Annotated in this window: 60 protein-coding genes, 1 tRNA gene and 2 pseudogenes (1 of these 63 running past the window's edge); 28 read left to right on the top strand and 35 right to left on the bottom strand. The window is 64.9% G+C overall.

Features of this window, described 5'->3' with window-relative positions; translation table 11 throughout:
* Together RAD10_RS39610 and RAD10_RS39605 are read left to right on the top strand one after the other, a co-directional pair.
* A protein-coding gene (locus tag RAD10_RS39610; RefSeq protein WP_461621712.1) for a DUF4166 domain-containing protein crosses the window boundary here: on the top strand, positions 1–481 show its 3' portion. 185 nt of this gene lie to the left of the window's left edge; the window shows 481 of its 666 coding nt (coding positions 186–666); its start codon lies off the left edge, out of view; its stop codon occupies positions 479–481.
* On the top strand, positions 478–1,914 hold the full coding sequence (locus RAD10_RS39605) for a TIGR01777 family oxidoreductase (protein WP_461621711.1): 1,437 nt from the start codon (positions 478–480) through the stop codon (positions 1,912–1,914). Before RAD10_RS39610 ends, RAD10_RS39605 begins: the two co-directional genes overlap by 4 nt.
* Before the next feature lie 4 nt (positions 1,915–1,918).
* On the opposite strand, the gene RAD10_RS39600 is transcribed toward RAD10_RS39605, so the two are convergent.
* Positions 1,919–2,773: a LysR family transcriptional regulator gene (locus RAD10_RS39600; protein ID WP_461621710.1), complete on the bottom strand. Its 855-nt coding sequence runs from the start codon at positions 2,771–2,773 to the stop codon at positions 1,919–1,921.
* Between the two features lie 111 nt (positions 2,774–2,884).
* Here RAD10_RS39600 and RAD10_RS39595 point away from each other — a divergent pair, with 111 nt between their 5' ends.
* Positions 2,885–3,307: a tautomerase family protein gene (locus tag RAD10_RS39595; RefSeq protein ID WP_461621709.1), complete on the top strand. Its 423-nt coding sequence runs from the start codon at positions 2,885–2,887 to the stop codon at positions 3,305–3,307.
* Positions 3,308–3,350: 43 nt separating this feature from the next.
* On the opposite strand, the gene RAD10_RS39590 is transcribed toward RAD10_RS39595, so the two are convergent.
* Together RAD10_RS39590 and lipB are read right to left on the bottom strand one after the other, a co-directional pair.
* On the bottom strand, positions 3,351–4,064 hold the full coding sequence (locus RAD10_RS39590) for a DNA helicase (protein WP_461621708.1): 714 nt from the start codon (positions 4,062–4,064) through the stop codon (positions 3,351–3,353).
* A 195-nt stretch (positions 4,065–4,259) separates the two neighbouring features.
* Positions 4,260–4,997: a lipoyl(octanoyl) transferase LipB gene (lipB, locus tag RAD10_RS39585; protein WP_461621707.1), complete on the bottom strand. Its 738-nt coding sequence runs from the start codon at positions 4,995–4,997 to the stop codon at positions 4,260–4,262.
* 95 nt (positions 4,998–5,092) lie between these two features.
* Between lipB and RAD10_RS39580 the strand changes: the two genes are divergently transcribed.
* Together RAD10_RS39580 and RAD10_RS39575 are read left to right on the top strand one after the other, a co-directional pair.
* Complete coding sequence (locus RAD10_RS39580) at positions 5,093–5,335, top strand: FliM/FliN family flagellar motor switch protein (protein ID WP_011088012.1); 243 nt, start codon at positions 5,093–5,095, stop codon at positions 5,333–5,335.
* A 215-nt stretch (positions 5,336–5,550) separates the two neighbouring features.
* Positions 5,551–5,635, top strand: a tRNA-Leu gene (locus RAD10_RS39575).
* Positions 5,636–5,653: 18 nt separating this feature from the next.
* Here RAD10_RS39575 and RAD10_RS39570 read toward each other — a convergent pair.
* The 19 genes and pseudogenes from RAD10_RS39570 to RAD10_RS39480 form a co-directional block, all read right to left on the bottom strand.
* Positions 5,654–6,349 carry a hypothetical protein gene (locus RAD10_RS39570; RefSeq protein WP_461621706.1) on the bottom strand — a complete coding sequence of 232 codons (696 nt, stop codon included), beginning with the start codon at positions 6,347–6,349 and terminating at the stop codon, positions 5,654–5,656.
* Between the two features lie 29 nt (positions 6,350–6,378).
* Positions 6,379–6,645 carry a helix-turn-helix domain-containing protein gene (locus RAD10_RS39565; RefSeq protein WP_158237573.1) on the bottom strand — a complete coding sequence of 89 codons (267 nt, stop codon included), beginning with the start codon at positions 6,643–6,645 and terminating at the stop codon, positions 6,379–6,381.
* 5 nt (positions 6,646–6,650) lie between these two features.
* A pseudogene (locus tag RAD10_RS39560) lies at positions 6,651–6,964 on the bottom strand (type II toxin-antitoxin system RelE/ParE family toxin).
* A gap of 201 nt (positions 6,965–7,165) precedes the next feature.
* Entirely contained in the window at positions 7,166–7,351 is a 186-nt protein-coding gene (locus RAD10_RS39555; protein WP_461621705.1) for a hypothetical protein, read from the bottom strand.
* Positions 7,348–8,562, bottom strand: a complete 1,215-nt coding sequence (gene zigA, locus RAD10_RS39550; protein ID WP_461621704.1) for a zinc metallochaperone GTPase ZigA — start codon at positions 8,560–8,562, stop codon at positions 7,348–7,350. Before zigA ends, RAD10_RS39555 begins: the two co-directional genes overlap by 4 nt.
* A 250-nt stretch (positions 8,563–8,812) precedes the next feature.
* Entirely contained in the window at positions 8,813–9,634 is an 822-nt protein-coding gene (locus RAD10_RS39545; RefSeq protein WP_461621703.1) for a DUF2182 domain-containing protein, read from the bottom strand.
* Between the two features lie 50 nt (positions 9,635–9,684).
* Positions 9,685–10,314, bottom strand: coding sequence for a DUF1326 domain-containing protein (locus tag RAD10_RS39540; RefSeq protein ID WP_461621702.1), 630 nt, complete (start codon positions 10,312–10,314; stop codon positions 9,685–9,687).
* Positions 10,315–10,548: 234 nt separating this feature from the next.
* Positions 10,549–11,523 carry a tripartite tricarboxylate transporter substrate-binding protein gene (locus RAD10_RS39535; protein WP_461621701.1) on the bottom strand — a complete coding sequence of 325 codons (975 nt, stop codon included), beginning with the start codon at positions 11,521–11,523 and terminating at the stop codon, positions 10,549–10,551.
* A 24-nt stretch (positions 11,524–11,547) separates the two neighbouring features.
* A complete protein-coding gene (locus RAD10_RS39530) occupies positions 11,548–12,264 on the bottom strand; it encodes a GntR family transcriptional regulator (protein WP_461621700.1) in 717 nt (238 codons plus the stop codon).
* Between the two features lie 23 nt (positions 12,265–12,287).
* Positions 12,288–13,028, bottom strand: coding sequence for an SDR family oxidoreductase (locus RAD10_RS39525; RefSeq protein ID WP_461621699.1), 741 nt, complete (start codon positions 13,026–13,028; stop codon positions 12,288–12,290).
* 22 nt (positions 13,029–13,050) lie between these two features.
* The gene (locus RAD10_RS39520; RefSeq protein WP_461621717.1) at positions 13,051–13,821 is read right to left on the bottom strand and encodes an SDR family oxidoreductase; all 771 of its coding nucleotides are present in this window, start codon (positions 13,819–13,821) and stop codon (positions 13,051–13,053) included.
* Between the two features lie 15 nt (positions 13,822–13,836).
* Positions 13,837–14,217, bottom strand: a complete 381-nt coding sequence (locus RAD10_RS39515; RefSeq protein WP_028137140.1) for a carboxymuconolactone decarboxylase family protein — start codon at positions 14,215–14,217, stop codon at positions 13,837–13,839.
* Positions 14,218–14,246: 29 nt separating this feature from the next.
* The gene (locus RAD10_RS39510; RefSeq protein ID WP_461621698.1) at positions 14,247–15,485 is read right to left on the bottom strand and encodes an ABC transporter substrate-binding protein; all 1,239 of its coding nucleotides are present in this window, start codon (positions 15,483–15,485) and stop codon (positions 14,247–14,249) included.
* A 34-nt stretch (positions 15,486–15,519) separates the two neighbouring features.
* Positions 15,520–16,732 (bottom strand): annotated as a pseudogene (locus tag RAD10_RS39505) (ABC transporter substrate-binding protein).
* 35 nt (positions 16,733–16,767) lie between these two features.
* A complete protein-coding gene (locus RAD10_RS39500) occupies positions 16,768–17,475 on the bottom strand; it encodes an ABC transporter ATP-binding protein (protein WP_028140567.1) in 708 nt (235 codons plus the stop codon).
* Positions 17,462–19,234 (bottom strand): branched-chain amino acid ABC transporter ATP-binding protein/permease, encoded by a 1,773-nt coding sequence (locus tag RAD10_RS39495; RefSeq protein ID WP_461621697.1) that lies wholly within the window; start codon positions 19,232–19,234, stop codon positions 17,462–17,464. Before RAD10_RS39495 ends, RAD10_RS39500 begins: the two co-directional genes overlap by 14 nt.
* 2 nt (positions 19,235–19,236) lie before the next feature.
* A complete protein-coding gene (locus RAD10_RS39490; protein ID WP_461621696.1) occupies positions 19,237–20,172 on the bottom strand; it encodes a branched-chain amino acid ABC transporter permease in 936 nt (311 codons plus the stop codon).
* 103 nt (positions 20,173–20,275) lie between these two features.
* Positions 20,276–21,670, bottom strand: coding sequence for an MmgE/PrpD family protein (locus RAD10_RS39485; RefSeq protein ID WP_461621695.1), 1,395 nt, complete (start codon positions 21,668–21,670; stop codon positions 20,276–20,278).
* 30 nt (positions 21,671–21,700) lie between these two features.
* Positions 21,701–22,594 carry an NAD(P)-dependent oxidoreductase gene (locus RAD10_RS39480; protein ID WP_461621694.1) on the bottom strand — a complete coding sequence of 298 codons (894 nt, stop codon included), beginning with the start codon at positions 22,592–22,594 and terminating at the stop codon, positions 21,701–21,703.
* Positions 22,595–22,845: 251 nt separating this feature from the next.
* Here RAD10_RS39480 and RAD10_RS39475 point away from each other — a divergent pair, with 251 nt between their 5' ends.
* From RAD10_RS39475 to RAD10_RS39460, 4 genes are all read left to right on the top strand, one after another.
* Complete coding sequence (locus RAD10_RS39475) at positions 22,846–24,177, top strand: MmgE/PrpD family protein (RefSeq protein ID WP_461621693.1); 1,332 nt, start codon at positions 22,846–22,848, stop codon at positions 24,175–24,177.
* 43 nt (positions 24,178–24,220) lie between these two features.
* Positions 24,221–24,610 (top strand): carboxymuconolactone decarboxylase family protein, encoded by a 390-nt coding sequence (locus tag RAD10_RS39470; protein WP_091957089.1) that lies wholly within the window; start codon positions 24,221–24,223, stop codon positions 24,608–24,610.
* A 9-nt stretch (positions 24,611–24,619) separates the two neighbouring features.
* The gene (locus RAD10_RS39465) at positions 24,620–25,426 is read left to right on the top strand and encodes an N-acyl homoserine lactonase family protein (RefSeq protein WP_461621692.1); all 807 of its coding nucleotides are present in this window, start codon (positions 24,620–24,622) and stop codon (positions 25,424–25,426) included.
* Positions 25,427–25,535: 109 nt separating this feature from the next.
* Entirely contained in the window at positions 25,536–26,144 is a 609-nt protein-coding gene (locus RAD10_RS39460) for a cysteine hydrolase family protein (RefSeq protein ID WP_461621691.1), read from the top strand.
* Between the two features lie 11 nt (positions 26,145–26,155).
* On the opposite strand, the gene RAD10_RS39455 is transcribed toward RAD10_RS39460, so the two are convergent.
* The 5 genes from RAD10_RS39455 to RAD10_RS39435 all read right to left on the bottom strand — a co-directional run bounded on the left by RAD10_RS39455 (position 26,156) and on the right by RAD10_RS39435 (position 31,014).
* Positions 26,156–27,331: a DUF305 domain-containing protein gene (locus RAD10_RS39455; protein ID WP_461621690.1), complete on the bottom strand. Its 1,176-nt coding sequence runs from the start codon at positions 27,329–27,331 to the stop codon at positions 26,156–26,158.
* Positions 27,328–27,507: a CsbD family protein gene (locus RAD10_RS39450; protein ID WP_461621689.1), complete on the bottom strand. Its 180-nt coding sequence runs from the start codon at positions 27,505–27,507 to the stop codon at positions 27,328–27,330. Before RAD10_RS39450 ends, RAD10_RS39455 begins: the two co-directional genes overlap by 4 nt.
* 165 nt (positions 27,508–27,672) lie before the next feature.
* On the bottom strand, positions 27,673–29,277 hold the full coding sequence (locus RAD10_RS39445; RefSeq protein WP_461621688.1) for an alpha-amylase family glycosyl hydrolase: 1,605 nt from the start codon (positions 29,275–29,277) through the stop codon (positions 27,673–27,675).
* Entirely contained in the window at positions 29,258–29,827 is a 570-nt protein-coding gene (locus RAD10_RS39440; RefSeq protein WP_461621687.1) for a hypothetical protein, read from the bottom strand. The genes RAD10_RS39445 and RAD10_RS39440 overlap by 20 nt, the downstream gene beginning before the upstream one ends.
* Before the next feature lie 11 nt (positions 29,828–29,838).
* On the bottom strand, positions 29,839–31,014 hold the full coding sequence (locus tag RAD10_RS39435; RefSeq protein ID WP_461621686.1) for a zinc-dependent alcohol dehydrogenase: 1,176 nt from the start codon (positions 31,012–31,014) through the stop codon (positions 29,839–29,841).
* Between the two features lie 175 nt (positions 31,015–31,189).
* Here RAD10_RS39435 and RAD10_RS39430 point away from each other — a divergent pair, with 175 nt between their 5' ends.
* Positions 31,190–31,972: an SDR family NAD(P)-dependent oxidoreductase gene (locus RAD10_RS39430; protein WP_461621685.1), complete on the top strand. Its 783-nt coding sequence runs from the start codon at positions 31,190–31,192 to the stop codon at positions 31,970–31,972.
* Between the two features lie 360 nt (positions 31,973–32,332).
* Here the strand turns inward: RAD10_RS39430 and RAD10_RS39425 are convergent, their stop codons facing one another.
* The gene (locus RAD10_RS39425; protein ID WP_461621684.1) at positions 32,333–32,779 is read right to left on the bottom strand and encodes a response regulator; all 447 of its coding nucleotides are present in this window, start codon (positions 32,777–32,779) and stop codon (positions 32,333–32,335) included.
* Positions 32,780–32,866: 87 nt separating this feature from the next.
* On the opposite strand from RAD10_RS39425, the gene RAD10_RS39420 reads away from it, so the two are divergent.
* The 4 genes from RAD10_RS39420 (at position 32,867) to RAD10_RS39405 (ending at position 38,314) form a co-directional block, all read left to right on the top strand.
* Positions 32,867–33,874 carry a chemotaxis protein CheB gene (locus tag RAD10_RS39420; RefSeq protein WP_461621683.1) on the top strand — a complete coding sequence of 336 codons (1,008 nt, stop codon included), beginning with the start codon at positions 32,867–32,869 and terminating at the stop codon, positions 33,872–33,874.
* A 10-nt stretch (positions 33,875–33,884) separates the two neighbouring features.
* Positions 33,885–34,157: a hypothetical protein gene (locus RAD10_RS39415; RefSeq protein ID WP_461621682.1), complete on the top strand. Its 273-nt coding sequence runs from the start codon at positions 33,885–33,887 to the stop codon at positions 34,155–34,157.
* A 207-nt stretch (positions 34,158–34,364) separates the two neighbouring features.
* Positions 34,365–37,535 (top strand): CheR family methyltransferase, encoded by a 3,171-nt coding sequence (locus tag RAD10_RS39410; RefSeq protein WP_461621681.1) that lies wholly within the window; start codon positions 34,365–34,367, stop codon positions 37,533–37,535.
* Positions 37,535–38,314 carry a Crp/Fnr family transcriptional regulator gene (locus RAD10_RS39405; RefSeq protein WP_461621680.1) on the top strand — a complete coding sequence of 260 codons (780 nt, stop codon included), beginning with the start codon at positions 37,535–37,537 and terminating at the stop codon, positions 38,312–38,314. Before RAD10_RS39410 ends, RAD10_RS39405 begins: the two co-directional genes overlap by 1 nt.
* Before the next feature lie 26 nt (positions 38,315–38,340).
* Here RAD10_RS39405 and RAD10_RS39400 read toward each other — a convergent pair whose 3' ends face one another.
* The 3 genes from RAD10_RS39400 to RAD10_RS39390 form a co-directional block, all read right to left on the bottom strand.
* Complete coding sequence (locus tag RAD10_RS39400) at positions 38,341–38,520, bottom strand: hypothetical protein (RefSeq protein ID WP_461621679.1); 180 nt, start codon at positions 38,518–38,520, stop codon at positions 38,341–38,343.
* Positions 38,521–38,860: 340 nt separating this feature from the next.
* Entirely contained in the window at positions 38,861–39,055 is a 195-nt protein-coding gene (locus tag RAD10_RS39395) for a hypothetical protein (protein WP_461621678.1), read from the bottom strand.
* A gap of 363 nt (positions 39,056–39,418) precedes the next feature.
* Positions 39,419–39,703, bottom strand: coding sequence for a hypothetical protein (locus RAD10_RS39390; protein ID WP_461621677.1), 285 nt, complete (start codon positions 39,701–39,703; stop codon positions 39,419–39,421).
* Positions 39,704–39,994: 291 nt separating this feature from the next.
* Between RAD10_RS39390 and RAD10_RS39385 the strand changes: the two genes are divergently transcribed.
* The 7 genes from RAD10_RS39385 (at position 39,995) to RAD10_RS39355 (ending at position 44,046) form a co-directional block, all read left to right on the top strand.
* Positions 39,995–40,201 (top strand): hypothetical protein, encoded by a 207-nt coding sequence (locus tag RAD10_RS39385; RefSeq protein WP_179738571.1) that lies wholly within the window; start codon positions 39,995–39,997, stop codon positions 40,199–40,201.
* 2 nt (positions 40,202–40,203) lie between these two features.
* Positions 40,204–40,404, top strand: coding sequence for a hypothetical protein (locus RAD10_RS39380; protein WP_461621676.1), 201 nt, complete (start codon positions 40,204–40,206; stop codon positions 40,402–40,404).
* 64 nt (positions 40,405–40,468) lie between these two features.
* Complete coding sequence (locus tag RAD10_RS39375) at positions 40,469–41,545, top strand: flavodoxin family protein (RefSeq protein ID WP_461621675.1); 1,077 nt, start codon at positions 40,469–40,471, stop codon at positions 41,543–41,545.
* On the top strand, positions 41,542–42,441 hold the full coding sequence (locus RAD10_RS39370) for an NAD(P)/FAD-dependent oxidoreductase (protein ID WP_461621674.1): 900 nt from the start codon (positions 41,542–41,544) through the stop codon (positions 42,439–42,441). Before RAD10_RS39375 ends, RAD10_RS39370 begins: the two co-directional genes overlap by 4 nt.
* Complete coding sequence (locus RAD10_RS39365; RefSeq protein ID WP_461621673.1) at positions 42,438–43,412, top strand: cation diffusion facilitator family transporter; 975 nt, start codon at positions 42,438–42,440, stop codon at positions 43,410–43,412. Before RAD10_RS39370 ends, RAD10_RS39365 begins: the two co-directional genes overlap by 4 nt.
* A gap of 109 nt (positions 43,413–43,521) precedes the next feature.
* Complete coding sequence (locus RAD10_RS39360) at positions 43,522–43,851, top strand: four-helix bundle copper-binding protein (RefSeq protein ID WP_461621672.1); 330 nt, start codon at positions 43,522–43,524, stop codon at positions 43,849–43,851.
* 12 nt (positions 43,852–43,863) lie between these two features.
* Positions 43,864–44,046, top strand: a complete 183-nt coding sequence (locus RAD10_RS39355) for a hypothetical protein (protein WP_179738581.1) — start codon at positions 43,864–43,866, stop codon at positions 44,044–44,046.
* A 17-nt stretch (positions 44,047–44,063) separates the two neighbouring features.
* Here the strand turns inward: RAD10_RS39355 and RAD10_RS39350 are convergent, their stop codons facing one another.
* Positions 44,064–45,002: a GlxA family transcriptional regulator gene (locus tag RAD10_RS39350; protein WP_028140546.1), complete on the bottom strand. Its 939-nt coding sequence runs from the start codon at positions 45,000–45,002 to the stop codon at positions 44,064–44,066.
* Between the two features lie 91 nt (positions 45,003–45,093).
* Here RAD10_RS39350 and RAD10_RS39345 point away from each other — a divergent pair, with 91 nt between their 5' ends.
* Together RAD10_RS39345 and RAD10_RS39340 are read left to right on the top strand one after the other, a co-directional pair.
* A complete protein-coding gene (locus RAD10_RS39345; RefSeq protein WP_461621671.1) occupies positions 45,094–45,780 on the top strand; it encodes a DJ-1/PfpI family protein in 687 nt (228 codons plus the stop codon).
* A gap of 117 nt (positions 45,781–45,897) precedes the next feature.
* Positions 45,898–47,166: an ABC transporter substrate-binding protein gene (locus RAD10_RS39340; protein WP_461621670.1), complete on the top strand. Its 1,269-nt coding sequence runs from the start codon at positions 45,898–45,900 to the stop codon at positions 47,164–47,166.
* Between the two features lie 31 nt (positions 47,167–47,197).
* On the opposite strand, the gene RAD10_RS39335 is transcribed toward RAD10_RS39340, so the two are convergent.
* Complete coding sequence (locus tag RAD10_RS39335; RefSeq protein WP_028140543.1) at positions 47,198–47,455, bottom strand: hypothetical protein; 258 nt, start codon at positions 47,453–47,455, stop codon at positions 47,198–47,200.
* 259 nt (positions 47,456–47,714) lie between these two features.
* Between RAD10_RS39335 and RAD10_RS39330 the strand changes: the two genes are divergently transcribed.
* Entirely contained in the window at positions 47,715–48,089 is a 375-nt protein-coding gene (locus tag RAD10_RS39330; RefSeq protein WP_091957046.1) for a hypothetical protein, read from the top strand.
* 7 nt (positions 48,090–48,096) lie between these two features.
* Here the strand turns inward: RAD10_RS39330 and RAD10_RS39325 are convergent, their stop codons facing one another.
* Positions 48,097–49,374, bottom strand: coding sequence for a polysaccharide deacetylase family protein (locus tag RAD10_RS39325; protein WP_461621669.1), 1,278 nt, complete (start codon positions 49,372–49,374; stop codon positions 48,097–48,099).
* Positions 49,375–49,553: 179 nt separating this feature from the next.
* On the bottom strand, positions 49,554–50,360 hold the full coding sequence (locus RAD10_RS39320) for a polysaccharide deacetylase family protein (protein WP_461621668.1): 807 nt from the start codon (positions 50,358–50,360) through the stop codon (positions 49,554–49,556).
* Positions 50,361–50,442: 82 nt separating this feature from the next.
* On the opposite strand from RAD10_RS39320, the gene mgtE reads away from it, so the two are divergent.
* From mgtE to RAD10_RS39300, 4 genes are all read left to right on the top strand, one after another.
* On the top strand, positions 50,443–51,864 hold the full coding sequence (gene mgtE, locus RAD10_RS39315; protein WP_104462209.1) for a magnesium transporter: 1,422 nt from the start codon (positions 50,443–50,445) through the stop codon (positions 51,862–51,864).
* Between the two features lie 222 nt (positions 51,865–52,086).
* Positions 52,087–52,404 (top strand): helix-turn-helix domain-containing protein, encoded by a 318-nt coding sequence (locus RAD10_RS39310; RefSeq protein WP_461621667.1) that lies wholly within the window; start codon positions 52,087–52,089, stop codon positions 52,402–52,404.
* A 180-nt stretch (positions 52,405–52,584) separates the two neighbouring features.
* Positions 52,585–53,403, top strand: coding sequence for an aldo/keto reductase (locus tag RAD10_RS39305; protein WP_461621666.1), 819 nt, complete (start codon positions 52,585–52,587; stop codon positions 53,401–53,403).
* A 49-nt stretch (positions 53,404–53,452) separates the two neighbouring features.
* Positions 53,453–54,445, top strand: a complete 993-nt coding sequence (locus tag RAD10_RS39300) for a hypothetical protein (RefSeq protein WP_461621665.1) — start codon at positions 53,453–53,455, stop codon at positions 54,443–54,445.
* Positions 54,446–54,725 lie beyond the last annotated feature (280 nt).

Raw genomic sequence — 54,725 nt, 5'->3', positions numbered from 1 at the left:
CGAGGTCTCCTTCAGCGAGATCGGCTGGTGGTTCGCCCAAGCTGCGCGCCTGATCGGCGGGCCGCTGCCGACCGGCCGCGACACCGGTGTTCCCATGATCGTCACCGTGACCGAGGACGGCACGACCGGCGGTCAGACCTGGACCCGCATCTGCGCGCGCAAGCGCGGCTTTCCGCATGTGATCCATTCCGCCAAGCGTTTTGCCGGTCCGACCGGGCTCGAGGAATATGTCGGCTTCGGCGTCTCGATGGCGCTCCGCACCGCGGTCGAGGACCAGACGCTGACCTTCCGCAGCGCCGGTTATGGGCTCCAGCTCGGACGCCTGTGGATCCCCTTGCCGCGCTGGCTCACCCCGGGCGATCTCACGGTGACTCACCGCGACCTCGGCGACGGCGCATTCCGCTTCACCCTCGATGTCATTCATCCACGTTACGGCGCGCTGATCCACCAGTCCGCCACCTTCAGGGAGGCCGTATCATGACGCCGCTGTTGTGGACGCTCATCGCCATCCAGATCGTGATGGGCGTGTTCGACACCTTCTATCACCACGAATTCACCGAGCGCCTGGCCTGGCGGGTGTCGCAGCGCTTCGAGCTGAAGCTGCACGGCATCCGCAACATGCTCTATGCGTTGCTGTTCCTCGTGCTCGGCTGGCTCGAGGTTTATGGATTGCTGGCGCTGCTGATCGTCGTGGTGCTGGTCGCCGAGATCGTCATCACCCTGATGGATTTCGTCGAGGAGGATCTGAGCCGGAAACTGCCGCCGAGCGAGCGCATCAACCACACGCTGCTCGCGATCAATTACGGCGCCATTCTCGTGCTGCTGTTGCCGGTGCTGACCGATTGGGCGATGCAGCCCTTCGGCGTGAGCGTCATGAACCAGGGCCTGCTCAGCATCGCCGCGACCGCCTGCGCGGCCGGCGCGGCGCTGTGCGGCCTCAGGGATCTTGCGGCGATGCGCCGGCTCGGTCGCATGCGAAGCGTGCCGGCGGCCGAACTCGTCGAGAAACTCCCCGGCCGCAAGACCGTGCTGATAACAGGTGCCACCGGCTTCATCGGCAGTCGCCTCGCGGCGAGTCTTGGCGGGGCAGGGCGTCACGTCATCGCACTGATCCGCAATCCCGCGAAGGCGGAGATGCTGCCGCCGCCGGTCACGCTGATCACCAGCCTCGATCAGCTCGCTTCGGACACGCCAATCGACGCCATCGTCAATCTCGCCGGCGAGCCGATCGGCAACGGCTTGTGGACCGAGGCGAAGCGCGCGAAGATTCTTGGCTCTCGCATCGACATGACCGGCGAAATCGTCAAACTGATCGCGCGGCTCGATCGCAAGCCCGAGGTGCTGGTCAGCGGCTCCGCGATCGGCTGGTACGGATTGTGGGCCGACCAGGTGCTGACGGAGTCAGCCAAGTCGCACGCCTGTTTCAGCCACGAGCTCTGCGCGGCCTGGGAGAAGGCGGCGCGGCCGGCGGAAGAGCTTGGCGTGCGCGTGGTCTGTTTGCGCATCGGCCTCGTGCTCGGCACCGAAGGTGGCTTCGTCACGCGGATGCTGACGCCGTTCGAGTTCGGCCTCGGTGGTCCCATCGGCACCGGCCGGCAGTGGATGTCCTGGATCGAGCGCGACGATTTGATCCGGCTGATCGCCTATGTGATGGCAACGCCGGATCTGTCGGGCCCCGTCAATGCCACCGCGCCGATCCCGGTGACCAATGCAAAGTTCACCGAGGAGCTCGGCCGCCGCCTGCATCGGCCCGCGATCTTCCGCATTCCCGGCGGCCTGTTACGCCGGATCGGCGGCGGCTTCGCCGAGGAGCTGCTGCTCGGTGGTCAGCGCGTGCTGCCGAACAAGGCGCTGAGCCGCGGCTTTGTGTTCAGGCACGAAACGCTGCGCAGCGCGTTCGAGGCGATTCTGTGAGACATCAGGTGGCCGCCGCACTCCGAAACGTCGCCGCCACCGCACGCAGTGCCGCAAGCTTGGCGGGATCGCTGACTTTCGAATGCAGCATCACCTTCGAGCTGCCGAGTGTTGGCAGCTTGTGCGCGGGCCCGATGTCGACCAGCCCGGGAGGCGCGATCCGCCGCGCCAGTGGCGCAATCGCAAGTCCCGCGAGCGCAGCTGCGACCACCGCGGTGACGCCGCCGCCGACGAAGCGCTCGCGCCAGGCGAGGCCGGCCTTGTCGAGCGCGCGCACGGCGATGGCGCGGACGCCGCAGGGCGGGGCGAGGGTCGCAAGCGGCAGCGCTTCGCCCTTCGGCAGGGTGAAGCGCCGTGACGCGAACCAGCCGAATTCGTCCTCGGTCAGCCTCTCGCCGCCGCGGCGGCTGCCTTCCTGGCGGACGATCACAGCGTCCAGCTCGCCGGCGTCATAGGCATCGTGCATCTCGCGCGAGAAGCCGATGGTGACGGCGAGGGTGAGATTCGCCGACATCGCGTGCAGGCGTTCCAGCAACGGCACCAGCTCGGGGCCGGCGGCGTGATCGGAGATGCCGAGCGAGAGCGATTGCGCGGCCGGGGCCTCACCCGACAGCGCGCGGTCATGCGCTGCCATCAGCGCGCGGGCGCGATCGAGGAAGCTGGCGCCGTCGGCGGTGAGCCGGACCGCGCGCGGCGAGCGCTCGACGAGACGTTTTCCCAGCAGCGTCTCCAGCCGCTGCAGCTTGAGGCTAACGGCCGCCTGCGTCGTGCCGAGCGCTTCGGCGGTCCGCGTAAAGCTCTGGAGGTCGGCGACCAGCAGGAAGGCCTGGACAGTCGCGATATCGAGCGTTGGTGTCATTATGAATGCTTATCACTGGTATCAATAGAGATAAGATACCAAAATGGAGACCGGAGGTCTAGCTTCTCACCAACGCCGCGCAAGTCGCGCAGCATCTCGAGGAGAACGACAATGCCGCTGATCACCGTGTCCTACACCACCTCCCGCCAGTCGCCCTCGCTGAAGGCCGACATCGCCAACGCCGTGTCCGAGCTCACCGCAAAGATCCTGCACAAGGATCCCAAGGTGACTGCCATCATCGTGAAATCGGTCGAGGCCGGTGACTGGTTCGCTGGCGGCAAGTCGCTCGCCGAGCAGAAGCTCGCCAGCTACTGGATCGACATCCACGTCACCGAAGGCACCAACACCAAGGACGAGAAGGCCGCTTATCTCGCCGCCATGTTCAAGCGCATGGCCGAGATTCTGGGGCCGCTGCATCCCGAGACCTATCTGCATGTCGACGAGGTCAAGGGCGATGCTTACGGTTTTGGCGGCCTCACCCAGGAACGCCGCTACATCGCCGGCAAGCTCGACGTGTCGCTGCAGGCGGCGTGAGGCTGCAAGCCGCGGGTGAGCCATCTCACCCGCGGCCTGATCGTCAGCTTGCTGCCCGGAACTGAACCTCGGAATTGTTCAGGAAGCATGTCTTGTCGAACAGCTTCAGGTCCAGCGGATTTGGCAAGCGGACATCGTTGAGGTCGGGGCAGGGCTTGACTGCGGGATCGTAGGACCGGTCGATCTGCGAGATGAAGACGACGATCAGCCCCTTGTCGCGTGCGAACGATTTCAACGCGCGAACCTGAACGGAGAGGTCGGGGTTTTCCCGCCGCTGGTCGAGCAGCTGTAGATAGTCGATCACCACGACTGTACCGCGTGGTGCCGCGCCCATCTCCTTGACGACGTAATCGGCGCTGATGGCGTCGGAGCAGTCGACCGCGAAGAGCTCGCGGAATTGCGCGGGGTCCGCGCCGGTCGCCTGGAAGCGCTCCAGCACGTCTTTCTCGGTGTATTCGAGCGAGAAGAACGCGGCGCGATGGCCCGACCGCATGGCTTCCACGGCAAGTTCGAGGCTCATCAGAGTCTTGCCCTGGCCGGGGCGCGCGCCGACCAGCACCAAATCGCCGGGCCGGAATTGCGGAAACAGCCTGTTGGCCGGCGTGATGGCCGCGGCTTTCGTTGCGAGCATGCTCCAGGCGGAAAACCCTTCCGTCGTCGCGATGCGATCAAGTGCATCGTGCAGCGGAATGCCTTCGTCGCGGGACAGGCGCTTCGCCTTGCGCTTCAGATGGTAGACGGGTGCAGACAATCTCATCGTCAAACCTCCCATGCGAGCAGAAAGCGCAATCCCTCCTTATGCCTGGCGCTCGAACAGTCGGCCGATGATCTCATCGCCCGGCATGAAGTCTGCTTTCCCGGCGGAGGGGGGAGGCGTGGGCGACACCTGACGCGAGCATAGCCGATTCCGCGACGAGCTGGGACCGGGCGCGGTTGGGCGCCACAAAAAATGCTAGGCGGCCGCTTCCGGCACCAACGCTTTGGTCGGCCCGAACAGCTCCTCGAACGCCTGCCGAAGCGCGATGTCGACGTCGGCCATGGTCACGAGCTGGCCGAGGTCGACCAGAGAGGTGACGCCATAGCGGGCGTCAGTGACGCCGCACGGCACGATGCCGGTGAAATGCGACAGCTCCGGCTCGACATTGATGGCGATGCCGTGGAACGAGACCCAGCGCTTCAGCCGCACGCCGATCGCCGCGATCTTGTCCTCGTAACCTTCGCCCTTGTCGGGCCGCCTGACCCAGACGCCGACCCGATCCTCACGCCGCTCGCCGCGGACGTTGAAGGCGGCGAGCGTGCGCAGAATCAGCTCCTCCAGGCTCGCGACATAGGCCCGGACGTCCGGCCGGCGCCGCTTGAGGTCGAGCATGACATAGGCCACCCGCTGGCCCGGCCCGTGATAGGTGAGCTGTCCGCCGCGCCCGGTGGCGAAGATCGGGAATCGGGGATCGAGCAGGTCGGCTTCCTTGCCCGAGGTGCCGGAGGTGTAGAGCGGGGGGTGTTCGAGCAGCCAGACCAGCTCCGCGGCCTCGCCCGCCGCAATGGCGGCGACCCGGGCTTCCATCTCGGCCACCGCCTCCGGATAGGGCACTGGCGCGTCCGAGATTCGCCACTCCACGGGTTGGCCGTGGGACGCCGAAAACGACGTCAAATCCAGCTCCTGGCGCGGGTTTTGGGGCAAATTAACCATTGGCTAACCATAACGTGGTGATCATTGCAGGCGCAAATGCCAAGTCCTTGTCCGAAGTCCTTGGTCCTTAGTCCCTGGTTGCGGCGGTCCTGACAGTGCCCACTCTCGATAAAGTCACCGTGGATCTCATGGTCGTCCTCGGGACGACCACGATGCCGATCCATCAAGTATTACGTCTTTCCCGCGGCGCCATCATCGAGCTGGACGCAACCGAGGCCGACGAGGTCAAGGTTTTGGCCAATAATCTGCCGGTCGCCTCTGGCGTCGTGCTGGTCGACCGCAACCGGATCGCGGTCGAGGTCAAGCAGATGCTGCCGCGCACGCCGGGGACCCGATAGGGCGGGGCACCCGGTCGCGGCCCGGGCAGGGCAGCGTCCTGGGCACAGTAGCGGCTTGGACCTGCGGTAAGGCCCGATTCGGGGGAAGGCCGGGAACTTTCCTGCAAAGCTGTGGAATTCAGGGCCTTTGCAGGCTTGTACCCCTCTGATGGATTTGTTAGATCGGCGCCGTTGATCCGGCTGGCCCCTTCAGGCCTCAAGCCGGCATCCCCAAAGCGCTCGTGGCGGAATTGGTAGACGCGCTGCCTTGAGGTGGCAGTGAGTAAAATCGTGGGGGTTCGAGTCCCTCCGAGCGCACCAAAAATCCTGCATAAGCAATTAATATTGCTTATCTTTTGTGAAGATCACGACCTGTCCGCGACTGACATCCTCATAGCGGAGGTCAAGTTGCTCCTCTGAGACCCGCACGACTGCACCGTAGCCGACTCGGCGCTCGGTGATGGCTCTTGGCAGTACGGCGGTGATGCGTCGAAAAATGCCACCGATCACCTCAAGGCACTGGTCAAAAGTAGATCCAGGTAGGTGATCAAGTGCCCAGAAGGTGCCAAGAGCATCCGGTTTGCGTGGTGCATTGTACCGGCCCTTCCAGACGACCACCTGCGTGAGCCATCGCAGAAATTCCCGTTCTGCATCAGATGTCGAAAGCGATGCGAGTTCGGCGAGAGAGACGAGGTCATGTTGGCTGACCTGGGCAGCGATCTTCTCGCGTCCAATTAGAGAGGGATCGCGATCGACAATGATCGCCTTCAAACCGTTTTCCAAGGCGTAGCCGTACAGGAGAAAAATTGGAAAAACGTTTGGCTCATCGCACTCGATCTCCGCGTGCTCGACATCACCCTTGTCCAGTTTCTCGGAAGCTACAGTCAAGGCGGTCTCGTAGCGTAGAACCAGCGCTCGCTCCTCGCTCGCCAGCATTCCAGCAGATTTGAAGAGGTCGTGCGCTTTGGCGAACCAAAACCGGGGATGTTGGAAGGCCTCAAAGTTCTGCTTGAGAAAATCGTCGAGGGTGTCCATGACCCGTCTGCCCCATCAGGACTTGGCCGTCACGCCGCTTTCTGCAACTTGATCCCGGGGCGCAGCCCAGCGCGCTGCGCAAGCCGGACCAGCATGCTCAGGCTGAACCGGTTGATCTTTCCGTTCTTGATCTCCGATATCCGAGCCTGAGTAACGCCGAGTTGTTCCGCCGCCTCGGTCTGTGTCAATCCGGACTTGTTCAGCCATTTGTTGATGCCGGAAAGCAATTTGGCGCGCATCTCGAGCTCTGCGGCTTCTTCCTCGGAGAAGAGGTCGTGGAATACTGATCTTGCCATCATCGTCACCTGATTTGTCTGAGTCGTGCTTTGGCAAGGTCAACGTCCCGTTTGGCCGTTGCCTGTGTTTTCTTCTGGAACGCATGCAACACGTGAATGACGTCGCCGATGGTGGCCAGGTAGATGATCCGGTAAGCGCGGACGCCTGACGTATCCTGATCTCGCGAACGCCCGGGCCGATTGATGGCATGGGTTTCCAGTCAGAGGGATTTTCGCCGATCTGAACCTGAAACAATTGATATCCAGCTTCGCGTCGCGCGTCGTTCGGAAAGGCTTCGACATCAGACCGGCTGCTGCCGTGCCATCTCACTTCCTTCATTATCTGACTATGCCAATTCTGGCATAGCCGGTCAATGCGGCTTGGCGTCAGACACTGATCTTGAATGCCGCCGGTGGTACGGTGGGTGCTCGCGGAAAGGCACTTTTAGGCGTGATAAGCATCCTTATTGGATGGTGCGTTCGAACAAGCCCTTGAAGTCGCAGCAAATGCGACCGCCCTCCGAGGCACCACCTTCATCCCTTATTGTTGTTTGGGCTGGATTTCGGCGGCCGCCTCGTGCGCCGCCCATTGATCTGGCTGATCATGCGCGCAGCCGCCGGCAGGGATATCCGGCGGGAAGATGCTGTCGTAGATCGCACGTGCCTCGCGGATGAGGCGCTGCCGCTCGAGTTCGGATTTCGAGGCGAAGCGGACGATTTTGGTCATTCGCGTTCCAAAACTTCGTTCGCGCGTCGCCAGACCGGAAACGGGTCTGCGAGCTTCTCCCATTCCGTGACGTTCATGGCCGGCTTGCCCGGGACAAGGCAGGCATCCAGGCGTGCGCGGAGCGCGGTCTCGTCCATGCCTACGCCGATGAACACGATTTCCTGGCGACGATCGCCATAGACGTCGTTCCAGTTCGCGCGCAACCGCTTGCGCCAGAACGGGTCGTCCGGCCAGCGTTCCGCAGGCACGCTTGCCCACCAGAATCCAAGGGCCTCAGTGCGCGTGATCGCGCCGGCCTGGCTGATCTCGCCCAGCCATTGCGGGCGCGTTGCCAGCCAGAAATGTCCCTTGGTGCGAATGACACCGGGCCAGGGCTCTCGCACGAACTTGTCGAACTTTTCGGGATCGAACGGCCGGCGCGCGCGATAGACGAAGCTGCTCACGCCGTATTCCTCCGTCTTCGGCACGTGATCGGCAAAACCGTAGAGTTCCTTGAACCAGAGCGGATGCGCTTGCGCCTTTTCGAAGTCGAACCGGCCGGTGTCGAGAATGCGATCGAAGGCGACCCGGCTGTGGTTGGCTTCGATCAGCTCCGCTTCCGGATTAAGCGCGCGGATGATCTTTCGCGCTGCTTCGCGTTGTGCCGGCGAGGCGTCATCGACCTTGTTGAGCACGATCACGTCGGCAAATTCGATCTGCTCGACGAGGAGATCGACCAGCGTGCGCTTGTCGTTCGCCAGCGCTTCGCCGCGCTGCTCCAGGAAATCCGCCGATGAATAATCCCTCAGCAGATTCACCGCGTCGACCACGGTGACCATGGTGTCGAGGCGTGCCACGTCGGAGAGGCTTTCGCCGTCCTCGGCACGGAAGTCGAAGGTCGCTGCAACCGGCAGCGGCTCGGAGATGCCGGTGGATTCGATCAGCAGATAATCGAACCGGTCGTTTTCGGCGAGGGCGCGCACCTCCTTCAGGAGGTCGTCGCGCAGCGTGCAGCAGATGCACCCGTTGGTCATCTCGACGAGCTTCTCGTCAGTCCTGGACAGGTTCGCACCGCCACCACGGACCAGATCCGCGTCGATGTTCACCTCGCTCATGTCGTTGACGATCACCGCCACTTTCAGGCCGTGCCGGTTGTTCAGGACGTGGTTCAGCAAAGTGGTCTTTCCAGCCCCGAGGAAGCCGGACAAGACGGTGACGGGGAGTTTTTGCATGGAGATTGAACAGTCTTTTCAAGGGGATAGAGTGACGAGGGGGCATTGAGACCGGAGATGTAATGTTATAACATTACATTCATTGTCGACGTCCTCGTCAAGCCGTTTTGCGGTTCAGCTGAAGTTACGAACATTCAACTGATTGTTCTTTGCCGTGTGGGAGCGGTCGGGGCAGGCAAAATGCCGGACAGCGGTGCGCCCGAAGAACGGGCGGCGTAGAAATCGAACTGAACGTCAAGCAGGTTGTGCATCACTGCGGCAAGAACACCAGCAGCCAGGCGCCCGCGGCCACACATGCGATGCCGGCAGCGCGCGCGATCCATCGTCCGACCGGCGTAACTTTTTCCAGGAGGACAAGCAGCGCTAAGACCGCAATCCAGAGCACGTTCATCACTCCGCCCACGAACAACAGCGCCATCAAAACCCAGCAGCAGCCGACACAATAGCCTCCGTGTCGAAGTCCCAGCAGCAGGCAGCCGCGCGGGTCGTTGCGAAAGCCGCCATGGCGCATCAGGAACAGAAACGGCGACTGGCATTGGGCGAGACAGACGTCCTTCAGCGGTGTCCATTGATAGACACCTGCCGCGACCAGCACGATGGCGCCGAGCAAGTTGCTTGCGAGCGCCATCCGGGAGTCCAGCAAGGTGGCCCGCTCGACCGCCCATTGGAGAAAGGTGGCTGCCAGCGAAAAGCCGCACCAGGCGAGGAGATAACCGGCCGCAAACCAGCCGGTCGCGGCGAACGGCTTGCCCTGTGCTTTGCCCTGTCGGCCTACGCGGGCGTACATCAGGATCATTGGCGCGGCCGAGGGGGCCATCATTCCGATCATCATCACCGCCCACATCAGCAGCACGTAGGCGAACTCGAACATTCGCCACGGCTCGCTCGTCGGCAGCATGATTCCGATCCCGGCCGGGATCATGCGGAATCCGGTCATGTCCATGCCGCCCATGTCCATGTCGTTGGCGAGCCAGAGCACATAACTCCATGCCAGCACGACAATGAGGCCGATCGCGCCGCCGACGATCCAGCGATCGCGCCGCAGCACGGTTTCCAGCGGGCTGTCTGTCATTTGCGATCGAAATTGCCGGCCCTGACGCAGGCCGGTATCGCAAGTTTACATCACGGCTGGTTCGACCAGCGGATCGGCGCATAGAGGCCGTTCCTGCCGGAATTATCCCAGCGCATGCCATGATCGCTGAAGGTATTGCCGGGGGCGCCGACGGCCATCACCATGGCATCGGGGCTGACCGGATGGCCGATGTTCGCCCACATCTCCCCGCTCGGATGCATGGTCGGCAACGGATCGACGGACATGTGCAGGATGCCGGGGATTTCCGCGGACCGCGTCTTGTCGTCGATCCGGAACGTGATCGGGACCTTGCGCACCCCAAGGTTCTTGCTGATCAGCGGCGCGAACGCGGCCATCGGACCGCCGGCACCGCCGGTGAAGATCGCAACCAGGGCCTCGGTCTGCTCATCGCTGGCGCGCTGATCGATATAGGCAGCCACCGACCAATCTCCGTCTGCCATGACCCCAGGTGCGTGGAGGATCACGAGGACGTTGAGTCCATCGAGCTCGATGTCACCATAGCGTCCGCTTTCGATGTGGAAGATCAACGGCACGTTGCAGAAGCCCTCGGTCGGTCGCGCGGTCAACGGGGGCGCCGCCGACACCAGGCAGGGACACACGATGCTGCAACTGCAATTCTCGAAATAGTCACCGGAAAGGTGCCATGGGACATCCGCCATCGCTCGCTCCCGCTTGGCCGAACCCGATAGATGCTTTCGAATGAGCTACGTAGAGTTGAAAGTTACGCCTGGCGACGAAGTCCCGCAATGGGGCTCGGCCGACCTACGGAAAGTGCACCGATCAGCTGGAACTGCACCTGAACTCTCAGCGCGACCGCCACTCGAGTGCCCCAAAGTCAATCTTCCCTTTGAAATCACGGATATTTCTGGACGTGATCAGAACATGGCGCGAACCTACTGCGGCTCGATTCCGGCCGCCTTGATGATCCGTCCCCATTTGCCGATCTCGGCTTTCAGGAAAGCTTCGAGGGCTTCCGGCGTCGCGCGCTCGGGCTCGACCGGCGCCATGCTGAGCTCGGCAAAGCGGCTGATCAGCGCGGAATCCTTCAGCGCCGTCTGCAGCGCGCCGACGAGATGGTCGACGACGGGCTTGGGCGTGCCACGCGGTGCGTAGAGGCCGTACCAGGTCGTGACATTGAACTCGGGAACGCCGGCTTCAGTCGAGGTCGGCACATCAGGCAGCGTCGCGACACGCGTCTTGCTGGTGATGGCATAGCCCTTGATCGTCTTCGACTGGATGTACGGCGTCGGCCCTGTCGCGGGATCGCAATAGACGTCGATATGGCCGGCGATGACGTCGTTCAGCGCAGGCCCGCCGCCCTTGTAGTAGATCGGGGTGAGCTTGGTATCTGTGGCGCTCATGAACATCAGGCCGCAGAGTTGCGAGGCCGAGCCGAGACCGACATTGCCGAAAGTGACCTTGTCGCCGGCGTTGCGGATATGCGCGATCAGCTCGCCGAGGTCCTTGGCTGGAAAGTTCGGCCGCGCCACCAGGATCATCGGGACGTCGGTGACCAGCCCGATCGGAGCGAAATCGCCGACCGGATCGAACGGCAGCTTGGCGTAGAGGGCAGGGGCAGTCGCCTGGCCGACATGCATCAGCAGCAGCGTGTAGCCATCCGCGGCCGCCTTGGCGACGCGGTTGGTGCCCAGCGTGCCGCCGGCACCGACGACATTCTCGATGACGATGGACTGTTTCAGCGTTGCGCTCATGGCGCTGCCGAGGATGCGCGCGATGACGTCGCCGGGACCGCCGGCAGAGAACGGTACGATGACCGTGACCGGGCGGGAGGGGTACTCGTCCGCGATCGCCGCGTCCCGAGGGCAGAGCAGGAGGAACAGGATCAGCGATCGTACGAGAAACTTCATCGAACACTCCCTGGCGGCATTGTTCTAGTCGTCGGAAGGCGCCGCCTCCTTGGCCGCCGACGATTTTTCGATCATGTCGAGCGCGGCCACCGCGGCCGCATTGATGTGGTCGACGCAGCAACGTTCGGCGAGATCCGGATCGCCGTTCTGGATCGCACGCCAGATCGCGGTGACCTCGCGAAGACTCTTGTTGATCCGCTTCGGCTGCGACATCGAGGTGATCCGCAGCAGCTGGATGCGATCGTGCAGCGGCTTGAGCATGCGCTCGATGAAGGCATTGCGGCAGCCGCCGATCAGCGCCGCGTAGAAATCGGTCTTGGCTTCGAGGCTGCCGACGAGATCCTGCTTGGCCGCGGCGGCCTTGAGCCGTGTCAGGGCGTCGCCGATCCGGCGTGCCACCTCGGGGTCGTGAAGCCTGGCGCATTCGCGGCCGGCGAAGCCTTCGAGCACCGCGCGGGCCGCGTAGAGCTGCCGGGCCTCTTCGAGGCTGATCGTGGACACCACGGGGCCGCGGTGCGGAACCGTATTGACCAGCCCGTCGGCCTCGAGCGCACGCAGCGCTTCGCGGATCGAGGGGCGGCTGACGCCCATCATCTCGCAGAGTTCGCGCTCGACCAGGCGCTGGCCCGGCTTCAGCGTCCCGGACATGATCGCCTCACGCAGCTTCTGCGCCACCATCGCCCGGACGGTCGGGACGTCCTCGATGCGGAGTGTCGACTGCAATTCGTTGCGTCTTTCCATGTCCGGGTCCTGTTCGGGAAAACTCAGTACCGGTTTACAGGCAGAATCATCATTTCGGCAATTTGAACGTGGGCGGGCTGGTCGAGCGCGAAGACGATCGAGCGGGCGATATCGGCCGGATCGAGCGCCATTCTGAACTGGTCGAAATAGTCCTTTTCCTTCTGCTGATCGCCGCGGTAGCGGGTCAGGATGATGTTGGTCCGGGTCAGGCCGGGCTGCAGCTCGGTGACCCGGATCGCGGTTTCCGCCAGCTCGCCCCGAAGGGTCTCGGTGAACATGTGCACGCCCGCCTTGCTGGTACTGTACGCCGCCATGTCGGGCACGATCCGCACCGCGTTGATGGAGCTGATGTTGACGACATGGCCGGCGTTGCGCTGGACCATGCCGGGGATGATCGCGCGCGTGACGCGCATCAGGCCGATCAGGTTGGTCTGGATGATGTTGGACCAATCGTCTGCAGAACCGATGTCGAAGCGCGTCCGGCCGCCGATGTCGTGGCCGGCATTGTTGATGAGAACGTCGACCGGCCTGAAATGACCGGGAATGGCCTCCGGCAGGCCATCGACGGCCTTGGCATCGCTGACGTCGAGCTGGATCGGAAACACGGCATCGCCGGCCGTAGTCGCGAGCTCTTGAAGCGCCTTGGCGTCGCGATCGACCAGCACGACGCGACGGCCGCTGTCCAGCAGCGCCTTGGTGATGGCGCGTCCCATGCCGCCGGCGGCACCCGTCAGGACAACGGTCTGGCCCGATTGTTCAGTCATCGCAGCACTCCCATTCCAGTTCTCATGCCACCGACCAGCCGCCGTCGATCGGCAGGCTGGCGCCGGTGATATCGTTTGCGGCCGGGCCGCAGAGGAAGACGACCATGGCGGCGACCGCATCCATCTCGACGAAGCGCTGCGTCGGCTGGCGCTCGCCGAGATAGTCGCGCGTCACGTCCTCGACCGGACGATCGCTGTTCGATGCCATCGTCGCGATCTTGTTCAGGATGGCCGGCGTCGGCAGCGTGCCGGGGCAGAGCGTGTTGCAGGTGATGCCGCTGCGCGCCGTCTCGATGGCCACCGCGCGGGTCATGCCTGAAATCGCTGTCTTGGTGGTGACGTAGTCGATGCGGTCCTCGACCGCGCGGCTCGAATAGATCGAGCCCATGTTGATGATCCGGCCCCAGCCGCGCTGCTTCATCGCCGGCAGCGCCATGCGGATGAGGTGGAACGGCGCCGATAAATTGACGGCCAGCGCCTGGTCCCAGCGCTCGGGCGGAAACTGTTCGATGGCAGAGAAATGCCTGACAACGGCGTTGTTGACGAGGATATCGATGGCGCCGCAGCGATCGAGCAGGTCGGTCATCATGGCCTCGATCGCCTCGCGCCGGGACAGATCGACGCCGGCCGAGATGACCTCCACGCCGAAGCGGGCGCGGAGATCATCCGCGGCCTGCTTCGGCGCGACGAGATCGTGAAGGACGATATTGGCGCCCGCGCCGGCAAGGCCTTCCGCGATGGCGAGGCCGAGGCCCGCGGTCGCGCCGGTCACGAGTGCCCATTTGCCCTTCATCGCAGCCACGCTCCGCTACTTCTTGTCGAGCTCGGCGAAGACTTCCTTCGCATTCCGGAAGGCATCGACGCCCGCCGGCACGCCGCAATAGATCGCGACCTGCATGAAGACCTCGCGGATTTCCTCCTTGGTCGCGCCATTGGCGAGCGCGCCACGGACATGCGTCTTCAGCTCGTGCGGGCGGTTGAGCGCGCAGAGCATCGCCAAATTGAGGAAGCTACGCGTCTTGCGGGTGAGGCCTTCGCGGCCCCAGACGTAACCCCAGCAATATTCCGTGGTCAGGTCCTGCATCGGGCGGTTGAACTCGTCGGCGGATGCGATCGCCTTGTCGACGAACTCGTTGCCGAGCACGCTCTTGCGGATTTCGAGGCCGCGGTCGTAGGTCGCCTTGTCCATGTTGGTCTCCGTTTCTTGTTCGCCCGTTGTCAGCTCTTCGGCCAGAACGGTTTTGCCAGGGCGAGTTCGGGCGGGAACACCGTTACTGGAATGCCGGCTTGCCACTGCACGATGGTCATGCCCGCGCCAACGCGGCGGCCTTTCTCGTCGAACTTGATCTCGCCCAGCGGGTAATATTTGGAGGGGCCGCCATCCATGGTGCGCAGCGCTTCGCCGACGGCGACGCGATCGGCCTTGCCGGCCTTCTCCAGCGCGTCCTTGATCACCCACATGTCGCCATAGGTGGAGATCGCGTTCTGCGTCATCCACGGCTCCTTGTAGCGGGTCTTCAATTCGGCAATCAGCGCCTCGTGGCCCTTGGCACCCCAGCTGGCGACGCAGGTCAGGACGCCCTGGAGCAGCTCGGGGCTGACGGTCTGCAGCATGTCCGGCTCGGCGATCGCGATGCCGAACGAGATCGTTGGAATCTTGCCCTGGCCGAGGCCGAACTCGTTCATCTTCTCGAGCAGCAGTTTTGCGTCCGAGATCACGGTCGGCAGGAAGAACAGCAGATCGGGCTTGGCGGAGCGGATCTTCTGCACCAGCGACGTCGCGTCCGCCAGCGGCGGCGTGAACGTCTCGTCGACGATCAGTTGCAGCTGGTTCTCCGCCAGCAGGCCTTCGCGCATCGCCTTGGCGGAGGCGATTGAGGCGCCCGTGTTGTCGGTGAGGATCGCGACCGTCTTCGGCCGTTTGCCCGAGGCCGTCTCCGCCAGCTTGATGAGCTGGGGCAACGCTTGCCGTGCCTGCGACCCCGCGGTGGCCGCGGTCTGGAACACGTATTTGAACCCGCGCTCGGTGATGAGATCCGAGTAGGAGAGGGTAAGCATGGGCAGGTTGGCGCGTTCGGTCACCTCGGTCACCGCGAGCGTGAACGAGGACAGATAGGCGCCGCTGGCCGCGACCAGATCGGTCTCCTGCGCCACCATGCGCTGTGCCGCGTTCTTGGCCTTCTCGGTGGTGTCGCCGGAATCGAGCACGACGAGCTTCAGCTTGGCGCCGCCGAGCGCCTTGACGCCGCCTTGCGCGTTGATGTGGTCGATCGCCATCTCGGCGCCTTCGCGCATCACCGTTCCCGGGCGGGCATAGAGTCCCGAGATCGGCACAAGCAGGCCGACCTTCACTTCAGAAGGCTGCTGCGCCCAGCCGGGCCGGGACGCGATCAGCGTGCCGGAGGCGCCGGCCAGCAGCGTTCGCCGCGATATCGTGATCTTGCTCTTGGCAGTCATGACAATCTCCTCCCTGAAAAATTGCGCGACGTTGTCAGGATTTCTTTGGCCAGAACGGCTGCGCCTGCGCGAGCTCGGGCGGATAAACGGTGACAGGCACGCCCGATTGCCATTGCACGATGACGACACCGGCGCCCACCCGGCGGCCCTTCTCGTCGAATTTGAGCTGGCCGCCCGGATAGTATTTCGACGGACCGGCATCCATGGTGCGGAAGGCCTGCGCGACCGCGTTGCGGTCGGCCTTGCCCGCTTTCTCCAGCGCTTCCTTCATCAGCCACATGTCGCCATAGGTCGAGATGACGTTCTGCGTCATCCAGGGCTCCTTGTACTTGGTCGTGGCCCTTCGAGCCCCAATTGGCGACGATGGTCATGATGCCTTGCACCGTCTCCGGGCTCACGCTCTGCAGCATGTCGGGCTCGGCGATGGTGATGCTGAAGGAGACGGTCGGGATCTTGCCTTGGCCGAGGCCGAACTCGCTGATCTTCTCGAGGCCGAGCTTGGCGTCCGACACCGCGTTCGGCATGAACAGCAGCAGATCGGGCTTGGCCGAACGAACCTTCTGGATCAGCGGCGTCGCATCCGACAGCGGCGGGGTCCAGACCTCCTCGACCACGAGCTGCAGGCCCTCCTGCGCGAACAGCCTCTCCTTGAGCGCCTTGGCGGTGGCCACCGACGTCGCGGTGTTGTCCATCAGCATCGCCACGGTCTTCGGCTTCTTGCCCGAGGCATTCTCGGCGAGCTTCATCAGCGTCGGCAGGCCGAGCTCTGACTGGCGGCTCGCGGTCGCGGCGGTCTGGAAGATGTATTTGAAGCCGCGGTCGGTCAGCAGGTCCGAATAGGACAGCGTCAGCACCGGCAGTTCGGCGCGCTCGGTCACCTCGGTGACTGCCAACGTGAAGGAGGAGAGATAGGAGCCGGTGGCGGCGACCAGATCAGGCTCCTGCGCCACCATGCGCTGCGCCGCGTTCTTGGCCTTCTCGGTGGTATCGCCGCAGTCGATCACGACGAGCTTCAGCTTGGCGCCGCCGAGCGCCTTGATGCCGCCCTGCGCGTTGATGTGCTCGATGCCCATCTCGGCGCCCATCTTCATCACCTGGCCGGGGCGGGTGTAGATACCCGACAGCGGCACGATCAATCCGACCTTGATCTCGCCAGGTGCCTGCGCGCGCGCAACGCCCGCGAGGCCGACGGCGGCGGCGCCGGAGAGTACGGTGCGGCGACTCAGTCCTTTTGAAGTCTTGTTCATTTTGTTTTCTCCCTGATCTCTGTTTTTTGTGTTGGTCACATGCCGAGATAGGCCTTCCGCACGCGGTCGTCGGCGCGCAGCGTGGCGTTGTTGCCTTCGAGCACGACGTGTCCGGCTTCGAGGACATAGCCGTGGTCGGCGGATTCCAGCGCTTCCGCGACGCGCTGCTCGACCAGCAGCATGGTCAGCCCGGACTGGCGGCGAATCTCGATCAGGCGCTCGAAAATGAAGTCCGCGGTCGAGGGCGCGAGCCCCATCGAGGGCTCGTCCAGCATCAGAAGCTTCGGCGAGGAGGCGAGGCCGCGGCCGATCGCGAGCATCTGCTGCTGGCCGCCGGACATCGTGCCCGCGAATTGATCGCGGCGCTCCTTCAGCACCGGCAGCCATTCGAAGATCCGCTCGATGTTGGCTTGCCAGTCCCGCCGGCCGCTTTCGGTCATCGCTCCCATTTCCAGATTCTCCATCACGGTCAGTGACGGGAAGACCTGGCGTCCCTCCGGGACGTGGGCGATGCCGAGATGGGCGCGCTGCGGCGGTGGCACTGCGAGCAGATCGACGCCGTCGAACGTGATGGCGCCGCCGCTGGGCTTGACGATGCCGGAGATCGTCTTGAACAACGTGGTCTTGCCGGCGCCGTTGGGTCCGACGATCGCGACGAACTGGCCTGCGCCGACATTGATCGAGACGTCGTTCAGAACGGGTTTGGCCGAATAGCCCGCGCTCAATCCCTCAATTCGCAGCATGGCCCACCCATTTCTTGCCGAGATAGGCCTCGATCACGCGGTTGTCGCGCGTCACCACTTCCGGCAGGCCTTCGGTGATGACGGCGCCGTGGTCGAGCACGAGGAATCTGTCGACCAGCCGGACCATCGCCTGCATGGTGTGCTCGATGATCGCGATGGTCATGCCGTCGCGCGCGAGCTGCTGGATCACCGCGACGACCTCATCCGCCTCGCCGTGGCCGAGGCCCGCAAGCGTCTCGTCGAGCAGCAGGATGCGCGGCTGGCCGGCGATCGCGCGGGCAAGCTCCATCAGCCGCAGTTCCTTGGTGGAGAGCTCGCCGGCGACACGGTCTGCCACCGCAGACAGCCCGACGCGGGCGACCGCATCGGCGGCAAGCTTGCGGGCCTCGTCATCGGAGCGCGCGCGCACATAGGCGCCCACGACGACGTTGTCGAGGATCGACATGCGCAGGAACGGCCGCATCACCTGGAAGGTGCGGCCGATGCCGGCCTCGCAGATCACGTGCGGCCGCTGGCCCGACATGTTGCGGCCGTCGATCAGCACCTCGCCCTGGCTCGGCTTGAGGAAGCCGTTGAGGAGATTGAACAGCGTGGTCTTGCCGGCACCGTTGGGGCCGATGATGCCGAGGATCTCGTTCTTGTGCAGCTTGAAGCTGATATCTTGCACCGCCTTCAGGCCGCCGAAGGAGCGCGAGAGGTTCTTCACTTCGAGCACGACCTCGCCGGTGGCGGCACGCTGCCGGGAGGCGGGCTTCAGGGCCGTCACGTTGGCAGCTGCCGCTTCCGCGGTATCACTGAGCGCCGCCTTGGATGCGGCGCGCTTGCGCAGGAGGTCGCGCAGCTTCCAGAACAGGCCTTCCGGCGCGAGCAGGATGACGCAGACGATGGCAATGCCGAAGATGACGCCCTGAATGCCGGGGATGCGCGCGCCGGCTTCGGCGTGCAGGATCTCGGCAAGCGGGATCAGGATCACCGAGCCGATCACCGGGCCCCAGACCGTGCCGACGCCGCCGAACATCGCGACCGTCAGCGCCTGCGCGGACACCAGCATGCCGAACACCGATGCCGGGGTCACGACCAGCAGCACCTGCGCGTAGAACCCGCCGATGGCGGCGGCAATCGCGCCGCTGAGCGTGATCGCGCGCAGCTTCCAGGCCAGCGTATTGATACCGGCGGCTTCGGCCGCAGCCTCGTTCTGCTTGATCGCGAGCAGCGCCATGCCGAAGCGCGATCGCTCGATCATTTGCGTCAGAACGATGGTGGCGAGCATGAGCGCCAGCCCGAGGAGCGTGTAGAGATGCGGATCGGCGAACTGCATGTAGGCGATCGGCGCCTCGCGCTTGATCGGAAGCGTCACCTCCTGGAAGCCGAGCCACTCGAACACGTAGAGAATGGCGAGCGGGTAGGCGAGCATTGCCAGCGCGAAATAGTGGCCCTGCAGGCGGAAGGTCGGGAAGCCGATCAGGAGCCCGGCGATGCCGCCGAGCATGGCGGCGATCGGGATCAGCAGCCAGGGCGAGATGTCGAAATAGATCTGGCCGAGCGCGGTCGCGTAGGCGCCGATCCCGAAGAAGGCGGCGTGGCCGAACGAGATCAGGCCGGTGTAGCCGCTGAGCAGGTTCCACGACAGCCCGAACACCGCCCACACCGGCACCAGCGTCAGGATGAGCTGATAGTAGGAGTTGGTGACGCCGAGCGACACGACCGCATAGGCGAGCGTGAAGAGCAGGGGAGGCAGAAAGGATCGCATCCGGAGCATGGTCACGTCCTTTCGACCATGCGCCCGAAGAAGCCTTGCGGACGGAAGAAGATGATGAGGAGGAAGACGGCAAAGATCGCGGCGTTCTGCAATTGCGTCGGCAGGATCAGCGTCGACATCTGCTGCACGAGGCCGATCGTCATGCCGCCCCAGAACGCGCCGATGATGCTGCCCATGCCACCGAGCACGACGCCGGCATACATGACGATGACGTATTCGAGGCCGACGAAGGGGTGGAACGGGTAGTTGGTGGCGAGCAGGCCGCCGGCAATCGCGGTGATGCCGCAGCCGAGCGCGAAGGCGGTGCGATGCGCGCGGTCGACGTCGATGCCCATATAGGTCGCAGCCGTCGGATTGTCAGCGGCGGCGCGGAGCGACTTGCCGATCCGCGTCCGCGTGATCAGCAGCGACAGCAGGATCATGATCGCCAGCGAGACGATCATATCGATGCTGCGGGCCTTGTTGAGGAAGATGCTCATGTCGAAGAAGGGCCCGAGTTCCCAGGCCGAGCTCGACAGCGGCGTGCGGATCGAGGCGAGCACCGAGCCGAACACGATGAGGCCGCCGTTCTGCAGGATCAGCGCGATGCCGAGCGTGAGGATGAGCTGGGCGTAATGGCCTTCGCCTTCGAGCGAGGCGGTGCGCGTGCCTGACACGTGCGAGATCAGCATCCGATGAACGAAATAGCCGAACACGGCGAGCACGGGCCCGGCCAGCAGGATGGCGATGAACGGCCCCACGGCATTGCCGAACAGTGTCTGGATGCCGGCGGCGGTGAAGAGATAGAAGGCGGTGTACATGCCGAGCATCATGAAATCGCCATGGGCGAAGTTGATGACACGCATGACGCCGAAGATCAGGCCGAGTCCGACGCACATCAGGCCGTAGACGGCGCCGATCAAAAGCCCCGCGGCGAGCGCTTGCAGAAAGCCTTCCATCAGCCTGGCCTCCGAGTATCGGCTTGCCGGCAGTCATGCGCCGATGGCACTACTAAGCTGGTCTCGAAATCGACCATGTTTCCCCCGTACTCTCCGGCACTTCTCATGGTGCCGATCGTAAAGCCCGTTCCGTTGCGTCCAGGCGGCACTGCGCGGCGATGTCGCCGGCATTGCCGAGCTGCTCGCAGTCGTCGACGAGTTGCTCGAGCCGATGCGCGCGGTCCTCACCGAGGACTCCGGCTGCCGAGCTACGAAAGCGTGCGCGAATATCCGCAGGTGTTGCGGCAATGACGTCGGGCAGAGCGTGCCGGATGGTCCGGCCGTCGCGCAGCTGCACGGACACTTCCGCGCCCTGCTTGCCGGGGAAGGCGCCCGTGAAGCCGGCGTCTGCCTTGAGATCGGTGATCGCGACCAGGCGGATGATGTCGGCATCATCGAGCTCGGCGTAGTTGTCTTCCTCGATCTCGCCCCGCGCCAGCGTCGCCGCGACGCTGAAGGGAATGCTCATCTTGGCCTGAAGCGCATTGCGGTAGGGACCCATGGAGTCGCAGCCGGGATAACGAACGGCGGCATCCGGCGCGCGAATGACGACGCGGTCGATCTCCTCCGTGCTGGCGAGTTCGTGCGAAACGCGCAGCGCCGCTTGCGCGGCGGTCTGCGCGAAATTGCAGGCCGGCACCGGCTTGTTGTAGACGGCCATGATCTCGCACTCGCCATTGGGGAAGAGGGCGATGCTGTCCGGCGCGGCCTGGCGGCGATAGGCGGCGAACAGGCCGGCTTCACCCTCCAGTATGGTTTCCGAGCCAAAGGCGCCGGCTGCGGCAAGGCCAATTGCCTTGATCGCATTGCCGGCGGCAAAGCCGGGATGAAAATACATGTCGGAGCCGCCGGCATGCGGCCACTCGTTGAGTCCGCTGGAGGTATTGGCCGCAATCGCGATCGCGCTGGTGGCCTGGTCCTCGGAGAGGCCATGCGCAAAACTTCCCGCGAGCGCAGCGCCCAGAGGTGCCACGAGGCCCGTCGGACGATAGAGCCTTGCGAGGTCTGAGGTCAGCAGCGCGCGGCCGATCCGCGCGCCGGTCTCATAGCCGATAATGGCCGCCGCCAGCAGCTTCGCGCCGTGGAGCGGCGCTTGTTCCGACAGCGCGAGCAGGGCCGGCCAGATCACCACGCCGTGGTGCGCGATGCTGGCCGCATGCATGTCTTCCCGCACGAGGCCGTGCCCCATCACGGCATTGGCGAAGGCCGCGTCGGCCGGCGAGGAGAGTTGCGACGTCCCCATGATCGTCGCGCTGCCGCCGGCTTGCGCGATCGCAATCGCCTGGCGGCTCCAGGGATGATGGCCGGCCTCGAAGGCGCAGGACAGGAAGTCGAGCAGGCAGAGCTTTGCCTTGGCGACGACTTCCGGCCCGAAATAACCAATATCCAGCGCAAGCACGCTCCGCGCCATCTGGCGCGCGAGCGGGAACTTGCCTGATACGGTCGTGCCGATCGTCATCGCGGGTCGCTCTCCCAAAGGTCTGCGCGATCAGCCGCGCATCTCGACCCCGGCCCACTCTTCGAGCACCTTGGCGATCGAGGTGAAGTCGGATGAGGCGCCGTATTTGGCGTTGGTGATCGCCAGCATCTGCCGCACCACCGCGCCGCAGACCATCGGCACGCCCATGGCCTCGGCCTCGTCCACGCAAAGACGGACGTCCTTGTAGGACAGGCCGGTGGCGAAGCCGAAATCGAAGGTGCCGGGCAGCACCGCGCGGGGGAATTTGTCTTCGGAGGCGCTGTTGCGGCCGCTGCTGGCGTTGATGATGTCGATTAGCACCTTGGCGTTGACGCCGCCCTTGACGCCCATCGCGACGGCTTCCGAGGTGATCACGAGGGCTGCGGCCGCCATCAAATTGTTGGCGAGCTTGGCCGTCTGCGCCACGCCGGGCTTGTCGCCGGTGTAGAACAGCTTGCCGAAGTTCTTCAGGATCGGCTGCACGGTGTCGTAAGTCGCCTGCGGGCACGAGACCATCACCGCCAGCGTGCCGTTGACGGCGCCCTTGATGCCGCCGCTCACGGGCGCATCGACCAGTGTCATACCTTTCGCTTTGAGGCCTTCCGCGACGAACTTCGCAGCGCCTGGACCCGACGTCGAGAGATCGATGACGATCTTCGCACGGTTGCCGCTGCTGATGCCGTCCTGGCCGAGCGCAACGGCCTTGACGATGTCGGGCGTCGGCAGGCTGGCGAGCACGATGTCGGAGCGTGAAGCCACGTCGGCCGGCGAATTGGCGAGGAGCGCGCCGCGCTTGACCAGCGGCTGAGTCGCCTCGGCCTGCGTGTCATAGACGACGAGCGAATAGCCCGCGTCCATCAATCGTCCCGCCATCGGGCCGCCCATGCGGCCCGTGCCGATTACGCCGAGAATCTCTCCCGCCATCGTCTACTCCCTGTCGCGCAATCCCGTGACGGGCGCGCCTTCTTCATCTCGTTGGTCGAACGCGTTCGCCGGCCGGCCGTCTCGGCCGCCGTCGTGTGGCAGCGGGTATCCCGCGCCAACGGGTCGGATTGTTATGATTGTCAGACAAGCTGTCAAGCATAACATTTGGGGTCGACAGTTTGCCGCGGATCGGCATAAAGTTCGGGAAAACGAGGAAGACGCTCCGCGTGCCGCAAGTCCCAATTTCGAGTGTGAGCAAGACGCTCGCCGATTTCGTCGCTGCTTCGTCCTGGGCGGAGGTGGAGGCGCAGAGCTTTGAGGCGCGACGATCGATTCTCAATTTCTTCGCGACGGCGCTCGGCTCCGCGCGCGATCCCGTCGTCATCGCAGCGATGCGCACGCTGTCGCCGTTCAGCGGGGCCGCGACATCGACGGTCGTTGGTCACTCGCGGCCGATGGATGCGTTGTGCGCGTCATTTCTCAATGCGATCTCGGCCAATCTGCTCGACTTCGACGACACCCATGTCGAGACAATCATTCATCCCGCCGCGCCGGTTGCTGCGCCCATATTGGCGCTTTCGGAGATGCGAAAACTGTCGGGGCGGGAGGTATTGACCGCGTTCATTCTCGGCGTGGACGTGGAGTGCCGCATCGGCAATTCAGTCTCGCCGCGCCACTACGCGCGCGGCTGGCACATCACCTCGACCTGCGGGATTTTTGGCGCGGCGGCGGCGTGCGCGAAACTACTAGGCCTGCCCGCTGAGGGGATCGCAAACGCGATCGGACTTGCGGCCAGCCAGTCGTCGGGCAATGTCGAGAACCTGCCCAGTGCCGCCAAGAATGTCAGCGTGGGCAACGCGGCGAGGAACGGGTTGTTCGCGGCATTGCTGGCGCAGCAGGGCTTTGAGGCGGCGCCCCGCGCCATTGAAGGCCCGCTCGGTTGGGCGCGTACGATGGGGGACGAGCCCGATATTGCTCGCCTGCTCGACGGTCTCGGCAAGACCTGGGAGATTGCGAAGAACACCTACAAGCCTTACCCCGCCGGCATCGTCTTTCACGCGGTGATCGACGCCTGCCTCTCATTGCGCGAGCGCATCGCTGGACGCGTCGACCAGATCGAGTTGGTGATAGTGCAGGGCTCGGCGCTGCTGCTCGCCCGCGGCGATCGCCCGGTCAACAACGAGCGCGATGCGCGTGTCAGCATCCATCATTGCGTGGCGTGCGGATTATTGCTCGGCACGGCCGGGGTGGCCGAATTCGCGCGTGAGACGGTGGTCCGGCCCGATATCGCGCAGCTGCGGCAGAAGGCGAGGGCGGAGCTGGACAGCGAGATGCCCGATGGTGCCGCGCGCGTGACGTTGCGCTTGTCGTCCGGTGAGGTCCTCACCGAGACCGTCATTTCGCCGCGTGGCAGTCTTGCTGCGCCGCTCACAGATCGCGACCTCGAGGCCAAGCTGCGCGAGGCCGTGCGGACCGGCCGAAGCGACTGGGATGCGGACCGTGTCATCGACGCAGTCTGGCAGCTCGATTCGGTCGACGACGTCGGCAATCTCCTGCAATCGCTGCGACCGGCATCGCGCTAATCAACTTCCAACTCAACTCTCTCAAGACCTGAAAGGGACGATCATGAGCAAGACCGAACTGTTCGAAAAGGGCCTCAAAGTTCGTAAAGAGGTGCTCGGCGAGGACTACGTCAACAAGTCAATTGCCGGGGCCGACGAGTTCACGCGCACCATGGCGGAATGGTCGACCGAATTTTGCTGGGGTGCGTTGTGGACGCGGCCTGGTGTCGACCGGCGCACGCGCTCGATCGTCAATCTGGCGATGCTCGGCGCGCTGAACCGGCCGCATGAGCTGAAGCTGCATATCAAAGGCGCCCTGAAGAACGGGCTGACCAAGGAGGAGATCAAGGAGATCCTGCTCCAGGTTGCGGTCTATTGCGGCGTCCCCGCCGGCATCGACGCCTTCCGCAATGCGCGCGAGGCCTTCAACGAGGTCGACGCGGCCGGTTCCTGAGCTACTCCCATGGCTGACCCGGACTACGAGCTCTTTGCCATCCGCTATGCGACGCGGGAGGGGCAGCGGAGCGAGCACTTCATCGGCGGCGACCCGCATGACGGACCGATGCCGATGGACTATTTCATGTGGCTGGCGCGGGGAGGCGGGCGCAGCTTCGTCATCGACACCGGGTTCAACGCGGAAGTTGCCAGGCAGCGCAGGCGGAATTTCCTGCGCTGCCCGGTGGAGACGCTTGCCGCGTTCGATATCGACCCTACCGACGTCAAGGACGTGATCCTCACGCATCTGCACTACGACCATGTCGGTAATTTCGACCGATTTCCGAACGCGCGATTTCATCTCCAGGAGCGCGAACTCGCCTATGCCACCGGGCGCTATATGCAATATCCACGGCTGTCGCATTCGTTCGAGGTCGAGGACGTCTGCGGGATCGTGCGGCTGAATTACGCACGCCGGGTGCTGTTCTACGACGGTGATGCCGAGATTGCGCCCGGTCTGACGGTGCATGCGGCCGGCGGGCATTCCGCCGGTCTTCAATTCGTCCGCGTCAACACACGCCGCGGCCCTGTCGTGCTCGCCTCCGACGTCAGTCACTTCTATGAGAACATGACCAGCGAGCGTCCGTTCACGACGGCGTTTCATGTTGGCGATATGCTTGTGGGCTTCGACAAGCTGCGCGCCGCGGCACCTGATGCGGACCACATCGTTCCCGGTCATGATCCGCTCGTCATGAAGCTCTACCCGGCGCCAAGCCCGGAGCTGAATGGGATTGCGGTTCGCCTCGACGTGGCGCCGACCGCAACGCCGGCGTAACCGCGCGTAGCGGGTTCCAGGTCTGCCTCTGCACCGCGGCGGTTCGGAACCAAAGCCTTCGCCTTCGCATTCGCAATGGATCGCCGAATGCGCTTGATGGTGGAGGACGATGAGGGACAGCACGTCGGAAGTGGCCGAGGTCAGGGAGGCCGTTCACCTCTGCATCGATATGCAGAACATTTTCGCCCCCGGCGGTCTGTGGGCGACGCCGTGGATGGAGCGGGTTCTGCCGACGATCGCCTCGATCGTTGCGCGCCACCAGGCCAGAACCATCTTCACGCGCTTCATCACGCCGCAAGATCCGGAAGATCGTCCCGGCCAGTGGCAGAGCTATTTTCACCGCTGGAGCCAGGCAACGCGCAAGAATCTGCCTCCATCCGCGCTCGAGCTCGTGCCCGCGCTGAGCAAGTTCGTTCCGCCGGCTGCAATGATCGACAAGCCGGCCTATTCCGCGTTCAGCAATTCCGCCCTTGCGGGCCGGCTGATCGACAAGAACGTCGGCACGGTCGTGATCTCGGGCGCCGAGACCGACGTCTGCGTGCTCTCGACGGTCCTGAGCGCGGTCGATCTCGGCTTCAGGGTCGTCATCGTCGAGGACGCCTTGTGCAGCTCGTCCGACGTCGGGCACGACGCGCTCATGACGATGTACCGCACCCGCTTTCACGGCCAGGTCGACCTGGTGACAACGGAAGAACTGGCCGAGTTCTGGCGGGAGTAGGGGCGATCAGCTCAATTGACGTTGTCGCCGAGCATGTTGCGGACGGCCGTGGCGACGGCCGAAATGCCGCTCGCATCGTGCATCAGCGCGATCTCGCCCTGCTGGGCGTGGCGAATGGCATGCGCCATGATGCGGAGGCGCGGGTCTCCGCTACTCCGCCACATCTGGTCGGCCATCCTGACCGCGCCCATGTGATGCTTGCTCATGGTCTCGACGAACACCGCGTCGAACCGGTCCGCCGGCGCGGCCTTGACCTGCCGCATCTCGGCCTGAGTCAGGAAGCCCGGCATGGCGGCACGCTCTTCGGTGCTGCAGTCGGGCATCTCCGTGTCGAACCAGCTCAGCCACCAGTTCTCGAAGATCCGGCTCTCGCCGGCCTGGCTCGCGACCATCAGCATCGCCAGCTTGCGCAGATGCGGGTCCCCGGCGCGCTCCACGGCGATCCGGGCCAGCTCGATGCCCTGGGCATGATGCGCCGTCATGTGACGGATATAGGTCTGGTCCGCATCCCTGTCGCGGCCCATCCACGGCGGCTCGTAGCCGTGGCTGCCGAACAACGCGATCGCTCCGAGCAGGGCCATGACGACCAGCGCACCGGTGATCCAGGCATTGGTGAAGCGGATGTCGCGCTCCGCTGCAGCGCCGCGCCTCCAGCGCAACCGGGCGAACAGAGGATACATCAGGGCCGAGGTGCCATGAACGAGCAGGCCGATCCAATAGGGCTGCTGCAGCGTGAACAGCGGCTGCCAGAACGGAAACAGCGGCACCAGCACGAACCATTCCGTGGCGGACGAGAGCGCGGCCCAGGGCAGCGCGAGCAGCAGGATGGTCGCCGGCCGCAAGTCGGCGGTCCAGCGTCCGAGCACACCGAAGAACACCAGCGCCCAGGAAAAATCCGCCCATTGATGAAAGGCGATTCCGGTCAGGGCCGCGCTCCAGGACGGCTCCGCGCTGATCGCCCAGTCGCGCGCGGGAATGGCGGCGACCGTCATCCAGTCGACCGCGGCATCGCGGCCGATCCGGGCGGCGAACAGCTGGCTGACGATGGTCGAGAAGGTGCTGCTGATCAGGCCGAGCTCGGCGGCGGCAATCCAGCGCGAACGTCGTCGTCTCCCCGTGACCCGCGACAGGCCTTTGTCAGTGCGCCGCGCTGCATTGGCAAGTGCTGGTCGCGGCTCTGCGTTCACGTCAGCTGCTTGAGCTTCTTCAGCGGGTTGAGCTTGCTCGGCTTGTCCTGTTCGTCACGGCCGCGCCGGGCCTCGGCCTTGCCGTCATCGTGCAGATCCTGGTCGCCGATGATCTCGCCGACGGCTTGCCTGGTCTTGCCGACGATGCGTTGCTGAAGTCCCTTTGTCTTGCCCATGGCTGTCTCCCAAGGTGACCTGCCTCCCAGACCCACGCCGCTAACCCCGGCGCCTGAAGGGGCGGTGAGCGCCGGGGTTGCGGTTTCGTGCAGTCTGCCTCCGGCAGGGGGGACGTCGGAGGCGTTGATCAGACGCTCTGACGCGCGGATGGTTCCTCGGGGCCTTCAGCGCGGATCGAGCGCGATGATCACGCCTTCATTGCCCCGGAGCAGGATGGAAGCATCCGGCAACGCCACGGGCGGCCGGTCGAGATGCGTCGACATCAGCAGGCGGCCGCGGCCCAGCCAGTGCCATTTGCGCGGCTCGGCGGCGATGTTGAGCGCGACCAGAAATTCGTTGTGGCCGTCGGTCCGCTTGTAGGCGAGAATGTCGTTCTGTGAGCGCAGTGGCTCGTGACCGCCGAGATGCAGGCCCGCATGCTCGCGCCGCAGCGCGATCAGCGCGCGAAACAGCGCCAGGATCGAACGCTCGTCGCGCCGCTGCCCGGCAACATTGGCTGCGCCATCAGGGGGCTCCAGCGGCAGCCACGGACGGCCCGTGGTGAAGCCGCCGTCGGGGCTGTCATCCCATCGCATCGGTGCGCGCTCGGGATCGCGGCAGAGGCCATATCCCGGCACCAGCCTCTCGAAGGGATCATGGACGCGGTCGGGCGGAATGGGCACGCGCTTGCGGCCGATCTCGTCGCCCATGAAGAGGAACGGCGTTCCCCGCAGCGTCATCAGCAGCATCGCCAGCACGCGCATTTGCGCTTCGCCGATCCTGCTGGCGACCCGCTGCTTGTCGTGGCCGCCGATCACCCAGACCGGCCAGGCATGCGCGGGCAGGGCGTTGAAATAGGCGTCGATCGCCGCTTGCAGCGACAGCGCGCTCCACGGCGTATCCAGCAGCGCGAAATTGAGCGGAAGATGCAAGCGCGGCCTGTCGTTGCCGTAGAAGTGCCCGATGCGATCGGTCTTGCCCTGGACTTCGCCGCAGAGCATGCGTCCCCGATAGCCGTCGATCACCTCGCGGATGAATTCGATGCAATCCATCGTCTCCGGCCGGTCGTCGGTAAAGACGGGCGTCTGACGCTGCGGCGGCGGCTTGCCCTCGGCGGCCGGATTCGGCGGGTTGTCGCGCAAGAGCTCGTCCTTGATCAGGACCGCGCTGGCATCGACGCGAAAGCCGTCGACGCCGCGGTCGAGCCAGAAGCGCATCACATCGGCGATCGCGCCGCGCACCTGCGGATTGCGCCAGTTGAGGTCGGGCTGCTCGACCAGGAAGGAATGATAATAGTATTGCCTCCGCGCCTCGCACCATTCCCAGCCGCTGCCGCCGAAGCGGCTCAGCCAGTTGTTGGGCGGGCCGCCGTTCTCGGCCGCATCGGCCCAGATGTACCAGTCGGCCTTGGCGCTGGCGGGCGAGCTGGAGCTCTCGACGAACCATTCGTGATCATCGGCGGTGTGATTGGGGACGAGGTCGAGGATGAGGCGGATGCCTTCGGTGTGCAGGGCTTCGAGCAGCCGGTCGAAATCCTCGAGGTTGCCGAAGGCAGGATCGATCGCGCAATAGTCGGAGATGTCGTACCCGAGGTCGCGGAACGGGCTTTTGTAGATCGGCGTCAGCCAGACCGCGTCGACGCCGAGCCATTTGAGGTAGTCGATGCGCGATATCAGCCCGTTGAGGTCGCCCTTGCCGTCGCCGTTGGAGTCCTGGAAGGAGATCAGTGCGATCTCGTAGATGACGGCGGATTTCCACCACGCAGCCTCGTCAGGGGACGCGACGCTCATCGCCTTGCTTCACCTCATGATGACCGGCGGGCGCTGCGATCTGCCTGGCCGCCGTTCTGACGCTCTCGATGCCCTTGGGAAAGCCGCTGCGGTTCGGATACAGCTTGCGCCGTGCCTCGCGCGGCGGCCGCCTCGGCTTGGTGTCCTGCGCGGCGCGGTAGTCGAGCATGGCGATGCCGCCGACCATCAAGAGCGCCAGCGCGATGTTGCCCTTCTTGGGATTGTCGGCTGTCAGCCCCGACAGCAGCGCGGCGGCATCGAGACCGTCGCCGCCGACGCGGGCCCACAGGCCGGCGTTCTTGTCGACCGACAGCGACATGATCCCGGCCAGGATCTCGCGCACGCCGAAGGCGCGGACCATGGTCTCATGGCCTTCCATGCCCAGCGTTTGCGTGACGCGTCTCGGCGCGAAAAATTCGACGACGCCGAGCCCGATGCTGAACCAGCCGAGCGCGCGGGCGAGCTGATCTTCCGGCCGCTTCAGGCTCGGCCCGCCCTCGACGATTTTCGGATCGCCCTTGGTCCGGACGATGTTGGAGAAATGAAACATGGCTTGCTCCTTCAGGGCCTCAGCACGACCTTGACGCAGGAGTCGCGCTTGTCGCGAAACACCTGGTACATCTCCGGTCCTTGTTCGAGCGGGACGGTGTGGGTGATGACGAAGGAGGGATCGATCTCGCCCTCCTCGATGCGGCGGAGCAAATCGTCGGTCCAGCGGTTGACGTGGGTCTGGCCGGTCCGCATCGTCAGGCCCTTGTTCATGAAGGCGCCCATCGGAAGCATGTCGGACAGGCCGCTGTACACGCCTGGCACCGAGATGATGCCGCCGGGCCGGCAGACATAGATCATCTCGCGCAGCACGTGGGGCCGGTCGCTTTCCGCCATCACCATCTGCTTGGCGCGGTCGAGCAGTGTGTCGGGCAGGGAGGCCATCACATGCGATTCCATGCCGACGCAGTCGATGCACTTTTCCGGTCCCCTGCCGTCGGTGAACTCGTTCAGCCGCTCCACCACGCTCTCGGTCTCGAAGTTGATGGTGGTGGCGCCGCCGGCTTCCGCCATGCTGAGCCGCTCGGGCAGGCAGTCGATCGCGATCACCTGATTGGCGCCGAGCAGGATGGCGCTGCGGATCGCCATCTGCCCCACGGGACCGCAGCCCCAGATCGCGACGGTGTCGGTGGGCTCGATGTCGCATTGCACGGCGGCCTGCCAGCCGGTCGGGAAGATGTCGCTGAGGAACAGCAGCTGCTCGTCGGGAATGCCTGGTGGCACCTTGATGTGGGTAGCATCGGCATAGGGCACGCGGAGATATTCGGCCTGGCCGCCTGGATAGCCGCCGGTCAGATGGGTGTAGCCGAACAGGCCGGCCGTCGTGTGCCCGAACACCTTGTCGGCCAGATGGCGCTTGCGGTTGGTGGTCTCGCACACGGAGAAATTGCCGCGCTTGCACTGGTCGCATTCGCCGCAGATGATCGTGAAGGGCACGACGATGCGGTCGCCCTTCTTCAGCTTGCCGTCGACGCCGGAGCCGACCTCGACCACTTCGCCCATGGTCTCGTGGCCCATGATGTCACCGGGCAGCATGCCGGGAATGAAATTGTGGAAGAGGTGCAGGTCGGAGCCGCAGATCGCGCAGCTCGTGACCTTGATGATGGCATCGCGCGGGTCCTGGATCTCCGGATCGGTGACGGTGTCGCAGCGGATGTCCTCCTTGCCGTGCCAAACCAGCGCCTTCATCCTTCGTCCTCCCGACTGAAGCAGTTGGCCATCTAAGTCGAGGGGTGAACGATGGTTGCTATCGCCGCGCGCAAATTCTTCGCACTGCACTGGCTCGCGCAAATCGCGACGCGGATAGGAACGAGAGCGCGGGGGCAGTGATTGGGCGTGATCAACGTCAAGCGAGGACACGCTCATGCCCGCCAATCAACTCGCAATCGTCACCGGCGCTTCCACCGGTATCGGCCTGGAACTCGCAAGGTGCTGTGCCCAGGCGGGTTTCAACCTCGTCATCGCCGCTGACGAGCCGATGATCGAGCGGGTGGCGGTCGATCTGCGCAGGCTCGGCGTCAGCGTGGAGGCCGTTGAAGCCGATCTCGCCACCACCGAGGGCGTCGACAAGCTCTGCGCCGCGGTCGGCGATCGGCCGATCGATGCACTCTTGGCCAATGCCGGCGTCGGCCTCGGTAAGGCGTTCCTCGATCAGGACTTCGCCAGGATCAGGCATCTCGTCGACACCAACATCACCGGCACGCTCTATCTGATCCATCGCGCCGGCAACGAGATGCTGCGGCGCAAGTTCGGGCGCATCCTGATCACGGGCTCGATCGCCGGCTTCACGCCCGGCAGTTTCCAGGCGGCCTACAACGCCAGCAAGGCGTTCCTGGACTCATTCTCGTTCGCGCTGCGCGAGGAATTGCGCGACAGCGGCGTCACCGTCACCTGCCTGATGCCAGGCGCCACCGAGACCGAGTTCTTCCGCCGCGCCGACATGATGGATACCAAGGTCGGGACCGAGAAGAAGGACGGCGCCTACGACGTCGCCAAGGCCGGCTTCGATGCGATGCTGCGCGGCGAGTCCGATGTCGTCACCGGTCTGAAGAACAAGATCCAGACCACGGTCGCCAACGTCACGCCGAACGAGATGCTGGCCAGGCAACATCGCAAGATGGCCGAGCCGGGCACGGCGAAGTCGTAGAGCGATGTCGTCGCAATTTCCGCGGCGCTGCGCGGCTGAACGGGCAGACCGACAAAAGGAGGAAAGCCGATTCACATAGCCTAATGCGCGGTGGCCCCGAAGCGGTCACATTGTGTGGGCTGGAAACAAGAGGGGGCTGCGATGGCGATGGATCGCATCGAACAGGCCTTTGTCGCGACCGCGATCACGGGTTTTCTCGTGATGTTGGTGGCATTTACCTGGATGATGATGAGCTGACGCGGAAAGGCTTGCCGTTTTGCGCGTCGCGCTACCTTACGCCGCCGTTGTCTTGTGCCTGGCGGTGACCGCCTGGCTCGCCTTCGCGCATCTGTTTTGATCGAGGCTTGGTTGCGGGCTCGCTCATTCCGCAGGCGCAGCCCGTTCAGGCGATGATTGCTGCGGCGATGACGGTTGACCGTCGACAAGGCTCGCCAGATTCCGCACCATGGCCACGATGTCGATCGGCTTCTCCCAGATCGGCACGTCCTGGAATTCCGGCTCGATGCTGATCCTTTCGTAGCCCGTGGTGAACACGAAGGGCACCTGGCGTGCCCGGAGCTCCCGGGCGACGGGAAAGACCGGCTTGGCGCGGATGTTCACGTCGAGCACCGCTGCATCCAGAACGCCGCCATCGTGCAGCATCTCGACTGCATCCTCGATGTGGCCGACGGGACCGGCGATCTCCGCGCCGAGTGCGCGCAGCGCCTTGCCGATGTCATCGGCGAGAAAATATTCGTCCTCCACGACGAGGATGCGGCGTCCCCTCAGCGGCGCGCGTTGACGAGACGACGTGGGCGACACGGACATGCTCCCCTCCAGCGTTCCCTCCTCACTATTAGGAACATAAGACCGGAGGGCGCCTTGGTGCAAACGATACAATCGCAGGCGGGTTCCATGAGCAACCGCGATATCATCGTCATCGGGGGCTCGGCCGGAGCGACCGCGCCACTGAAACAGATCCTGGGCCGTCTTCCCGCGGATTTGCCGGCTGCCGTCTTCATCGTCCTGCACATTCCCGCGCAGGGCATCGGCATCCTCTCGACGGTCGCCAGCAGTGCCGGGCCGCTTCCGGTGCGCCAGGCCGAGAACGGCATGAAAATCGAGCCGGGCCGGGTCTATCTGGCCGCGCCGGACCACCATCTGCTGCTGGCCGAAGACCGCATCTTCCTCGGGCGCGGCCCGCGCGAGAACATGGTCCGCCCCGCGATCGACGCCCTGTTCCGCTCGGCGGCCCTCCATCACGGGCCGCGCGTGATCGGCGTGCTCCTGAGCGGCCTGTTGTCAGACGGGGCGGCCGGCCTCAATGCCATCAAGCGCTGCGGCGGGATGACCGTGGTCCAGGACCCCTCGGACGCCATTTCCGACGAAATGCCGCGGCGCGCCATGGAGGCGACCACGGTCGATCTCTGCGTCCCCGGCGCCGGCATGGGCGACGTCCTGTCCGATCTCGTCAGGGAGCAGGCCGGGGCTGTCCTGCCGATCCCGCCCGAGATCAGGCTGGAGGTCGAGATCGCCGCCGGCGAACGGATTGGAAGCGACAAGCTGGTCTCACTCGCAGATCCCGTCGCTTTGACCTGTCCCGCCTGCGGCGGGGTGCTCTCCGAGGTCAAGGAAGCGCGCCCGATGCGCTTCCGCTGTCAGGTCGGACATGCCTACACCGCCGATGCGCTCGCCAAGGAGCAGGAGGGGCGGGTGGATGAAGCCTTGCGGGTCGCGCTGCGCATCATCGAGGAGCGCGCCGAACTGGTCCATCGCATGGCCGCCGACGGTCGCCGCAGCGGCCGGCTTGCAATTGCCGAGATGTACGAGGCGCGTGCGGCCGAGTACCGCGAATATGCCGACATGATCCGGCGCGTCGTGCTAAAGTCGCTCGATCCTCCGGTTCGCGAGCGGGAGGCATGAAGGCTCTGCGATGGCCATCTTCCTTGCCGAACGCACCGCGCAGCTTAATGCCGAGCAGAACCTCCTGGTGAAGGCCGACCAGGACATCGAGGAGGGCTGGCAGCGCATCCGCAACCAGGAAGACCGGGTGCGCGAGCTCATGGCCGGCGGCCACGACACCCGTCAGGCGGAGCGGCTGGTCGACCTCCTCAAGCAGACCCTGATCGAATGGGAGCGCCACCGCGTCCTGATCGAGCAGCGGGTCGAGTATCTCCGGCAGGAGGTCGCAGCTGGCCCTCCTTGAAGACGCCCGCCGGCCCTGCCTCCGGGTTCCGATCCTGTCGATGAAGGATAGACCTTGTGGCTGGGGGCCGACAACGCTCCGGCCGGAGGATCGAAAACAGGTTCGGGACGTTTTTGCCTTTGATCTGTTGGGATAATATCGATTCCTGCTATTTGCAGGGACTGGGCGCCCATTGCTCCCGGCCAATGAACGAAAGCTGCCAGAGCCATGCATGAAGTCGGCGACCAGCCGGTCGATGGAGAGCGTCAGACGAAGTCCCCGCTGATCATCGGCGTCGGCGCCTCGCCGGAGGCGCTGGACAGCATCGAGCGCTTCTTCGCCAAGCTGACCGTCGGGGGCGATCAGGCCGTCGTGCTGGCGCTTCAGCATCATGAGGCCTTCGACGGACCGCGGCTGCGCCGGGCCGTGCGAAATTCCAACGGCGGCAAGGTCGCCGACATCGGCGATGGCCATGCGATCGAGGGCGGCACGATCTATCTGTGCCCGCCGGCGATGATCACCACGATCCAGGGCGACCGCTTCGCGCTCCGCAAGGCCGAGCAGGCGCCCGGCGAGCGCGCCACGATCGACAGCTTCCTGGTGTCGCTGGCCGAAGAACGCGCCGAGCAGTCCATCGGCGTCATCCTCGCCGGCACCGGTGGCGACGGCACGCTCGGCACCGCGACGCTGAAGGATCACGGCGGTCTTGCCATCGCCGAAAAGGTCCCGAGCGCGGAGGAGGCCGACCATCTGCTCGACGGCAACATGCCGGCCGCCATCGCCGACTACGTGCTGCCGCCGGAGGATATCCCCGAGCACATCCAGGTCTATGCCCGGCATCTCAGGCGCCTGGAGGAGAAGCAGGGTTTTGACGAGGTGCTCGCCGCGGCGGCGACCTCGCTGTCGCGCATCGCCGACATCCTGCGCAACAAGACCGGCAACGATTTCCACGGCTACAAGCAGAACACCTTCCTGCGCCGCGTGCAGCGGCGCATGCAGGTGGTCCAGATCGACGAGATTGGCGCCTATGTCGATTTCCTCCGGAACGACAAGGACGAGGCCCAGAATCTCTTCAACGACCTCCTGATCGGCGTCACCGAATTCTTCCGCGACAAGCGCGAATTCGAAGTGCTGCAAACCCAGATCGTTCCGAAGATCTTCGAGGGCAAGGGGGCGGGCCAGCAGGTTCGCGTCTGGGTGCTCGGCTGCGCCACCGGCGAGGAGGCCTATTCGATCGGCATTCTCCTGCGCGAGCACATGGCGCGGATGGACGCTGCGCCGCAGGTCCAGATCTTCGCAACCGACATCGACGGGCGGGCGCTGGCGACCGCGCGCGTCGGCCGCTATCGCACCAATATCGAGGCCGACATGACGAGCGAGCGCCTGGCGCGCTGGTTCGTCCGCGAGGGCGACACCTATTGCGTGGTCAAGGAGCTGCGCGAGATGTGCATCTTCTCTCAGCACAACGTCATCAAGGACGCGCCGTTCTCCAAGCTCGACCTGGTCTCCTGCCGCAACCTGCTGATCTATCTCAATGCCGAATTGCAGAACCGGGTGATCCCGCTGTTCCATTTCGCGCTGCTGGCGGAGCGCTATCTGTTTCTCGGCAATTCCGAGAACGTGACGCGGCATCCGAAACTGTTCGCGCCGATCGACCGCCGCGCCCGCATCTTCAAGAAGCTGGAGACCGGCACGCGGCTGCCGCCGGAATTTCCGATCACGACCGCAGCGGGCAGGGTGCCGGTCGAGGTGCCGACGGTGCGCTCGTTCGGCCCCGACGTCGGGCTGGAACGTCGCGCGCAGCGTATCGCCGAGCGCTATGCACCCGCTTACGTCATCACTGACGACAACTTCCAGATCCTGCATTTCTCCGGGCGCACCGGCCGCTACATCGAGCCGACGGCGGGCGCCGCCACGCTCGACCTGCTCCAGCTCGTTCACCGTGATCTCCGGCTTGAGCTGCGCACCGCGCTCAGCCGCGCCGCTGAGGCCAACGAACCCGCCCACGCCGAGCAGGTGCAACTCGGGGTGAACGGCCACCGCGTCCTCGTCGACATCACCGTCGAGCCGATCCAGGAAGGCGCCGGCGGCCACCGCAATTTCGTCGTGCTGTTCAAGGACGGCCCGGTCCGCACGATCGAGGCCGACCAGAGCAGTCCCGATGCGCTGGTGCGCACCGAACATGTCGAGCGCCTGGAAAGCGAGCTGCGCGCCACGCGCGAGCGCCTGCAGGCGACCATCGAGGAGCTCGAGAGCACCAATGAGGAGCTGAAATCCTCCAACGAGGAATATCAGTCGCTGAACGAGGAGCTGCAATCGGCCAACGAGGAGCTCGAGACCTCGCGCGAGGAGTTGCAGTCGGTCAACGAGGAGCTGACCACCGTCAATGGCGAATTGGCGCATCGCGTCCAGGAGCTGACGCGCGCCACCAGCGACCTCAAGAATTTCCTCGAGAGCACGCAGATCGCCACCGTGTTCCTGGACAACGACCTTCGCGTGATGAACTTCACGCCGGCGATCACCCAGATCCTGCATCTGGTCGAAACCGACACCGGCCGTCCCATTGCCCACATCAAGGCGCGCATCCCGATCGAGGAGCTCTACGACGACGTCCGCCGCGTGCTGCGCACGCTGGCAAGCGTCGAGCGCGAATTGAGCGCGCCCGACAGCGGCACCCGCTACATCGTCCGCATCCTGCCCTATCGTAGCATCGACAATTTCATCGCCGGCGTCGTCGTCTCCTTCATCGACGTCACCGCGATCACCCGCGCCGAGGAGCGGCAGCGGCTGCTATTGGCCGAGCTCCAGCATCGCGTCCGCAATACGCTCGGGGTGGTGCGCTCGATCGCCCGCCGCTCGGCGGAGTCGAGCACCACCGTCGAGGAATACGCCTCCCATCTCGACGGCCGGCTCAACGCCTTTGCCCGCACTCAGGCGATGGTGACCCGCGACCCCGACGGCGGCGTCGATCTCGAATATCTCGTGATCGAGGAGCTCTCGGCCTACAACGCCCGCGAAGGCGAGCAGCTGCGGGTGTCGGGGCCGAAAGTACGATTCCAGCCCAAGGCCGCGGAGACTTTTGCGCTCGCGGTCCACGAGCTCGCGACCAACGCGCTGAAATACGGGGCCTTGAGCCAGCCGACTGGACGTGTTGAAATCTCCTGGCGCCTCGATCAAGGCACAGAGCCTGCCGAACTGGTGTTCGAATGGCGCGAGCGGGGTGGGCCGCCGGTCAAGCCGCCGCCGCGAAGGGGTTTTGGCACGGAGCTTCTGGAGCGCACGCTGGCATTCGAGTTCAAGGGGCAGACCAATCTGGCATTCAACCCGGCGGGGCTGCAATGCATGATCACCTTTCCCCTCAGCAGGCGCGCATTCCATACACCGGTAGTGGCTGGCTGATGCCGATGTCGACGTCCGATCGCAGTCTGGTGGAGCCGGTCATTCGCCGGCTGAACGCGTTAAGGCCATTGTCGGCCGAAGCGTGTACATCGCTCGAATATGCGACGCTCGAAGGGCTGCAGCGCGCCGGCTCCGGCGAGGACCTGATCTCGGAGGGCGACCCCGTCGACAGCGTTCGCGTCGTGCTGTCGGGCTGGCTCTGCCGCTACAAGACGCTCGAGGACGGCAGGCGCCAGATCGTCAATTTCCTCTTTCCGGGGGAGAGCTGCGACGCGTATGCGTTCCTGCTATCGACCATGGACCATTCCATCGCGACGCTGACACCTGCGGTCTATTCTGAAATCAAGCGCGCGCGATTCGAGAGCCTGCTCGCTGGCGACCGCACGCTCGCCGAGGCATTCTGGTGCGAGACCCTCGTCAACATCGCCATTCAGCGCGAATGGGCGATCAATCTCGGCCGCCGCGTCGCGCTGGAGCGCGTGGCGCATCTGTTCTGCGAGATATTCGAGCGGCTTCGTCCTGTCGGGATGGTCGACGGAAATTCCTGCGTCATGCCGGTGACGCAGATGGACCTTGCCGATGCCACCGGCCTGTCGGTCGTCCATCTCAATCGGACGGTGCAGGAGCTGCGCGCGTCCGGCCTGATAATGCTGCGCGATCGGACGCTGACCATCCCGGATCTCGATGCACTCAAGGACGCCGCGTTGTACTCGCCGAGCTATCTGCAGAGGTACGGCGCGGCTGAGAAGGATTCACGTCGGCCGCTGCCGCATCCCTGAGTTGGGGCGAGCGGCAGGCGCAAACTTCACTCCTCATTATCTCGTCGAGCCTTGATTTCCGATCTGATGCTGGCGCTCTCGTAAACGGAGAGACGGAGCTGCTCGCGCGCCCGCTCGAATTGCGCTTGAATGTGGCGTTGCCGCCTGCGGAGTTCGCCGTTCTCTTCGACGGCGAGCCGGGCGCGCGCGAGCAGGGCATTCGTCATTGGGCAAGAATGACTTAGTTTCAAGCTTTTTACTATCACCTAGGTTAGTCGAGTGTGCCCGACCGTGAAATTGACGGGATCACTCCCGACGCTCGCCTATCGAGTTCTGTTCGGATGCGTAAGGTATACTTCCCGAAGAGCACTTTACCGCGCTTGGGGGTCTCCACGTTTCCGGCCTCTCCAATGCAACGTTCCGCACCTGCGAGATTGCATCTCCATCGTCGTGTCAACTGTGCAAGGTAGTCAGTGACGGGAGCGCAACGGCGCCTCCGCCTGAAGCAGGAAGACACACCGGCCCCTTGGAAGCTCGCCTGGCCGCTGAGGCGGAGCAGGCGTGAACTCAGTTTTCGGTCGGCGACGGCAGATCTTCTTCTCGGGGAAACGGCTCCTGGGTCCTGCGGCCTGCGAACGAGTCGGGCGCCGGGCATGATTTGAGCAATTCCATCGAACGGGCGGTCAGCTCGCGCGCGTCCGCGATCAGCTTGGCGACCGGGTCGGTCGATGGCAGATGATGGTGGGGGCGTCTGCCTGTCATGGCGCGCTCCTTCCGCTGAGAGGGGGCGGGAGCGCAACAGGCGATCTCATCACCGATAAAAGCCAAGGTCCGAGCGGTGATGGGCAAAGCTTGCGCCTGAATAACTCAAAGCGCCAGCCATTTATTTAGGAAATCGGCGGGAACGCTCTCGAAGGGCGTTCTCTTACTCAAAATGACAAAATTGCCCATTGAGACCGGAAGCGGGACGAGGCGTGTGCGTGCAGCGCATCAGGCTGCACTCGCCGGGAACGGGTTAGATGTCGGCGCGTACCGATGCGCTGATGTCGTGGGCAGAAACCGGAAAAATGAGCGCCACGTCCATCGTCCCCGTTGTGTCCGGTTGTCACCCGGCGGTGCCTTCCGTCAACGCCGCTTCGCGGCTTTGGTTCGCCGGTTGTAGGGCGAGCGGTTGACCGGCCTCAGCGAAATCCCTTCGCGATGGGCCTTGCTGCGAATGGCCGCGACCGGGCGCTGAAGCTTGATGCTCATCACGCCGGTCGGCGTGTTTCCCTTCGCGAGCTGCTTCAGCTTGCTCACATCCGAGGGCGTCCAGGGTTGGCGCGCGCGGCGCTTGTACGTGGGATTTGCCTTGCGCCGTCCCTTGCGGCCGATCGGTGAGCCCGGCCGTTTCCATGCTGCTTTTGCCATGATGATCCTCCTTCAAGTCGTTCTTGAACAAGCGAATCAGCAATTCGGTTCCGGCGCAGTCGATTGTCGTGACGAACGGCACGTGATGATGCCGCGCCCGTCCTCGCGCAAAATCGCGCAGCTTTAACTTTTTGAAATGCCGGAACCCGCCGTTGCGACAGAAGCTACAGACATTGCCGGACTGGGCCGCCCCAACCGGCAAGCCATTGAGTGACAAGAGAACCTCGACCCCGGCGCCCGATCCCCCGCCGGGGGCCGATTTCCGTCCAACCGAAATCATCGTGAAGAACAATGACCGCCAAACGCAACCGCAGGAAACAGACCCGATCGCTCCAGGAGCGATTGGCCGCATTTGCCGAAAACGCCCGCGAACGCGCGCGCAGCCTGCCGCCTGGCAGGGAGCGCGAGATGCTGCTGCGGCGCGCCAAGCAGAACGAAGTGACCTCGAACCTGACGGACTGGCTGAGCGCACCGGTCTGCACGAGACGAGGAGAATGACGATGCGCAGCTTCAAGCACTACCGCGCGTTCCAGATCGATCCGGACGGGCATGTGTTCGGATGCATCAATCTCGTCTGCGGCGATGACGAGCAGGCCAAGCGCGAGGCGGCCTCGCTCGTTCTGGCCCATCGCATCGAGCTGTGGCGGCTGGACCAGCGCATCGCGAAATTCGATACGCCGCAGGACGTGGCGCGCCAGTAGCGGCAAGGAACCGGGTGCTGCCCCCCGGGTTGGTCGGATGATACCGACTTCGCCGGGAGCCAGCATGACGGACGCCGAAATTCGCAAGGGGATGCCGCCCGTCAGGCTGTCGCGCGAGGAGTTCGAGCGGCGCTACAAGCGTCAGTTCGTCGATCCCGCCTTTGCCCCGCTGCAGCGCGAGCTCGATGCCGTCGTCGGTGCCGCCTGGGACGCCTATAGCCATTCGCGCAAGGCGCCGTTGACGCGGAAGGCGGGCGCAGGTTTCTCCGACCCCGATTACGACATTGCTATCGACTGGCTCGACGCGCGCGCGAAAATCCTGGCGGCGCAGCGCAGGCATGACGATGCGCAGGAGACGCCGCGCATTCTCGTCATCAACGGCTCGGCCCGCAGCGAGCACACCTGTCCCGGTGAGATGTCCAAGACCTGGCGTCTGGTCAAGCTGGCCGAACCTGTTTTCGTCGAGATGGGGTTTGCTGTCGACATTCTCGATCTGTCGCGCCTCGCCTCGGAGTTCGGCAAGACCATTCATCCCTGCAAATCCTGCGTCGGCACGGCCATGCCGCTCTGTCACTGGCCGTGCAGCTGCTATCCGAATTATTCGCTGGGGCAGACCGGCGACTGGATGAACGAGATCTATCCGCTATGGGTCGCGGCCCACGGCATCCTGATCGTGACGCCGGTGAATTGGTACCACGTGCCTTCAGGGCTGAAGGCGATGATGGACCGCATGGTCTGCGCCGACGGCGGCAATCCCGATCCGACCTCGACGCATGGCAAGAAGGCCGACGAGGCCAAGGCGATGGAGCTGAAGGGCTGGCCCTATCCGCGCCATCTCGCCGGCCGTCATTTCGGTGTCGTCGTTCATGGTGACGCCGTCGGTGCCGAGGGCGTGCGCCGCGCCTTGTCGGACTGGCTGACCGACATGCAGCTGATCTCGGCGGGACGCTTCGCCGAACTCGACGGCTATGTCGGCTACATGGAGCCATATGCCACCTCGCATCGCGAGCTCGATAACGACGGGGAATTCCAGCAGGAGGTGCAGAACGCGGCGCGCGCGCTCGGCAACGCAGTCCGGCTGGCGCGCAGCGGGCACCTGCAGGAGCCCGGCGACGGTCTTGCGGATCCGAACCCCAAATGACCGGCGCGCGGTTTGATTGCCTGGTCATCGGCGGCGGCCCTGCCGGGCTGATGGCCGCGATCTATCTGGCACGCTTCCGCCGCAGCGTCTGCGTCGTGGACACTGGCGCCAGCCGGGCCGCGTTGATCCCCCGCAGCCACAATGTTCCCGGCTTCGTCCACGGTCTCTCCGGCGCGGAGCTGATCGCGCGCATGTCGGCGCAGCTGGGCGAGCTCGCCGTCGAGCGCGTGGAGGCCGAGGTCACCGCCTTGCAGGCGCGCGACGACGGCTTTCAGGCGATCTGGAGCGGCGGCGCGCTTGAGGCCACCACCGTCATCCTCGGCAGCGGCATCGTCGACACCCATCCGCCGTTCGAGCAGTGGCGCGCCGCGGTCGCGGACGGGCTATTGCGCTATTGTCCGGTCTGCGATGCCTTCGAGGTGATGGGCCGCCGCATCGGCGTCGTCGGCCCGCTTGGCCGGGCCGCCGGCAAGGCACTGTTCCTGCGCGGTTACTCGCGCGAGGTGACGCTGCTCGCGACCGGACAGGATGACGAGGAGAGCCTGACATCGGAGCTGGCCGAGGCCGGCGTCGACATCGTGTTCGTGCCCGACCTGCGTTTGCGGCGGAGGGTGGGGGGCCTCGAGGCCGTCCTGGCCGACGGCCGGACGATGCAGTTCGACACGGTCTATCCGGCGATGGGGGCCGAGGTGCGTTCGCAGCTCGCGGTCTCGCTGGGCGCCGAGCATACCGGGGAGGGCTATCTGAAGGTCGACGACCATCAGCGCACCTCGGTTGACGGCCTTTATGGCATCGGCGACGTCGTCACCGACCTGCACCAGATCTCGGTCGCATTCGGCCACGCCGCGGTTGCCGCCTGCACGATCCACCACAGCCTGCCGCGGCGCCTGGCGTGAGGAGCGCGGCACCAGACATCGAAGACGTCGCGGCCGGATCTTCGACGAAGACCTCTGTTTACGCGGCGCTGCTCGGCAATGTCCTCGTCGCGGTCACCAAGATCGGCGCCGCTGCGTGGACGGGAAGCTCGGCGATGACGAGCGAAGCCGTGCATTCGCTCGTCGATACCACCAACGAGATCCTGCTGCTCTACGGCTACCGGCGCGCGAGCCGTCCGCCCGATGAATGCCATCCGCTTGGCTACGGGCGCGAGCTGTATTTCTGGAGCTTCATCGTTGCACTGCTCATCTTCGCGCTGGGCGCCGGTGTCTCGCTGTATCAGGGCATTCTGCACGTCGCCGCACCCGAGCCGATCGAAGATCCCATGGTCAGCTTCATGGTGCTCGGCCTGTCGTTTCTGTTCGAAGGCGGCTCCTGGCTGGTCGCCCTGCGGCACTTCAGCGCCGATGGCCGGCGCTTTGGATACTACCAGGCGTTCGTTCGCAGCAAGGATCCGCCGGCATTCATGGTGCTGCTCGAGGACAGCGCGGCGCTGGTCGGCATCGCCATCGCGGCCGCGGTCACAGCGGCCGCCGTATGGCTGGACCAACCGGTCTGGGACGGCATCGGCTCGATCCTGATCGGCATATTGCTGGCGATTACGTCCATCGGCCTCGCACGCGAGAGCAAGAGCCTGCTGATCGGCGAGCCTGCCGATCCGGAGCTGGCGCGGTCCGTCCTGGACATCGCAAGGCGCTCGCCCGGCGTGCTCAGGGCCAACGGCGTTCTGACGGTGCAGCTGTCGCCGGCCGAGATCGTGGCGGCCCTGAGTGTCGAGTTCGCGGATGACAAGCGCGCGGACGACATCGAGCAATGTGTCGTTGCGATCGAGGCCGAGACCCGCAAGCGGCATCCGAGCGTGGCGGCGCTGTTCATCAAGCCGCAGACCAATGCCCGCTACCGCGCGCTGCGCGAGAGGCGCTTCGGCTAGCGCCGCATAGCGCGGTTCCGCGGACGTCACAATTGGCCGGAACCAGGAACGAAGGGCGTTGCCTTGCCTTGGTGGAGCGGGGGATGCCGATGCGCAACTGGAGAGAACCATGGCTCAATCAGAAGACATGACCCGCTGCATCTCGCTATGCATGAGCTGCTACCAGACCTGCCTCGGCACGGCGATGAACCATTGCCTCGAGACCGGCGGCAAGCACGTCGAGCCCAAACACTTCCGCCTGATGATGGCCTGCGCCGAAATGTGCAGGACGGCTGCGCATTTCATGCTGATCAACACGCCGCACCATCGGCATACCTGCGGCGAATGCGCCGAGATCTGCACCGAATGCGCCACCGATTGCGAGCGGGTCGGTGGCATGGACGAATGTGTCTCGGCGTGCCGCTCCTGCGCGCAATCCTGCCGCGCGATGGCAGCCTGAAGGACGAAGCCCATGCTGGAAGAGAAACTCAAGGACGCCATCATCGGCGAGTTGCAGCGGCAGGCCGCCGACCGGCCGCAATCGCTCAAGGTCCAGGGCGAGGTGAAAAGCTCGGAGGAGCTGACCGTCAACGGCAAGATCGATCTTGGCGCCCTCGTCATGGTGATCGCGGGATCAGTCGCCGGCGGGCCTTAAGTTCGATCGGCCGCTTCTCATGCGCTTCGCGCCGCGCGTCGCAGCGACTGCGGCGGCTGACCGAATGCGCGGATGAAGGCCCTGCGCATCCGCTCGGGGTCGCGAAAGCCGGTGGATTGAGCGACGCGCTCGATGGCCTCTCCGGAGGACTGCACCCGCTCGCGCGCCACCTCGACCCGCAGGCGCTCGACCGCCTTGGTCGGTGTGGATCCGGTTTCGGCGGTGAAGGAGCGGACGAAATGCCGGGCGCTCAATCCGGCTCGTTCGGCGAGCGCCTCGACCGTGAGATGCGCATCCAGATTCTCGCGCACCCATGAAAGCAGGCTGCCGAAGCGGCCGTTCGGCGTCTTGAGCTCGAGCAAGCTCGAGAACTGCGATTGTCCGCCGCTGCGGCGATGATAGAGCACCAGCTGCCGCGCGGTCGCTTGCGAGACCTCCTCGCCATGGTCCTGCGCGATCATGGCGAGCGCGAGATCGATCCCGGCCGTGATGCCGGCCGACGTCCACACCCGATCGTCGCGGATGAAGATCTGGTCCGGTTCGAGCCTCACCTTCGGGTAGCGTCCGATGAAGTCGCGAGTGCAGGACCAGTGCGTGGTCGCGCAGCGGCCATCCAGCAGTCCCGCCTGCGCGAGAAGATAGGCGCCGTTGCAAACGCTGGCGATGCGAACGCCGCGGCTCGCCAGTCGCTGGATGAAAGCGATCGTCGTCTTGCAGCGCGCCGCGGCCTCCACGCCTTCTCCACCGGCGACGAACAGCGTCGTGACCGAGCTTGCCGACCGCAGATTGCGCGCCAGCATCTCGATGCCTGACGAGCTGCGCACGGCGCCCGCCTTCGTTGCGACGGTGATCACGCGCGGCGCATTCGGCGTGTGACGCCTGGCGATCTCGAACACCGAGATCGGACCGGCCGCATCCAGCAACTGGAATTCGGGAAAGATCAGGAAGCCGATCATGGGCGTGTCCAGAATTGAGGGAATTAAGCCATTTCGACCGCAAGGCCAACATGGCAGGCTGCAACCGTCAAGCGCGTTGTCGAGGTTGGACATGTCGGGCCCGTTGCAGATCGGTCTTCTGGTTTTTCCGCGCGTCACCCAGCTCGATCTCACCGGTCCGGCCCAGGTCTTCTCCAGCCTGCCCGACGTGACGGTGCATCTGGTCTGGAAACGCATCGAGCCCGTGCCGAGCGATTCCGTCATCGCGCTGACGCCGACCGTCACCTTCGCCGATTGCCCGCAGCTCGACGTGATCTGCGTTCCCGGCGGCTACGGCACCGACGAGCTGATGCTGGACGAGGACGTTCTCGCTTTTCTGCGACAGCAGGAGAGGGGCGCGCAATACGTGACCTCGGTCTGCACCGGCTCGCTCGTGCTCGGCGCCGCCGGTCTGTTGAAGGGACATCGCGCGGCCACGCATTGGACGGCGAGGGATGCATTGCCGTTGTTCGGAGCCGAGCTGTCGCTGGAGAGGGTCTGCGTCGACCGCAATCGCATGACGGGCGGCGGCATCACCGCCGGCATCGACTTCGCGCTCACCCTGGTGTCGATGCTGCGAGGCCGCGCCGCGGCGGAGATGATCCAGCTGCGCATGGAGTACAATCCCGCACCGCCCTTTGCGGCCGGCTCGCCGGATACGGCGCCGGCGGCAATCGTCGCTGCCATGAAGGAACGGGTTGCGCCTGCGCAGGCGCGGCGGCTGGAGTTCGTCAGGAAGGCCGTCGAGCGGCAGGGATAGCGAGGCAGCTTCGACCGGCCGAGCCGCCGCGTGGGTCGGCGCTCGGTGCGCGGTGGGCGAGGGGACATCGATCGATCATCGCCGACATGCCGTCGCGATGCTGAAGCGGAGGGGGCAATGGCGCCTTGTCGTGTTGGAGAATTGCTATCGCGGCGCAACCGGCTATGCCGTTTGACCTTCGGTCTCATTCTGGCGCTGGGTTCGGCACCGCTCGCCGAACGGAGCGCGGCCGCGGATTTCTCCGGTGGCGTGGTCAGGATCGGCATCATCAATGACCAGGCCGGACCGTTGTCGGACCTGGCCGGGCCCGGCTCCGTCGTCGCCGCGCGGATGGCCGTGGACGATTTTCAACGCGCAACGCCGGGGGTGAAGGCCGAGATCGTCATCGCCGACCATCAGAACAAGCCGGATATCGGCGCCCAGATCGTGCGCAAATGGTTCGACGTTGATGGCGTCGACATGGTGGCCGACGTCGGAAACTCCGCGGTCGCGCTCGCCATCCAGTCGATCGCACGCGACAAGAACAGGATCGTGATCTATTCGGCGGTCGGCACCACCGATATCGGCGGCAAGCAATGTTCGCGCACAGGCCTGATGTGGCTGCACGACAATTACAATCTGGTCGCCGGATCGGTTCGAAAGTTGGTGTCGCAAGGCTATGACAGCTGGTTCTTCATCGCGTCCGACTACGCGTTCGGACGCAACATGGTCGAGGTGTCCCAGCGCGTGCTGACGGCGGCAGGGGCCAAGTCGCTCGGCGCGGTCTTTCATCCGCTGGGAAATGCCGATTACGGCTCCTTCCTGCTGCAGGCCCAGGCTTCCAAAGCCAAGGTGGTTGCCTTCGCCAATGCCGGCGAGCAGCTCGTGACCTCGATGAAGCAATGGAACGAGTTCGGAATGAACGCGGGGCCGCAAAAGGCGGTCGCCGAGCTGATGTTCCTGACCGACGTGCACGCCATGGGGGCCGAAACGGCCAAGGGGCTGACGACCGTCACCGCCTGGTATTGGGCCCTCAACGAGGAAACGCGCGCGTTCGCCCAGAGGTTCTACAAGCTTCACAACGCCATGCCGACCGCGCCGCAGGCCGCCGTCTACTCCGCCGTGTCGCAATATCTGAAGGCCGCGTCTGCGGCGGGAACGGACGAGACCAACGCCGTTCTGGAGCAGATGCGCGCGATGCCGGTCGACGATTTCTATGCGCGCGGCGCGCGGCTGCGGGCCGACAACAAGCTGGTGCACGATTTCTATCTCGTCGAGGTCAAGAAGCCCTCGGACGTGAAGACACCTTGGGACTATTACAACGTCGTCGAGAAGATACCTGCCGAGGACGCCTTTCTGCCGCTGAGCGACAGCGAATGCCCGTTGCTCAAGACGTCACGAAACTAGCGCTTCTCGTCGAGACAGGCGGCCGGCCGCCTCAGCCATATTCCTCGCCGATGCCGTATTCCCGGTAGATCTCCAGCGGGTCGAGGTCGGGAAACAGCCGGCATTTGGCCTGGGCGAGGTGCAGGCTCACCGCCGCCGGCTCCTTGCCGTTCGCCAGAATCTTGCGGATGTCGTCCATATGCGCGTTCGGCTGGTGCTTTGGTTCGAGCTGCTCCAGCGCGACCAGGGCGGTCGCGAGGGCCTCGGTCAGAACCCAGTCGTCGTGGCCGGTGATTCCCTTCTTCGGCATCGGCAGACCTCAGATGTGGCGGCAGCGTCCAGTCTAACGCGACTTCCGCCAAATCGCCATTGAGCCGTAGCGGGCGCGCTGGGTAAGGGCATCTCCGGCTTGCATTATGGCGGCGTGTGGCTAAAAGGCGGCGACTTGCAGTATCTTTGTTGAAACAAAGTTGGCGTAGACGGGCCGTCACAACCCAGCTCCCGGTCTGGGTCCCGATCGCGAATTCGCAGCACGATCCGGCTGCGCACCCCTCAAGGCTCGAGCCAGCATGGTTTTTCTCAGCTTCGTCTACCGCTTCATCACCAACTTCGCGTTCATGGCGGTGGTCTATTTCAGCCTGAACTTCATGGAGAAATATCCGAACCGGGCGATCCTGGCGATCCTGGTGCTGGTCTATGCGTCGATGCGTGCGGTCTCGACGCTGCGCGCGTTCTACTTCTTCCAGAAAATCGAGAAGCTGGAAGCCGAGACAAGGCGCCTTCAGGGCCCGATCAATGACGGCTCCGGAGGAACGAACGCGCGCAAGCAGGTGGTCGCCGACGTGGCCCGGCTGCGCCGCGACGGCGAGCTCAAGTCCTATATGGACCTGTTCTTCCTCGCGCTGATCGTGCTGCTCTGCGTCGCCGCCATCATGCGGCAGTAGGTAGGAACTAAGCGCGCTTCTTCAGACTGGCGATGCGGGTCGAGCGCGGCGTGGCGCCCTTGGCCTGCGCGGCAGGCTTCGGTGCGGCCGGTGCCGCATGCGCGTTGTGCCGAGCCTGGGACTTGGCCGTCTTGCCCTTTGCTACCTTGCCCCTGGCCGCATGCGGCGTCTCGGCCGCCATTGCCAGCCGGGTCGCGGCACGCCGCGACAATGTCGTCGACAGCAGCACCTCGATCGAGCCTTCGGGGATCGCAAACAGAGCACGGCCGGGCACGGGTAGGGCGGAGGCGATGTCCATCTGACCCTTGGTCCGGCGCGGCAGCAGCGGCTGATGCTCGGTCTGCGCATTGAGGTCGGCGAGCGAGGGCGCCGGCAGCGACCTGGTCTGCGTGAAGACGAAGCTCGGAACGGAAGGCCAGCGCGCGATCGGCACCGTCTCGGTCGGCGGATGCAGCAGCCATTCGACCGGTGCGGTCGGCGTCGCCGGGCGGTCGGCGGTCGTGGGCACCACATGCACGATGCGATAGCCGCGCGCTTTGAGGTCGCGGATGATTTTTGGCAGCGCCGCCACCGTCCGCGCCTGGATGTCGTGCAGCAGCAAAATGCCTTTGCCCTTGGCCTCCAACCGCTGGATCGCGAGCTGATAGACGCGGTCGGACGACACATGGCGCCAGTCGTCGGCGGGGAAGTCGGCGCTCCACACCTGGATGCCGCGCGAGATCAGATGGTGCTCGACGCCTTCGGCGCGCATCAGGCCGGGAATGCGGAAGAACGGCGCCAGCTTGGACGGATCGGTCATCGCGGCCGAGGTCCATTCGATGCCGCCATTGATCTCGGCCTCGGCCTTCTCGATCGGCATCCGGTCGAAGGTCAGCGGATGGTTCATGCTGTGGGTGCCGACGGTGTGACCCGCCGCCACCAGCTTGCGCACGCCTTCGGGGTTCGCCTTGGCCTGGCTGCCGATGATGAAGAAGGTCGCCTTGATGCACTCGTCGTCGAGCATCTTGAGGACCTGGTTGGAATATTTCGGCAGCGGACCGTCGTCGAAGGTGAGGACGACCTCATGATCCCTGAGCGGCAGCGTCTCGCGGTACTGCATGGTGCCGATCAGCGGATGCTCGCGCGGATCGACCACCAGGGTGCGGGACGTCCCGAGCGCGTCGGGATGGCCCGGGCAGTCGGCCGCGAGCGCCGCCGGCGATCCGATGGTCGAACATCCAAGGAATCCGCCGAGGCAAAGGACGATCCACGATCGCGTCCGCAAGACAACGCTACTTCCGATCATGAACCCCGTCTGCCCTCATGTGCGATTGCCGCCATAGTAGGTCGGAGACATCAGGAAACGGTTCAGGCGCCAACAGCCTTTCCCGTCACAAAGTCCCCGTCCATTAGCAGGGGGTATCATGAACAGAGTGTTAATAGGGCCCAAATCACCCCATTTTGCGCCGGCGTGACATTCCGGCATCAGCGCGCATCGGCGCTCTTCTGCGGCGGGCCGGCCGGCACGATGTGGACCACGCGAAAACCGTTCTCCCTCAGATACCGCAGGAAGGCCGGCATGATCGCGGCGGTGCGCGCCTTGGGGTCGTGGAAGAGGACGATGCCCTTGCCGCTAGCTGCGAGGCGCTCCGTGACCAGCTTCAATTCCTGCTCCGGCGTCATCTCGTTCCAGTCGCTGGCCCAGAGGTCAGCGCCGAACACGACGATGCCGCGTGATTGCAACAGATCGAGCTCGGCCTGCGTGGCCTCGAAATAGGGGAAACGGAAGAACGGCGTCGAAGGCGTCGTGGTCGAGGCGCCGTGCAGCGCCATCTCGACGGCCGCGATGCCGCGGTCGACCTCGCTCTTGGCCTTGTCGAACGGGATCCGCGCCATGAACGGATGCGAGAAGGTGTGGTGGCCGATGCTGTGGCCCTCGCGGGCGATGCGCTTGACCATCTCGGGATGCTGGCTGGCGTGCAGGCCGATCAGGAAGAAGGTCGCGCGCACGCATTCCTGCGCCAGCGCCGCCAGCACCTTCGACGTCGTCGGCGGGTTCGGCCCGTCGTCGAAGGTCAGCACGACCTCGTGATCGGCCAGCGCAAGCGTCTGCGGAAAGCTCTTCAAGCCCACGCGCGGCGTGGCCTTGGCGTCGACGCTCAGCACCCGCGAGGTGCCGAGCGCGTCCTTGCGCGGACACTCGGCGGCTTCCGTCGAGGCGATGCCGATCAGGGCCGCGAGGGCCGCGCCTGATGACATCGAGGTCCACCACAGTCGAAGCATCTTTGTCATTGCGCTCGGCTTTGCCTTGTGGGTATTGCCTGACCGTCAGCCCAGACCATTCGTTCCAACCTGTCAAACGGCGAGGCGCGCCATGGATGAACATATGGACGTTGCCCGATCCGCCGCGGATTCGGTACTCGACCACGTGCCGATGCGCAATGAAGACGGCGATATCAGGCACGAATTCGTCGAGGAAATCGCCCATGCGATCGAGGCCGGCGACAGCGCCTCGCTGCGCGCCTGCGTCGCCGAGCTGCACGAGGCCGATCTCGGCGATCTCATCGGCGCTCTGGAGCCCAACGACCGCGTCCGCCTGGTCGAACTGACCGGGCGCGATTTCGACTTCTCCGCGCTGAACGAGCTCGACGAGGGCGTGCGCGAGGAAATCCTCGAGGAACTGCCGCCGGAGACCGTCGCCGAGGGCGTTCGCGAACTCGAATCCGACGACGCCGTCGAGCTGCTGGAGACCCTCGACCAGGCTGAGCAGGAGGAGATCCTCGAGAAGCTGCCGCTCAAGGAGCGCGTCGCGCTCGAACGCAGCCTGCTGTACCCCGAGAATTCCGCGGGCCGCCGGATGCAGACCGAGTTCATCGCGGTGCCCCAGGATTTCACCGTGGGTCAGGCGATCGACTACATGCGCGAGACGCCGGATTTGCCCGACCGCTTCTACGAGATCTACGTCGTCGACAAGGACCAGCACTGGCAGGGCGCCGTCCCCCTCGACGTGCTGCTGCGCGCGCGCCGGCCGGTGCCGCTCACCGAGCTCACCGACGAGGACCGCCGCCGCGTCTCCGTCCTGGAGGACCAGGAGGAAGTCGCGCGCATGTTCGGCAAGTACAATCTCGTCGCAGCTCCCGTGCTCGACACCCAGGATCGTCTGGTCGGCGTCATCACCGTCGACGACGTCGTCGACGTCATCGAGGAGGAGGCGGACGAGGACCTCAAGGCGCTCGGCGGCGTCACCAGCGACGAAGAGCTGTCGGATACCTTCCTGACGATTGCGCGCGCGCGGTTCAACTGGCTGCTGGTCAATCTCGCCACCGCCTTCCTGGCATCCTCGGTGCTCGGCCTGTTCGAGGGCCAACTGGAGAAGATGGTCGCGCTCGCTGTGCTGGCGCCGATCGTGGCGAGCCAGGGCGGGAATGCCGCGACCCAGACCATGACGGTGGCGGTGCGGGCGCTGGCGACGCGCGAGCTCGGTTCTTCCAACGCCTGGCGCGTGGTGATGCGCGAGGCGCTCGTCGGTCTCGTCAACGGGCTCGCGTTCGCCGTGATCACGGGGATTGCGGCGGTGGCCTGGTTCAAGATCCCCGGCCTCGGCATCGTCATCGGGCTGGCGATGGTCTGCAACCTCATCGCCGGCGCGCTCGGCGGCATCCTGATCCCGATGGCGCTCGAACGCGTCAGGGCCGACCCGGCGGTGGCGTCGGGCACGTTCGTCACCACAGTGACCGACGTCGTCGGCTTCTTCTCCTTCCTCGGTATTGCGACGCTCTGGTTCGGGCTGAGGTAGGGCGGCGCTCTCGCTCTCGTGTCCCGGGCGCGCTGCGGCGCGTAGCGCTGCTGCGCAGAACCGGGACCCAGTTGGCGACACGGTCCGCCCGGCGAAATGGGCCCCGGCTCAGCAGCGCACCACGCCGCAAACGCGGCGCGCTGCGCTGCGTCCGGGGCACGAGACCTCGTATCTTTAATCCGAACTTAAGCGACCTGCCGCATCATCGCCTCGCTTGGGGGAATGAGCATGCGGTTGCGGCTGAAGGCGGACGGACGGGTCGTTGAGTTGCGGGATGGACAGGAATTTCCGGTCCAGCCGTCTCTGGTCGAGCCCACGGCCAATGCCGCGCCGGCCGACGCCAACCCGCTCGCGGTGCGCGATTTGCGTCGCCGCGCCTGCCTGACCCAGATGGAGTTCGCCGCCAAGCTCGGTGTTCCCGTCGAGACCATCCGCAACTGGGAGCAGGGCAAGCGCGCCCCGCGGGGACCGGCCCGCGCGCTGCTCGCCGTGATCGCGCATGCGCCGGATACGGTGTTCCAGGCGCTCGCCAAAGCCTGAGCTAAGGCCTCAAGGCCTGACGTCAAAGCCCTGACATCAAGGCCTGGCGCGAACCTCCCGTTAGCATTGCGCTGAAGATCCGCCCCGGCGGCCGGCGTCGTCCGTTGGCACCGTGACGGGCCGGGTCCATAATGACACCTGGATGATGATTTGGGGCGACCGCGACAGAGAGGATTCCTCATGCTGTTCGTCGAGACCAATGGCGCAAGGATCCCGGCGATCGGGCTCGGGACCTGGGAGCTGAGCGGAAGGCCTGCCGCGCGCCTGGTCGAGCAGGCGCTGCGGTTCGGCTATCGCCACATCGACACCGCGCAGGTCTACGAGAATGAACGCGAGGTCGGCGACGGTTTGCGCGCCTCCGGCGTGCGCCGCGACGAAATCTTCCTCACCACCAAGGTCTGGACCAACCATTTCGCGCCCCACGATCTCGAGCGCTCGGTCAAGGAGAGCCTGGCCCGCATGCGGCTTCCCTCCGTCGATCTGCTGCTGCTGCACTGGCCCAATTCGCATGTGCCGCTGGCGGAGACGCTCGGCGCGCTGTCGCATGCGAAGACCATGGGCCTGACCCGCCACATCGGCGTCTCCAATTTCACGGTGGCGCTGATCGAGCAGGCGGTCGCGCTGTCGCCGGAGCCGCTGGTCTGCAACCAGGTCGAATACCACCCTTATCTCGACCAGGCGAAGGTGATGGCGGCCTGCGACCAGCATGGCCTTGCGCTCGTCGCCTACAGCCCGATCGCCAAGGGGCGCATCAAGTCCGACCAGAGGCTGGCCGAGATCGGACGCGCCCACCGCAAGACGCCGGCGCAGGTCTGCCTGCGCTGGCTGGTGCAACAGAATGTCGCTGCGATCCCGCGCACCTCGCGCATCGAACGCCTGTCTGAAAACATCGAGATCTTCGATTTCGAGCTGTCGGAGGACGAGATGAGCCGGATCGCCGCACTCGCCAGTCCGAGGGGCCGGCTGACCGACTTCGGCTTCGCCCCGAAATGGGATTGAGAGGGGGCCGGGGTATGCTAGGACCGCGACGGCAACCCAAGATCGGTCGATGGAACTGCGGAAGATCATACGGACGGACATTGCGGCGTCAGCAATCGCGCACCTGACGCTGGTGGCGCTGATCATCGTGATCAGCGAGGTCCATCCGTTTCGCAGCCAGCCGCCGGAGACCGTGACCGTCGACATCGTCACGCCGGAGCAGGTGAAGGAAGAGATCAAGGAGCAGGAGACGAAGGAGGCGGCCAAGGAGAAGCCGCCGGAGCCGACGCCCGATCTGAAACTGCCGAAGCTCGATTTCACCGACAAGTCCGAAGCGGCGGACAAGCCCGCGGCCAAGCAGCAGGCCGCGGCACCGTCGCCGCAGCAGACGCCACCTGGACCGCAGCAGAAGCAGCCGCAACCCTCGCCGGCGCCGAAGCAGCGTGAGGCCAACGTGCAGCCTCAACCTCAACAGCCACAGCCATCGCAACAGCCATCGCAACAGCCATCGCAACAGCCGCCGCCGCAGACGCAGCAACAGCCGCCGCCCCAGGCGATGCCGCAGCCACCGATGCAGCCGCCGCCGCAAGCGATGCAGCAGCCGGAGGCCGCGCCGCCGCCGGCCTATCAGGCTCCGCAGCCTGACGTCACCGTCAAGTACGGCGTCATGTTGGGCCTGCCGCCGGAATTGCCGCCGGAGCTGCCGAAAGACGCCCCCAAGGACGATGGCGGCGATGCCAAGGATTCAATCGCAGCCAAGCTGCCGCAGGAAGTCATCGCCGCGCTTCGTCGCCATTTGCGCAGCTGTGCGAAATTGCCGGCCGGACTTAGCCCCACCGATGCCGTTCACATCAAGCTGCGCACAGTGTTTGCGACCGACGGCACGCTGGCGCGCGAGCCGATCCTGATCGAGGCTCCGCCGTCCGCGAAAGGGGTGGCACTCGTGAAGTCCGCCATGAGCGCACTTCAGAACTGTCAGCCCTACAAGATGCTGCCGGCAAATCTGTACGGGGAATGGAAGATCATGGACCTGCCGTTCAGCCCGCGGGATTTCGGGTCGTAGCTCTTGTAGCCCGGATGAAGCGACTTGTCCGCCATAGCTCGGAGAGCGACGGCGGAAGCGAAATCCGGGGCCGCTCGCCTGGCATCTCGCACTGTCCCGGATTACGCGGAGCCTGTCATCGGGCGGCGCTTCGCGCCGACCCGTTGGCTCCATCCGGGCTACGGCACCGTGCCTGTGTCGCCCTCTGTCAATCCTCGTCGCCGAAAATATTCCACTTTACCGAAATTCGGTTTCGGCGTATGTGTCGCCCATCCCGGCTCATCCAAGAGGGGCGATCATG

Source organism: Bradyrhizobium sp. 23AC (genome assembly GCF_054863025.1).
The sequence above is the reverse complement of the archived record's forward strand: the minus strand, read 5'-3'. Positions and strand labels throughout refer to the sequence as shown.

Coding starts and splice junctions, on each gene's coding strand:
- RAD10_RS39555 (WP_461621705.1), bottom strand. CDS start 7,351: ATGACCAAAATCGTCCGCTTCGCCTCGAAATCCGAACTCGAGCGGCAG.
- RAD10_RS39305 (WP_461621666.1), top strand. CDS start 52,585: ATGCTGTTCGTCGAGACCAATGGCGCAAGGATCCCGGCGATCGGGCTC.
- RAD10_RS39565 (WP_158237573.1), bottom strand. CDS start 6,645: ATGGCAAGATCAGTATTCCACGACCTCTTCTCCGAGGAAGAAGCCGCA.
- RAD10_RS39385 (WP_179738571.1), top strand. CDS start 39,995: ATGACCGCCAAACGCAACCGCAGGAAACAGACCCGATCGCTCCAGGAG.
- RAD10_RS39545 (WP_461621703.1), bottom strand. CDS start 9,634: ATGACAGACAGCCCGCTGGAAACCGTGCTGCGGCGCGATCGCTGGATC.
- RAD10_RS39480 (WP_461621694.1), bottom strand. CDS start 22,594: ATGGCGGGAGAGATTCTCGGCGTAATCGGCACGGGCCGCATGGGCGGC.
- RAD10_RS39605 (WP_461621711.1), top strand. CDS start 478: ATGACGCCGCTGTTGTGGACGCTCATCGCCATCCAGATCGTGATGGGC.
- RAD10_RS39500 (WP_028140567.1), bottom strand. CDS start 17,475: ATGCTGCGAATTGAGGGATTGAGCGCGGGCTATTCGGCCAAACCCGTT.
- RAD10_RS39375 (WP_461621675.1), top strand. CDS start 40,469: ATGACGGACGCCGAAATTCGCAAGGGGATGCCGCCCGTCAGGCTGTCG.
- RAD10_RS39570 (WP_461621706.1), bottom strand. CDS start 6,349: ATGGACACCCTCGACGATTTTCTCAAGCAGAACTTTGAGGCCTTCCAA.
- RAD10_RS39435 (WP_461621686.1), bottom strand. CDS start 31,014: ATGAAGGCGCTGGTTTGGCACGGCAAGGAGGACATCCGCTGCGACACC.
- RAD10_RS39540 (WP_461621702.1), bottom strand. CDS start 10,314: ATGGCGGATGTCCCATGGCACCTTTCCGGTGACTATTTCGAGAATTGC.
- RAD10_RS39405 (WP_461621680.1), top strand. CDS start 37,535: ATGCCGATGTCGACGTCCGATCGCAGTCTGGTGGAGCCGGTCATTCGC.
- RAD10_RS39510 (WP_461621698.1), bottom strand. CDS start 15,485: ATGACTGCCAAGAGCAAGATCACGATATCGCGGCGAACGCTGCTGGCC.
- RAD10_RS39330 (WP_091957046.1), top strand. CDS start 47,715: ATGGTTTTTCTCAGCTTCGTCTACCGCTTCATCACCAACTTCGCGTTC.
- RAD10_RS39515 (WP_028137140.1), bottom strand. CDS start 14,217: ATGGACAAGGCGACCTACGACCGCGGCCTCGAAATCCGCAAGAGCGTG.
- RAD10_RS39340 (WP_461621670.1), top strand. CDS start 45,898: ATGGCGCCTTGTCGTGTTGGAGAATTGCTATCGCGGCGCAACCGGCTA.
- RAD10_RS39345 (WP_461621671.1), top strand. CDS start 45,094: ATGTCGGGCCCGTTGCAGATCGGTCTTCTGGTTTTTCCGCGCGTCACC.
- RAD10_RS39450 (WP_461621689.1), bottom strand. CDS start 27,507: ATGGGCAAGACAAAGGGACTTCAGCAACGCATCGTCGGCAAGACCAGG.
- RAD10_RS39445 (WP_461621688.1), bottom strand. CDS start 29,277: ATGAGCGTCGCGTCCCCTGACGAGGCTGCGTGGTGGAAATCCGCCGTC.
- RAD10_RS39520 (WP_461621717.1), bottom strand. CDS start 13,821: ATGAAGGGCAAATGGGCACTCGTGACCGGCGCGACCGCGGGCCTCGGC.
- RAD10_RS39530 (WP_461621700.1), bottom strand. CDS start 12,264: ATGGAAAGACGCAACGAATTGCAGTCGACACTCCGCATCGAGGACGTC.
- RAD10_RS39425 (WP_461621684.1), bottom strand. CDS start 32,779: ATGTCCGTGTCGCCCACGTCGTCTCGTCAACGCGCGCCGCTGAGGGGA.
- RAD10_RS39325 (WP_461621669.1), bottom strand. CDS start 49,374: ATGATCGGAAGTAGCGTTGTCTTGCGGACGCGATCGTGGATCGTCCTT.
- RAD10_RS39465 (WP_461621692.1), top strand. CDS start 24,620: ATGGCTGACCCGGACTACGAGCTCTTTGCCATCCGCTATGCGACGCGG.
- lipB (WP_461621707.1), bottom strand. CDS start 4,997: ATGGTTAATTTGCCCCAAAACCCGCGCCAGGAGCTGGATTTGACGTCG.
- RAD10_RS39380 (WP_461621676.1), top strand. CDS start 40,204: ATGCGCAGCTTCAAGCACTACCGCGCGTTCCAGATCGATCCGGACGGG.
- RAD10_RS39420 (WP_461621683.1), top strand. CDS start 32,867: ATGAGCAACCGCGATATCATCGTCATCGGGGGCTCGGCCGGAGCGACC.
- RAD10_RS39355 (WP_179738581.1), top strand. CDS start 43,864: ATGCTGGAAGAGAAACTCAAGGACGCCATCATCGGCGAGTTGCAGCGG.
- RAD10_RS39310 (WP_461621667.1), top strand. CDS start 52,087: ATGAGCATGCGGTTGCGGCTGAAGGCGGACGGACGGGTCGTTGAGTTG.
- RAD10_RS39525 (WP_461621699.1), bottom strand. CDS start 13,028: ATGACTGAACAATCGGGCCAGACCGTTGTCCTGACGGGTGCCGCCGGC.
- RAD10_RS39410 (WP_461621681.1), top strand. CDS start 34,365: ATGCATGAAGTCGGCGACCAGCCGGTCGATGGAGAGCGTCAGACGAAG.
- RAD10_RS39495 (WP_461621697.1), bottom strand. CDS start 19,234: ATGCTCCGGATGCGATCCTTTCTGCCTCCCCTGCTCTTCACGCTCGCC.
- RAD10_RS39390 (WP_461621677.1), bottom strand. CDS start 39,703: ATGGCAAAAGCAGCATGGAAACGGCCGGGCTCACCGATCGGCCGCAAG.
- zigA (WP_461621704.1), bottom strand. CDS start 8,562: ATGCAAAAACTCCCCGTCACCGTCTTGTCCGGCTTCCTCGGGGCTGGA.
- RAD10_RS39415 (WP_461621682.1), top strand. CDS start 33,885: ATGGCCATCTTCCTTGCCGAACGCACCGCGCAGCTTAATGCCGAGCAG.
- RAD10_RS39370 (WP_461621674.1), top strand. CDS start 41,542: ATGACCGGCGCGCGGTTTGATTGCCTGGTCATCGGCGGCGGCCCTGCC.
- RAD10_RS39600 (WP_461621710.1), bottom strand. CDS start 2,773: ATGACACCAACGCTCGATATCGCGACTGTCCAGGCCTTCCTGCTGGTC.
- RAD10_RS39320 (WP_461621668.1), bottom strand. CDS start 50,360: ATGACAAAGATGCTTCGACTGTGGTGGACCTCGATGTCATCAGGCGCG.
- RAD10_RS39535 (WP_461621701.1), bottom strand. CDS start 11,523: ATGAAGTTTCTCGTACGATCGCTGATCCTGTTCCTCCTGCTCTGCCCT.
- RAD10_RS39460 (WP_461621691.1), top strand. CDS start 25,536: ATGAGGGACAGCACGTCGGAAGTGGCCGAGGTCAGGGAGGCCGTTCAC.
- RAD10_RS39350 (WP_028140546.1), bottom strand. CDS start 45,002: ATGATCGGCTTCCTGATCTTTCCCGAATTCCAGTTGCTGGATGCGGCC.
- RAD10_RS39300 (WP_461621665.1), top strand. CDS start 53,453: ATGGAACTGCGGAAGATCATACGGACGGACATTGCGGCGTCAGCAATC.
- RAD10_RS39590 (WP_461621708.1), bottom strand. CDS start 4,064: ATGAGATTGTCTGCACCCGTCTACCATCTGAAGCGCAAGGCGAAGCGC.
- RAD10_RS39440 (WP_461621687.1), bottom strand. CDS start 29,827: ATGTTTCATTTCTCCAACATCGTCCGGACCAAGGGCGATCCGAAAATC.
- RAD10_RS39395 (WP_461621678.1), bottom strand. CDS start 39,055: ATGACAGGCAGACGCCCCCACCATCATCTGCCATCGACCGACCCGGTC.
- RAD10_RS39430 (WP_461621685.1), top strand. CDS start 31,190: ATGCCCGCCAATCAACTCGCAATCGTCACCGGCGCTTCCACCGGTATC.
- RAD10_RS39470 (WP_091957089.1), top strand. CDS start 24,221: ATGAGCAAGACCGAACTGTTCGAAAAGGGCCTCAAAGTTCGTAAAGAG.
- mgtE (WP_104462209.1), top strand. CDS start 50,443: ATGGATGAACATATGGACGTTGCCCGATCCGCCGCGGATTCGGTACTC.
- RAD10_RS39595 (WP_461621709.1), top strand. CDS start 2,885: ATGCCGCTGATCACCGTGTCCTACACCACCTCCCGCCAGTCGCCCTCG.
- RAD10_RS39360 (WP_461621672.1), top strand. CDS start 43,522: ATGGCTCAATCAGAAGACATGACCCGCTGCATCTCGCTATGCATGAGC.
- RAD10_RS39400 (WP_461621679.1), bottom strand. CDS start 38,520: ATGACGAATGCCCTGCTCGCGCGCGCCCGGCTCGCCGTCGAAGAGAAC.
- RAD10_RS39335 (WP_028140543.1), bottom strand. CDS start 47,455: ATGCCGAAGAAGGGAATCACCGGCCACGACGACTGGGTTCTGACCGAG.
- RAD10_RS39490 (WP_461621696.1), bottom strand. CDS start 20,172: ATGGAAGGCTTTCTGCAAGCGCTCGCCGCGGGGCTTTTGATCGGCGCC.
- RAD10_RS39485 (WP_461621695.1), bottom strand. CDS start 21,670: ATGACGATCGGCACGACCGTATCAGGCAAGTTCCCGCTCGCGCGCCAG.